The 57,671-nt window shown below is 40.4% G+C and carries 58 protein-coding genes and 1 riboswitch (2 of these 59 cut by a window edge); of the genes, 21 read left to right on the forward strand and 37 right to left on the reverse strand.

Annotation, left to right across the window (positions count from 1 at the left end; translation table 11 throughout):
* From JNO66_RS18010 to JNO66_RS18020, 3 genes are all read right to left on the reverse strand, one after another.
* On the reverse strand, nucleotides 1-858 hold the 5' portion of the coding sequence (locus JNO66_RS18010) for a DUF58 domain-containing protein (protein WP_203090582.1). It extends 300 nt beyond the left edge of the window; the window shows 858 of its 1,158 coding nt (coding positions 1-858); it begins with the start codon at nucleotides 856-858; its stop codon lies off the left edge, out of view.
* Nucleotides 855-1,811, reverse strand: a complete 957-nt coding sequence (locus JNO66_RS18015) for an AAA family ATPase (protein ID WP_203090583.1) — start codon at nucleotides 1,809-1,811, stop codon at nucleotides 855-857. The genes JNO66_RS18010 and JNO66_RS18015 overlap by 4 nt, the downstream gene beginning before the upstream one ends.
* Nucleotides 1,812-1,966: 155 nt before the next feature.
* Entirely contained in the window at nucleotides 1,967-2,530 is a 564-nt protein-coding gene (locus JNO66_RS18020; RefSeq protein WP_203090584.1) for a thioredoxin family protein, read from the reverse strand.
* A 218-nt stretch (nucleotides 2,531-2,748) separates the two neighbouring features.
* On the opposite strand from JNO66_RS18020, the gene JNO66_RS18025 reads away from it, so the two are divergent.
* Both JNO66_RS18025 and JNO66_RS18030 read left to right on the forward strand, forming a co-directional pair.
* Entirely contained in the window at nucleotides 2,749-3,300 is a 552-nt protein-coding gene (locus JNO66_RS18025; RefSeq protein ID WP_203090585.1) for a GbsR/MarR family transcriptional regulator, read from the forward strand.
* Nucleotides 3,301-3,392: 92 nt separating this feature from the next.
* Nucleotides 3,393-4,343: a metallophosphoesterase gene (locus JNO66_RS18030; RefSeq protein WP_246483354.1), complete on the forward strand. Its 951-nt coding sequence runs from the start codon at nucleotides 3,393-3,395 to the stop codon at nucleotides 4,341-4,343.
* 65 nt (nucleotides 4,344-4,408) lie between these two features.
* On the opposite strand, the gene JNO66_RS18035 is transcribed toward JNO66_RS18030, so the two are convergent.
* A complete protein-coding gene (locus JNO66_RS18035) occupies nucleotides 4,409-4,981 on the reverse strand; it encodes a YdcF family protein (RefSeq protein WP_203090587.1) in 573 nt (190 codons plus the stop codon).
* A gap of 344 nt (nucleotides 4,982-5,325) precedes the next feature.
* Between JNO66_RS18035 and JNO66_RS18040 the strand changes: the two genes are divergently transcribed.
* Both JNO66_RS18040 and JNO66_RS18045 read left to right on the forward strand, forming a co-directional pair.
* Nucleotides 5,326-6,165: an N-acetylmuramoyl-L-alanine amidase gene (locus JNO66_RS18040; RefSeq protein WP_203090588.1), complete on the forward strand. Its 840-nt coding sequence runs from the start codon at nucleotides 5,326-5,328 to the stop codon at nucleotides 6,163-6,165.
* A gap of 88 nt (nucleotides 6,166-6,253) precedes the next feature.
* Complete coding sequence (locus JNO66_RS18045; protein WP_203090589.1) at nucleotides 6,254-6,439, forward strand: sporulation protein YjcZ; 186 nt, start codon at nucleotides 6,254-6,256, stop codon at nucleotides 6,437-6,439.
* A gap of 35 nt (nucleotides 6,440-6,474) precedes the next feature.
* Here the strand turns inward: JNO66_RS18045 and JNO66_RS18050 are convergent, their stop codons facing one another.
* From JNO66_RS18050 to JNO66_RS18060, 3 genes are all read right to left on the reverse strand, one after another.
* Complete coding sequence (locus JNO66_RS18050) at nucleotides 6,475-6,708, reverse strand: hypothetical protein (RefSeq protein WP_203090590.1); 234 nt, start codon at nucleotides 6,706-6,708, stop codon at nucleotides 6,475-6,477.
* A gap of 65 nt (nucleotides 6,709-6,773) precedes the next feature.
* Nucleotides 6,774-8,804 (reverse strand): penicillin-binding transpeptidase domain-containing protein, encoded by a 2,031-nt coding sequence (locus JNO66_RS18055; protein WP_203090591.1) that lies wholly within the window; start codon nucleotides 8,802-8,804, stop codon nucleotides 6,774-6,776.
* Nucleotides 8,805-9,134: 330 nt separating this feature from the next.
* Nucleotides 9,135-9,695 (reverse strand): nitroreductase family protein, encoded by a 561-nt coding sequence (locus JNO66_RS18060; RefSeq protein WP_203090592.1) that lies wholly within the window; start codon nucleotides 9,693-9,695, stop codon nucleotides 9,135-9,137.
* 389 nt (nucleotides 9,696-10,084) lie between these two features.
* Between JNO66_RS18060 and JNO66_RS18065 the strand changes: the two genes are divergently transcribed.
* From JNO66_RS18065 to JNO66_RS18075, 3 genes are read left to right on the forward strand one after another with little or no spacing between them, the layout of a single operon-like run.
* The gene (locus JNO66_RS18065) at nucleotides 10,085-11,830 is read left to right on the forward strand and encodes an ABC transporter ATP-binding protein (protein WP_203090593.1); all 1,746 of its coding nucleotides are present in this window, start codon (nucleotides 10,085-10,087) and stop codon (nucleotides 11,828-11,830) included.
* 2 nt (nucleotides 11,831-11,832) lie between these two features.
* The gene (locus JNO66_RS18070; protein WP_203090594.1) at nucleotides 11,833-13,842 is read left to right on the forward strand and encodes an ABC transporter ATP-binding protein; all 2,010 of its coding nucleotides are present in this window, start codon (nucleotides 11,833-11,835) and stop codon (nucleotides 13,840-13,842) included.
* A gap of 16 nt (nucleotides 13,843-13,858) precedes the next feature.
* A complete protein-coding gene (locus JNO66_RS18075; RefSeq protein ID WP_246483345.1) occupies nucleotides 13,859-14,287 on the forward strand; it encodes a GNAT family N-acetyltransferase in 429 nt (142 codons plus the stop codon).
* 106 nt (nucleotides 14,288-14,393) lie between these two features.
* Here JNO66_RS18075 and JNO66_RS18080 read toward each other — a convergent pair whose 3' ends face one another.
* Nucleotides 14,394-15,389 carry a dienelactone hydrolase family protein gene (locus JNO66_RS18080; protein ID WP_203090595.1) on the reverse strand — a complete coding sequence of 332 codons (996 nt, stop codon included), beginning with the start codon at nucleotides 15,387-15,389 and terminating at the stop codon, nucleotides 14,394-14,396.
* A gap of 30 nt (nucleotides 15,390-15,419) precedes the next feature.
* Entirely contained in the window at nucleotides 15,420-16,466 is a 1,047-nt protein-coding gene (locus JNO66_RS18085) for an endo-1,4-beta-xylanase (RefSeq protein WP_203090596.1), read from the reverse strand.
* A 194-nt stretch (nucleotides 16,467-16,660) separates the two neighbouring features.
* Between JNO66_RS18085 and JNO66_RS18090 the strand changes: the two genes are divergently transcribed.
* From JNO66_RS18090 to JNO66_RS18115, 6 genes are all read left to right on the forward strand, one after another.
* Entirely contained in the window at nucleotides 16,661-17,617 is a 957-nt protein-coding gene (locus JNO66_RS18090) for a glycosyltransferase family 2 protein (protein ID WP_203090597.1), read from the forward strand.
* Nucleotides 17,601-17,996: a GtrA family protein gene (locus JNO66_RS18095; RefSeq protein ID WP_203090598.1), complete on the forward strand. Its 396-nt coding sequence runs from the start codon at nucleotides 17,601-17,603 to the stop codon at nucleotides 17,994-17,996. The genes JNO66_RS18090 and JNO66_RS18095 overlap by 17 nt, the downstream gene beginning before the upstream one ends.
* Nucleotides 17,986-20,592 (forward strand): YfhO family protein, encoded by a 2,607-nt coding sequence (locus JNO66_RS18100; RefSeq protein ID WP_203090599.1) that lies wholly within the window; start codon nucleotides 17,986-17,988, stop codon nucleotides 20,590-20,592. Before JNO66_RS18095 ends, JNO66_RS18100 begins: the two co-directional genes overlap by 11 nt.
* 332 nt (nucleotides 20,593-20,924) lie before the next feature.
* Entirely contained in the window at nucleotides 20,925-21,455 is a 531-nt protein-coding gene (locus tag JNO66_RS18105; RefSeq protein WP_203090600.1) for a hypothetical protein, read from the forward strand.
* Nucleotides 21,456-21,472: 17 nt separating this feature from the next.
* Nucleotides 21,473-21,661, forward strand: coding sequence for a hypothetical protein (locus JNO66_RS18110; protein WP_203090601.1), 189 nt, complete (start codon nucleotides 21,473-21,475; stop codon nucleotides 21,659-21,661).
* A gap of 212 nt (nucleotides 21,662-21,873) precedes the next feature.
* Complete coding sequence (locus tag JNO66_RS18115) at nucleotides 21,874-22,452, forward strand: biotin transporter BioY (RefSeq protein WP_203090602.1); 579 nt, start codon at nucleotides 21,874-21,876, stop codon at nucleotides 22,450-22,452.
* Between the two features lie 47 nt (nucleotides 22,453-22,499).
* Here JNO66_RS18115 and JNO66_RS18120 read toward each other — a convergent pair whose 3' ends face one another.
* From JNO66_RS18120 to surE, 6 genes are all read right to left on the reverse strand, one after another.
* The gene (locus tag JNO66_RS18120; RefSeq protein WP_203090603.1) at nucleotides 22,500-23,345 is read right to left on the reverse strand and encodes a GNAT family N-acetyltransferase; all 846 of its coding nucleotides are present in this window, start codon (nucleotides 23,343-23,345) and stop codon (nucleotides 22,500-22,502) included.
* Nucleotides 23,346-23,356: 11 nt separating this feature from the next.
* The gene (locus tag JNO66_RS18125; protein ID WP_203090604.1) at nucleotides 23,357-24,232 is read right to left on the reverse strand and encodes a metal-dependent hydrolase; all 876 of its coding nucleotides are present in this window, start codon (nucleotides 24,230-24,232) and stop codon (nucleotides 23,357-23,359) included.
* 1 nt (nucleotide 24,233) lies between these two features.
* On the reverse strand, nucleotides 24,234-25,499 hold the full coding sequence (locus JNO66_RS18130) for a M20/M25/M40 family metallo-hydrolase (protein ID WP_273753608.1): 1,266 nt from the start codon (nucleotides 25,497-25,499) through the stop codon (nucleotides 24,234-24,236).
* A gap of 150 nt (nucleotides 25,500-25,649) precedes the next feature.
* Nucleotides 25,650-26,450: a carbonic anhydrase gene (locus JNO66_RS18135; protein ID WP_210340935.1), complete on the reverse strand. Its 801-nt coding sequence runs from the start codon at nucleotides 26,448-26,450 to the stop codon at nucleotides 25,650-25,652.
* Between the two features lie 289 nt (nucleotides 26,451-26,739).
* Nucleotides 26,740-28,752: a methyl-accepting chemotaxis protein gene (locus tag JNO66_RS18140; protein WP_203090607.1), complete on the reverse strand. Its 2,013-nt coding sequence runs from the start codon at nucleotides 28,750-28,752 to the stop codon at nucleotides 26,740-26,742.
* 369 nt (nucleotides 28,753-29,121) lie between these two features.
* Nucleotides 29,122-29,919 (reverse strand): 5'/3'-nucleotidase SurE, encoded by a 798-nt coding sequence (gene surE, locus JNO66_RS18145; RefSeq protein ID WP_203090608.1) that lies wholly within the window; start codon nucleotides 29,917-29,919, stop codon nucleotides 29,122-29,124.
* Between the two features lie 482 nt (nucleotides 29,920-30,401).
* Between surE and JNO66_RS18150 the strand changes: the two genes are divergently transcribed.
* Nucleotides 30,402-30,833, forward strand: a complete 432-nt coding sequence (locus JNO66_RS18150; protein WP_203090609.1) for a VOC family protein — start codon at nucleotides 30,402-30,404, stop codon at nucleotides 30,831-30,833.
* Between the two features lie 45 nt (nucleotides 30,834-30,878).
* Here JNO66_RS18150 and JNO66_RS18155 read toward each other — a convergent pair whose 3' ends face one another.
* From JNO66_RS18155 to JNO66_RS18210, 12 genes are all read right to left on the reverse strand, one after another.
* Nucleotides 30,879-31,526 carry an SDR family oxidoreductase gene (locus tag JNO66_RS18155; RefSeq protein ID WP_203090610.1) on the reverse strand — a complete coding sequence of 216 codons (648 nt, stop codon included), beginning with the start codon at nucleotides 31,524-31,526 and terminating at the stop codon, nucleotides 30,879-30,881.
* Nucleotides 31,527-31,604: 78 nt separating this feature from the next.
* Nucleotides 31,605-32,855 carry a Glu/Leu/Phe/Val family dehydrogenase gene (locus JNO66_RS18160; RefSeq protein ID WP_203090611.1) on the reverse strand — a complete coding sequence of 417 codons (1,251 nt, stop codon included), beginning with the start codon at nucleotides 32,853-32,855 and terminating at the stop codon, nucleotides 31,605-31,607.
* Nucleotides 32,856-33,162: 307 nt separating this feature from the next.
* Nucleotides 33,163-33,546, reverse strand: a complete 384-nt coding sequence (locus tag JNO66_RS18165) for a VOC family protein (protein ID WP_203090612.1) — start codon at nucleotides 33,544-33,546, stop codon at nucleotides 33,163-33,165.
* Between the two features lie 2 nt (nucleotides 33,547-33,548).
* Nucleotides 33,549-33,752: a hypothetical protein gene (locus tag JNO66_RS18170; protein ID WP_203090613.1), complete on the reverse strand. Its 204-nt coding sequence runs from the start codon at nucleotides 33,750-33,752 to the stop codon at nucleotides 33,549-33,551.
* 120 nt (nucleotides 33,753-33,872) lie between these two features.
* Nucleotides 33,873-34,682: a sugar-phosphatase gene (gene yidA, locus JNO66_RS18175; protein ID WP_203090614.1), complete on the reverse strand. Its 810-nt coding sequence runs from the start codon at nucleotides 34,680-34,682 to the stop codon at nucleotides 33,873-33,875.
* An 81-nt stretch (nucleotides 34,683-34,763) separates the two neighbouring features.
* Entirely contained in the window at nucleotides 34,764-35,390 is a 627-nt protein-coding gene (locus JNO66_RS18180; RefSeq protein WP_203090615.1) for an SIMPL domain-containing protein, read from the reverse strand.
* Between the two features lie 149 nt (nucleotides 35,391-35,539).
* Entirely contained in the window at nucleotides 35,540-36,964 is a 1,425-nt protein-coding gene (locus tag JNO66_RS18185) for a 4-hydroxyphenylacetate 3-hydroxylase family protein (RefSeq protein WP_203090616.1), read from the reverse strand.
* A gap of 120 nt (nucleotides 36,965-37,084) precedes the next feature.
* The gene (locus tag JNO66_RS18190) at nucleotides 37,085-37,528 is read right to left on the reverse strand and encodes a hypothetical protein (RefSeq protein ID WP_203090617.1); all 444 of its coding nucleotides are present in this window, start codon (nucleotides 37,526-37,528) and stop codon (nucleotides 37,085-37,087) included.
* Between the two features lie 77 nt (nucleotides 37,529-37,605).
* A complete protein-coding gene (locus JNO66_RS18195) occupies nucleotides 37,606-38,352 on the reverse strand; it encodes a polysaccharide deacetylase family protein (RefSeq protein WP_203090618.1) in 747 nt (248 codons plus the stop codon).
* A gap of 88 nt (nucleotides 38,353-38,440) precedes the next feature.
* Entirely contained in the window at nucleotides 38,441-39,205 is a 765-nt protein-coding gene (locus tag JNO66_RS18200; RefSeq protein ID WP_203090619.1) for a MurR/RpiR family transcriptional regulator, read from the reverse strand.
* A 317-nt stretch (nucleotides 39,206-39,522) separates the two neighbouring features.
* Entirely contained in the window at nucleotides 39,523-40,692 is a 1,170-nt protein-coding gene (locus JNO66_RS18205; protein WP_203090620.1) for an MFS transporter, read from the reverse strand.
* Nucleotides 40,693-40,747: 55 nt separating this feature from the next.
* Nucleotides 40,748-40,847: riboswitch (purine riboswitch) on the reverse strand.
* 157 nt (nucleotides 40,848-41,004) lie between these two features.
* Nucleotides 41,005-41,523: a stress protein gene (locus JNO66_RS18210; RefSeq protein ID WP_203090621.1), complete on the reverse strand. Its 519-nt coding sequence runs from the start codon at nucleotides 41,521-41,523 to the stop codon at nucleotides 41,005-41,007.
* 348 nt (nucleotides 41,524-41,871) lie between these two features.
* Here JNO66_RS18210 and JNO66_RS18215 point away from each other — a divergent pair, with 348 nt between their 5' ends.
* The 4 genes from JNO66_RS18215 (at nucleotide 41,872) to JNO66_RS18230 (ending at nucleotide 45,893) form a co-directional block, all read left to right on the forward strand.
* Nucleotides 41,872-42,252, forward strand: a complete 381-nt coding sequence (locus JNO66_RS18215; RefSeq protein ID WP_203090622.1) for a GntR family transcriptional regulator — start codon at nucleotides 41,872-41,874, stop codon at nucleotides 42,250-42,252.
* On the forward strand, nucleotides 42,245-43,129 hold the full coding sequence (locus tag JNO66_RS18220; protein WP_203090623.1) for an ATP-binding cassette domain-containing protein: 885 nt from the start codon (nucleotides 42,245-42,247) through the stop codon (nucleotides 43,127-43,129). The genes JNO66_RS18215 and JNO66_RS18220 overlap by 8 nt, the downstream gene beginning before the upstream one ends.
* Nucleotides 43,126-43,800 carry a hypothetical protein gene (locus JNO66_RS18225; RefSeq protein ID WP_203090624.1) on the forward strand — a complete coding sequence of 225 codons (675 nt, stop codon included), beginning with the start codon at nucleotides 43,126-43,128 and terminating at the stop codon, nucleotides 43,798-43,800. The genes JNO66_RS18220 and JNO66_RS18225 overlap by 4 nt, the downstream gene beginning before the upstream one ends.
* A gap of 113 nt (nucleotides 43,801-43,913) precedes the next feature.
* Entirely contained in the window at nucleotides 43,914-45,893 is a 1,980-nt protein-coding gene (locus JNO66_RS18230) for a YjhG/YagF family D-xylonate dehydratase (RefSeq protein WP_210340937.1), read from the forward strand.
* A gap of 137 nt (nucleotides 45,894-46,030) precedes the next feature.
* Here JNO66_RS18230 and JNO66_RS18235 read toward each other — a convergent pair whose 3' ends face one another.
* The 3 genes from JNO66_RS18235 to groES form a co-directional block, all read right to left on the reverse strand.
* On the reverse strand, nucleotides 46,031-46,921 hold the full coding sequence (locus JNO66_RS18235; RefSeq protein WP_203090625.1) for a fumarylacetoacetate hydrolase family protein: 891 nt from the start codon (nucleotides 46,919-46,921) through the stop codon (nucleotides 46,031-46,033).
* A gap of 168 nt (nucleotides 46,922-47,089) precedes the next feature.
* Nucleotides 47,090-48,730, reverse strand: coding sequence for a chaperonin GroEL (gene groL, locus JNO66_RS18240; RefSeq protein ID WP_203090626.1), 1,641 nt, complete (start codon nucleotides 48,728-48,730; stop codon nucleotides 47,090-47,092).
* Between the two features lie 43 nt (nucleotides 48,731-48,773).
* Nucleotides 48,774-49,058: a co-chaperone GroES gene (groES, locus tag JNO66_RS18245; protein ID WP_203090627.1), complete on the reverse strand. Its 285-nt coding sequence runs from the start codon at nucleotides 49,056-49,058 to the stop codon at nucleotides 48,774-48,776.
* 275 nt (nucleotides 49,059-49,333) lie between these two features.
* Here groES and JNO66_RS18250 point away from each other — a divergent pair, with 275 nt between their 5' ends.
* Together JNO66_RS18250 and JNO66_RS18255 are read left to right on the forward strand one after the other, a co-directional pair.
* On the forward strand, nucleotides 49,334-50,068 hold the full coding sequence (locus JNO66_RS18250) for a CPBP family intramembrane glutamic endopeptidase (RefSeq protein WP_203090628.1): 735 nt from the start codon (nucleotides 49,334-49,336) through the stop codon (nucleotides 50,066-50,068).
* 1 nt (nucleotide 50,069) lies between these two features.
* A complete protein-coding gene (locus JNO66_RS18255; RefSeq protein WP_203090629.1) occupies nucleotides 50,070-50,276 on the forward strand; it encodes a YdiK family protein in 207 nt (68 codons plus the stop codon).
* 50 nt (nucleotides 50,277-50,326) lie between these two features.
* Here the strand turns inward: JNO66_RS18255 and JNO66_RS18260 are convergent, their stop codons facing one another.
* From JNO66_RS18260 to JNO66_RS18285, 6 genes are all read right to left on the reverse strand, one after another.
* Nucleotides 50,327-50,644, reverse strand: coding sequence for a hypothetical protein (locus tag JNO66_RS18260; protein ID WP_203090630.1), 318 nt, complete (start codon nucleotides 50,642-50,644; stop codon nucleotides 50,327-50,329).
* A gap of 116 nt (nucleotides 50,645-50,760) precedes the next feature.
* Complete coding sequence (locus JNO66_RS18265; protein ID WP_203090631.1) at nucleotides 50,761-51,291, reverse strand: DoxX family protein; 531 nt, start codon at nucleotides 51,289-51,291, stop codon at nucleotides 50,761-50,763.
* 225 nt (nucleotides 51,292-51,516) lie between these two features.
* A complete protein-coding gene (locus tag JNO66_RS18270) occupies nucleotides 51,517-52,350 on the reverse strand; it encodes an STAS domain-containing protein (protein WP_203090632.1) in 834 nt (277 codons plus the stop codon).
* A gap of 31 nt (nucleotides 52,351-52,381) precedes the next feature.
* Nucleotides 52,382-53,134 (reverse strand): twin-arginine translocase subunit TatC, encoded by a 753-nt coding sequence (gene tatC, locus JNO66_RS18275; RefSeq protein ID WP_203090633.1) that lies wholly within the window; start codon nucleotides 53,132-53,134, stop codon nucleotides 52,382-52,384.
* Between the two features lie 18 nt (nucleotides 53,135-53,152).
* Entirely contained in the window at nucleotides 53,153-53,335 is a 183-nt protein-coding gene (locus JNO66_RS18280; RefSeq protein ID WP_203090634.1) for a twin-arginine translocase TatA/TatE family subunit, read from the reverse strand.
* A gap of 16 nt (nucleotides 53,336-53,351) precedes the next feature.
* Complete coding sequence (locus JNO66_RS18285; protein WP_203090635.1) at nucleotides 53,352-53,999, reverse strand: redox-sensing transcriptional repressor Rex; 648 nt, start codon at nucleotides 53,997-53,999, stop codon at nucleotides 53,352-53,354.
* A 167-nt stretch (nucleotides 54,000-54,166) separates the two neighbouring features.
* Here JNO66_RS18285 and JNO66_RS18290 point away from each other — a divergent pair, with 167 nt between their 5' ends.
* On the forward strand, nucleotides 54,167-56,098 hold the full coding sequence (locus JNO66_RS18290; RefSeq protein ID WP_203090636.1) for an ABC transporter ATP-binding protein: 1,932 nt from the start codon (nucleotides 54,167-54,169) through the stop codon (nucleotides 56,096-56,098).
* A gap of 39 nt (nucleotides 56,099-56,137) precedes the next feature.
* Here JNO66_RS18290 and JNO66_RS18295 read toward each other — a convergent pair whose 3' ends face one another.
* On the reverse strand, nucleotides 56,138-57,671 hold the 3' portion of the coding sequence (locus JNO66_RS18295; RefSeq protein ID WP_210340938.1) for a hypothetical protein. 578 nt of this gene lie beyond the right edge of the window; 1,534 of the gene's 2,112 nt are visible here — the last part of the coding sequence; its start codon lies beyond the right edge, outside the window; the stop codon is at nucleotides 56,138-56,140.

Genomic DNA, 57,671 nt, shown 5'->3' on the forward strand with positions numbered 1-57,671 from the left:
TTGATTCTTATGAAAGGCAGCTAATTGACTTTCAACGTTCGCTTGAATAAATGTCGACGCAATGGATGCAACCTGTTCTACGACATCTTCAAATTGTTCTGGTTTGACTGTTGATCGATACGGATCAAACGCAATAATTGTTCGCTTGCCTTCGTAGGTTTCAAACTCTTTCGTCATAAGTTCCTTTCTTCTAGCCGATTGCTTCCAATTAATACTTGTTAACCGGTCTCCTGGAACGTAACTCCTTACGCCTGCAAGGGATCTCTCTTCGTCTTTAAATGAAGATGTTGCAGACACTCCATTTGAATGATTCGGTGTTTGAAAGGCTTGAACATCTCCAAGCTGATAGTATCTCGGATAGACAACAAACTCTGTTTCCACCCTGATCTTCTGCTTTCGTTCGAACCATCCAAAAAAATCACTAGATGTCAGATGAATATCATGAAAGACATAAGAACCCCTTTTTAAACTTGATAAACGATACGTAAAGGTTAAGGTTCTAGCAGCTGTGAAGAAGAACATAGCTCGCGTGTCAGTTGCCTGTCCAAGATGAGAAGGAACAACATCCTCTACAGTTAAATACATAAAAGGTTGAAACCTATGCTTCTTAACTGTAATGGTCACCTCAACCGCTTCACCCGAATAACACGTCGATCTACCTAATGTGCGGCTTGGTGTAAAGGTAGCAGGAATGAGAATGGAGATGGTCATAACAAGTCCTACAATCATCACACTATAGAACAAAAACCAACTCACAAATCCCCCTTGAAACATCGCGTAGGCGAAGCTTCCTCCTACTACTAGTACTCCTGCTAGTCCTTTTAAAAACGTTTGAATGAAAAGTCTCCTCTTCCTCACGAAGAAGTAAGCCTCCTTTTTGGAACAGGAACCCGTATTCGATTAATCAATTTTTCAATCACTTCGTGTGCTGACACACCACTCATTCGCGCCTGCGTGGAAAGCGTTAAACGGTGAGATAATACAGGAATAGCCAAATACTTAATATCGTCAGGTAGCACATAGTCTCTTCCATTAACGAGTGCAAGTGCTTTAGCTGCCTTTAATAGAGCAATTGAGCCACGAGGACTAACTCCAAGACTAATTAATTCATCATTTCTCGTTTCTTGCACAATTTGAACGAGGTAAGACTTCATGGCTTCATCAATATAAACCGATCCCACCTGTGCTCGGAGTTCTAGTAAATCGGCTGTATCCAGTACTGGTGTAATCTGATCCAAAGGGTGATGGTTCTCTAAGCGATTTAATATGTCTAATTCTTCATCTGGATTTGGATACCCAAGCTTAATTTTTAGTAGGAATCGGTCTAACTGTGCTTCAGGTAGAGGAAAGGTCCCTGCATATTCAATTGGATTTTGTGTAGCCATAACAAAGAATGGTTGTTCAATCGCATGTGTGTCTCCATCGATTGTGACGTGCCCTTCCTCTAGCGCTTCAAGTAAAGAAGATTGTGTTTTCGGAGATGTACGATTAATTTCATCGGCGAGAACAATGTTTGCCATAATCGGTCCTCTTCTAAATTCAAACTCTTGCGACTTTTGATTATAGATCGATACACCTGTAACATCAGAAGGCAGAAGGTCTGGAGTAAATTGAATTCGTTTAAAATGTGCTCCAAATGATTTGGCAATGGCTTTCACCATCACTGTTTTACCCACTCCAGGAACATCCTCTAGAAGGACATGCCCCCCTGCTAGTATCGCAACTAAGCTCAGGCTAATTTCTTGTCGTTTTCCCACAACCACACGCTCGATATTCTCAATAATCGTTTCTATTTGTTTTGCTGCATGCATAAGCTGCCTCCTCTCATATCTAACAAGATCAAGATTTTAGGTACACGACGAGTTGACGTATATGTAAGCGGGTACGTTTCACTCTATGCAAACAACGAACGGTCCCTCTTTGGGATCGTTCGTCTCATTAGCTTGTCCAAGGCTATTCGTCCTGCTTAAACCGTTTTTTGAAGAGCCTTTAAAAGATCATTTTTTATCCAGTCCCAGCTAGTGTGGTCCTCTGTATAGGTGTTTGTCATATCTTTCACAAACTGTTTAAATGCAGCTTCATAACCCTCAGTTTCCTTCTCAGGCAACTGAGCTTTTTTCTTTGAAACAAACTCTTCAAGCTCCGGCGCTCTTGGACCCCATCTCATGACTTCTTTACCATCCTGATCAATAAGTACTATGATTGGAATAGACCTTGCCGTCCCGTTCGTTAAGTACTGGTCCATTAATTCAAGATGATCATCACGAATAAAATAACGTGTCTCAATGAGAGCTTCGTCTGCAATTCTCATGAAGATAGGAAGATTAACCATGGCATCGCCACACCAATCAGCAGTGATAATAAGTGCTCTGTATTTCTTAGGTTGAAGTAATTGTAAGGATTCCTTTTCAAATGGATCTAAATGAAAAGAGTTATATATTTTTAATAGATTCTCTTGATTCACTTGCATTGAATGGATATATGCGTAGCGACTTAATCCTTTTTCGAACCATTGATTTAATTCTTCCATAGTCTTGCCTCCTATCTAATTCTAAGGTCTATCGTACCATGACCCCCACTATCAGGCAAAAGAAAGAGACAACCTTAATGAAAATGAAATATACAATTGAATATCCTGTATGATGGAATTTAATCCATATATTGATTTTCGAATTAGCTAGTGTCTATACTTATGGCTACTAAACGATGAAAGTTATTCATCTTTTTCATAAATATGAGGTGATTTTATTGAACGCTGATAACTTAAGTAATGAAATGACTGCCACTCACCAGATGATTAAAAAAAGCTTGGCACAAACAGTTGAATTGTATGGGGGCAATCGTTCCCTAGGACAGATCTATTCTACTTTATACATTCACGGTGGACCGATGACTCTAGACGATTTAAAAAATCAAACAGGTATGAGTAAAGGAAGTATGAGTCTTGGAGTACGCAGACTATTAGATGACAAGCTAATCGAGCGTGTCTATAGACGAGAAGAGCGCAAGGATCTTTATCAGACGAGAGGAGACTTCTTTCAAGTCTTTTCTGCTTTTTTTACAAAGCTATGGGGTACTGACGTTGCTATAAATGTAGAAACCAACCAAAAAGCTCAGGTACAGTATGAAGCCGTACTGAGTGCACCTAAGTCAAAAGCGGATTATGAGGAGGCTTTACGCATGCTCAAAAAAACAAAAGAGGCGCTAACATATTACACGTTTTTACATGCATTAGTTGAAGACTTTCATTCAGGGGAATTCATTCAGTATTTAACAGAGAAATACAACTTAGATCAATAACGTTACTTTGCGTAACAACCAAACGATTATACATAACCAGTCCTCGTCCTGTTCATCCTAAGAATATGAATGGAGGTGCAGGGTTGAAAAAAATGACGCTTATGGGAACTCGCATCTGCTTAATCTTCTTTATTATAAGCATGATTACGGTTTGCCAATCATCAGTGGATCACGCAGAAGCAAGCTCAACATCCGACACCATTGTCTGGATGACGGATACACAATATTACGCAAAAGAATATCCAGAGATCTTTTTTAAAATGACCGATTGGATAAAGGAAAATCAAGTCCCTCATCAAATCAAGTATGCCGTTCACACAGGTGATATTATTGATCAGTATCAAGAAAAGGATCAATGGAAAACAGCACATAAAGCCTTAAAGAAGCTTGATCATTCACCAATTCCTTATGGTGTGCTTGCCGGCAATCATGATGTCGGTCATTCCAGAGTTGATTATGAAAAATATAGCCACTATTTTGGGGATAAACGATTTAAGCATCAAAAGGAATTCGCAGGATCGGATCAAAATAACCGAAATCATTTTGATCTTGTCACAGTCGGAGACCGGGACTTACTCATGCTTTATTTAGGATGGGGAATGACGGATAAGGATCTTGAGTGGGCTCATTCAGTGCTTAACAATTATCCGGACCGGATCGTATTTTTAAATGTTCATGAATACTTAAAAGCAGATGGAACCCGTTCTGAACAAGGCGAGCTTCTTTTTAAAGAGCTTGTAGCAAAGCACGCTTCTATTCACGTTGTGTTATGTGGGCACTATCACGGTGCGAATAAAAAAGTGGACCGCTTTGACGATGACGGGGATGGCAAGCCTGACCGTACGGTATACCAGTTACTTGCCGATTACCAAAGTGGCCCCATGGGTGGTCAAGGGTATTTACGCCTTTTGTCCATTCCATCAAACAGCACAGAGGTAACCGTAAAAACCTATTCTCCTTTTCTTGATCAGTACAATTTTTATAAGGATACTGAATTAGAGAAAGACCAATTTACGATCCATCTTCCTTTGTCTGTGAAATGAAACGTATGGTTTATAGAAAAGCATGAAGGCAAATGATTCCATCTAAGAATCATTTGCCTTCTTTATTATTTCAATAATAGATCAAGATATAGTTTTGTTAAGGCTGCATATTCTCGGACATGCATTTGAACAACTGAGATTTTTGGAGTTTTGCCAGGAAGTCCAGTTACATTCATACCTTGTTCTTCAGCCATAAGGACAGCTCGATATAGATGAAAGCTGTTGCTTACCACGATGCCTTTTGAATTTGAATCATCGATGAATTCCTTTGAATACTGGAGATTTTCATATGTAGATGTTGAACGATCCTCTAAATAAATCCGTTCCTCCTCAACACCAAGTAGTACAAGTCCACGTTGTATCGCCAATGCCTCAGATATTCCTTCATCAGGTCCTTGACCACCGGAAGCTATGGCAATGGTTTGCTCATTCTTTAATAGATACTCAGCTGCAGCATCAATTCGATATTGTAGACTTAACGATGGCTTCTCCCCTTTGACTCTTGCTCCAAGAATAATCAAGTAATCTGCTTGATCAGGTTGCTCCTGGTGACTATGTTGATAAATTTTGAATTGTAAAAAAAGAACATATAAAACAGCTAATCCAATTAATAGGTAAAGAGTAAACTTAACATACATCTCCACACATCCTTCTTTGTTCAAAAACGACGCTTTTTTGCAAATTTTTTAAAACCGTTCTTTTGTATATTCTATTATCCAATTATTGTTTATTACTAGTTCTTGAAGCAGGAGGGTCACTCCTTTATATTTTTCCCAATATTCAATCGTTTCCTTCTAAGTCGTCTCCTCCTTCAAAATCCTTACCTGTTACACGCTTTTAACTTGACATGAAAAGCATATCTATGCGGGACTTTCGACTCTTTCTTCGATTTTACTACGTTTCTCGCATTCTTTGAAACCATCACATGGTTCTGTATAATGAACCCACATTCTCGTATTAAAGTGAAAAAGGAGTTGAATCTGTGAAACAATTAAGCCGTCTAGTCGGTCTACTATTTTTAGTATTCATGATCGGATCCGTTGTAGCACCTGCCTTAGCACACGCTTCACAAACCGGGGTAGTTGATGTAGGAGGTACATTAAACGTTCGTGCCGAACCTTCTACATCCAGTAAGATTATAGGATCATTATCAAGAGGAGAAGAAGTTACATATGTTGATGTCGCAAGTGGTTGGGCATCGATTGATTATAATGGACAAACGGGTTACATAGCAACTGAATACCTTTCATCTGGTTCCTCAAATGGAGGAAGTTCAGCCTCCGTATCTGGACAAACCATTGTTATTGATCCAGGTCACGGCGGAAATGATCCAGGAGCCGTTGCTAACGGCCTTCAAGAAAAAGATGTTGTTCTGGATGTTGGACAACGAGCAGCGGACAAGCTTCGAGCGTCTGGAGCCAACGTCATCATGACACGGTCATCTGATCAGTTTATCGCCCTTGAAGAACGAGCCGCCATTGCAAACCGAGCAAATGCAGACATCTTTGTCAGTATTCATGCAAATGCAGCCGCAGCGACCAGCGCCACAGGAACTGAATCATATCATTTTCCAACAAGTACAAACGGCCGACGTCTTGCTGCGAATATCCAGAACGAGCTCGTGAGTCACCTAGGCACTCGCGATCGTGGGGTCAAGGATGCCAACTTTAGTGTCTTACGTAATACGGCGATGCCTGCAACCTTACTCGAGCTAGGTTTCATAACAAATGCTAGTGAAGCAGAACGAATGAAAGCAGCTAGTTTCAGAGAAAATGCGGCTAATGCCATTCATGATGGCATCCAAGTTTACTTTCGAAACTAGTTTACAGCTCGCCTAATTCTTTATTTAAGGCACACCAAACATAGGACCATTCCATATGTTGTACTAAAAGGAAAGGTGGTACATTCATATGGGTTACTATGGTGGAGGATACGCTCAGCCATTCTATGGTCAACCATATTACGGCTACGGAGCTCCTTGTCAGCCTTGTGGCTATCCAGGCTACAAAAAAGGCGGAGGTACAGGATTTTTCTTCGCACTAATCGTCCTTCTCTTCATCCTATTCGTCATTATTGGAGGAGTCGGTTATTACTAAAGAAAAAGGCTGTCAGTGTTCTGACAGCCTTTTTGTTATGACCGGTAGTATGGATAAGGGTACGGAGAGTAAGGCGGATAGGGATATGGATAAGGAGGATAATAATAACCGTATGGTTGAGGCTGGAAAAGTGTACTTCCAGCAAATCCTCCTAAGAAACCACCTAATAATCCACCGCCAAATCCACCACCGAACCCTCCAAAACCTCCAAATGGAGGACGACCATACCCAGGACGTCTGAATTGTCTTGAATGATTCATTGGATACATGTTCTTCCCTCCCTGTTAGGGCAATCCATGTATGCTATGCCATTTGCCTAAGGAAGGTGACTGGCTTAACGAAGATTTGATTCTAGGATGGAAGCGACTTTATCGACCACATACCCGCTTCCTCCCTTATCACTCACATCATCAATCATCATCACAACAAGTAGCTCTGGATCGTCGTTTGCTTCAAGAGCTACAAACCAACCATGCTCCTGTCCTGGCTTATCTTTTGTCGCCTTCAGTTCAGCTGTTCCCGTTTTACCAGCAATTCGAACACCCTCAACTGCTGCAGCTTTTGCTGTTCCCTTTGAATCTTCAAGGACATCAACCAGATCCTGTTGAAGTAGCTCCGCGTGTTCTGGTGTCATGAGTCCCTCTTTCCACATTCCTGATTTCTCATCAAGCTCAAGAACTGGTTTAATCATGTTTCCTTCATTCACTAATGTTGTAAATGTTAATCCAAGATGAAGAGGATTCATCTGAATTTGACCCTGTCCATATCCACTGTCCGCCAGTTGAATATCATTTGTCATACTGCCTTCAGCCGTTAATGAAGATGTATGGAACAGCGGGATGGGAAGATCTTCACCAAAGCCAAATTCATTGGCCCGATTTGTAAATTCCTCTTCCCCTAAATTTAAGGCCTGTTGTGCAAAGTAGATATTATCTGAATACACTAGTGCCTTACGAAGATCAATTGGCTCACCGTAATCATTAACACGAGTGACCTCATAGCCACCCCAATCAGATCCTTCTGGCTGCCAGCTTTTCCCGTCTACATCCATCGTTTCATTTGGATCAAGCGTCCCTGCTTCAAGACCCATAGCAGCGGTTAATAGCTTAAATGTTGATCCTGGTGAATACGTTTGTGCAAAACGATTTAACTGAGGCTCATCCTCAGTATTTATATCTTCACGCTGCCTTTGTGTTAAACCAACAGCAGATAAATTAGGATCAATTGAAGGCTTACTAACGAGTGCCAGCACCTGTCCATTTGTCGGATGGATCGCTGTCGCCGTACCTGAATCATCTCCAATTTCATCAGAGATTTCCTGTTGTAAATCCATATCGATAGTCAGCGTAATGTCTTCTCCATCCTCCGCTTCCGTCTCCAAAATAGCCTCTTCTCTCTCTTCACCATTGGTCGTATAGAGAACGCCACCGCTTTTGCCACGAAGTCGTTCTTCATATGCCCGCTCGAGTCCCGTTTGGCCTAGCTTATCGTTTGGTCCGTAGCCCTTATCTTTAAATTCCTCAAGCTGCTCCGCAGTAATGTCACGGATATACCCTGTTAGATGAGCCGCGCTCTCTCCGTAAGGGTATTCGCGTCCGTCAATCTCACTGTAACTTGCTCCAGGAATACCTTCTCTTAATTCTTTTTCAGCCCAGTCAATCTGGGAAGCCGGTGCAAAATGGATAGGCACAAACGCTTCATCCGTGACCCATGATTGATCAAGCCTAGACTCGATTGTTTCACGAGATACGCCCGTTACCTCTGAAAACTCGTTGACAAAGTCTTCTCGATTCTCCATTCTTTCAATCACGCCACCAATTTGTAAAACCTTCCCGTTAACTGCAAGTCCGTTCCCATTTCGATCATAGATCTCCCCTCGAGTTGGCTGAATGGAAGCAAGCTCAAATCCACCTCCTTCAGACAAAGTAGGATAGACGAGTGTATCCTGCCAATTAACCACCCATTGATCCCCTTCTTCTTGCTCTTCAAGGGTTAAGGAAATGTCTTCTTCAAATGCCAGCTCACCAATTGGCGTGGAAACCTCAACATTTAAAGGAACCGTATAAACGCCATCCTCTGGAGCGTCCTCTTCCGCATCTTCTGGGTAAACCGCTTCCAGTTGAAGTGAATTTGCTTGCATCTGCTCATACAGTGTAGTCATTCGTTCTATATATTCATCCTGCGTTACATCCTGTTTTGTTGCTTCATCAAGCTTTGCATACATTTCTTCATATTGTTCAGCTGACCAATTCTCTAAAAATGCATTCAACGTTTCCTTTGGATCAGGTTCGTCTCCAAAACAACCTGTTAATAGGAGGCTTGTTGCGAGACCTGTCACTATTAATCCGTTTCTAGTATGACGCACGTCTATCTCACCTTTCGATGCCTAAAATAATCAATCTATGTATCTGAAAACAGTTTATCACATTCTTATAGACTTATTGGCGTTTTTTGTCAAAGAAATTCTTGTAGGTGTTTACCAAGAACATTTACGCAAATACATCGGAAAAAGGAGAGATTACATCCAGATACTGAGCATATACATCGAGAAATGTGGCAATACATCCGATCGCGTGCTAAATACATCACAAACATTCACAAATACATCAGGATCTCACATTCATACATCCACATTCACTCCATACAAAAAAACCGATTGATTCTCACTCAGAATCAATCGGTCACAACCATCTCTCTAGTGATGTTGATCAATAATCGTTAGTTTCTCACGAATATCTGTCCGTTTCTTCGCTTTTGGTACATCTTTAATGTATCCAAGCATAAGTGTTGCAACGATCTTCTCTCCAGGTTTTACACCAATCTTTTCTCTGAAAGCTGGATTGTAGATCCAATCGTTAGAGCGCCAGATCATACCAATATCCCGTGCCCAGGCTGCTAGTTGGAAGTTTTGAATGAGTGCACTTACAGCTGCATGATCTTCATCCCATGTTTTTTGGCGTGGATCTTCTGGCATAACCACCACGAGATGGGCTGGAATCGATCGAAAATGATCTGCTTTTCGTTTCACACCTTCTGATACTTCCCCATTTGGAGCGGGCTGTGCATCAATAAATGCTTGAACAAACGTTTCCGTCCCTTCTCCATTATATAAAAGAAAGCGCCATGGCTCAGTCATCTTGTGATTTGGTGCCCATTTTGCCACTTCAAGTAAATCAATGATTTCCTCTGTTGATACCGGATCTGGTTTAAAGCTTGTAATGGAACGTCTATTACGGATAATTTCATCAATCTTCATCTATGTTCCTCCTAGTTAAAGCTCACTAATAATCATTCTCAATTAAACCTTAACTCACTCTGTCGATGTTTGCAAGAAAATTTTTGCATTGATTATTGTAAAAAACTGTTGCTATCTGGAAAGAGTCTCGTTAGAATGAAGAAGATTAAAAACATTCAAGATATTAAAAGGAAGGAGCGAAGAGTCATGGAAAACGTACATCAGCATCATACATTAATTTCATACTCGCATAGCTCCGCCATACTACGATTCTATTCTTAAACCATTAAGGATGTAGGTGAGCTGTGTTTTAACAGCTTACAATGAACTCATTTATTCAGGGGTACCGTGTATAGCGGTGCCCCTTTTTGTTTTGTCTTTTTACTTTATTTGCAGGGGATGTGTTGCATGTGTTGCGTGTGTTTAGTCAATTATCATGGTTTTTTAAAGAGCAGTGGAGGCGGTATACCGTTGCCATTATTCTACTCGTCATTGTCAGTTTTATCGATTTAATGCCAGCACGATTACTTGGCCTCATTGTTGATGACTTTCAAGGTGGTGCTCTTTCGGTAGACAAAGGGTTAATGTACATTGGTGTGTTTCTGGTTATCGCATTTTCCAGCTACGGCCTGACGTATACTTGGATGTCTAAGCTTTTTGGAGGAGCCCTACTTGTTGAACGGAAATTACGATCCCGTTTTATGAATCATTTATTACGTATGGACATTCCATTTTATGAAAAACGAAAAACAGGAGACTTAATGGCTCAGGGAACGAATGATTTAAAAGCGGTGAGTATGACTGCTGGGTTTGGAATCTTAACGTTAGTTGATTCAGTTGTATTTATGCTCATTATATTAGGTGCCATGATGATCCTTGTGGATTGGAAGCTAACCTTAGCGGCGGTCCTTCCTCTTCCTCTGATTGGAATCATGATCTCCATCCTTGGCATAAAGATTCACGCCCGCTTCACAAAGGCGCAAGAAGCATTTGGATCTCTTAATGGCCGCGTATTGGAATCCGTTGCTGGAATGCGAGTCATTCGAGCATTTAGACGGGAACGACATGACGAAAACAAATTCTTAACTATGAGTGAAGATGTTTATAAACGTAATCTAGAGGTTGCAAAAATTGAATCGTTTTTTGAGCCTGTTGTTAACATTGTTGTTGCACTTAGCTATGTCATTGGTCTTGGTTATGGTTCTTATCTTGTATTTGCGCAAACCATTACTTTAGGTCAGCTCATTACCTTTAACGTGTACCTCGGGATGATGATTTGGCCGATGTTTGCGATTGGAGAGTTAATAAACATTATGCAACGAGGCGCGGCTTCCTTGCAGCGAGTGGATCAAACCTTGGCGGTCGAGCAAGCTGTACCTGATCCGAGTCATTCAGCTCAATCAGACCCACTGGCAAATGTAGCATTTCATCATGTGACATTCGGCTATCCTTCATCTAGTCAGAAACAACTGAAGGATCTCTCCATTATGATTCAATCAGGAGAAACGATTGGCGTTGTGGGAAAAACAGGCAGCGGTAAATCGACATTTATCAAGCAATTGTTAAAATACTATCCAGCAGGAACTGGAGACGTTCATGTTGGAAAACAACCGATTACTAATCAAAGCAAGCTTCAGGTCCGCTCTAAGATTGGCTACGTCCCTCAGGACCATATCTTATTTTCGAAAACGGTTCGAGAAAACATTTTATTTGGAAAACCAGATGCGACAGACCATGAACTTGATGAAGCCATTCGGGTCTCTGCTTTTGACCAGGATCTAGCCTTCCTGCCGGATGGTCTTGATACTCTCGTTGGTGAGAATGGGGTCTCGTTGTCGGGGGGACAAAAGCAACGGATCTCAATTGCACGTGCACTCATTGCGGCACCACCTATCTTAATCCTTGATGACTCGTTATCAGCGGTAGATGCTAAAACGGAAGCTAAAATCGTCTCGAACCTACGCGCGGTACGTCAAGGTTTAACAACAATTATCACAGCTCATCGAATGTCCGCGGTGGAACAAGCTGATCAAATCCTTGTTCTTGAAGATGGAGAAAAAGCTGAGCTTGGTACTCATAGCGAATTAATGAACGAACGTGGATGGTATTTCGAACAAGTTCGTGAACAAACAAGAGGAATGGAACAGGGGGTGTAATCATGAGTACAGAAAAACGTTTATATCAATACGCACTCACAAGTAAGAACACGATCATCATTGCTCTACTCCTACTTAGTGTATCAGTAGCCGCATCGTTAACGGGTCCATTCATCGCTAAGACCATTATTGATAATCACATCTCTAGTATTGATGAGGCATGGTATGTGACAGATAGCGGAGGTCAATCTGTTGAATACGCGGGAACGACTTACACGCGCAGTGGCAATCTATCTGCTGCAGAACAAACGGGAGAAGCCATCTATATTCATCAAGACGGCTTGGACTTTTATGTCACGTCCACTCCATTACCAGACGGTGAAATAGTGTATCAGGATGACGTGCTTCAAGTCACAAATCCAGACGGTACATTTGAAGCAGCAGCCCAAACGCTCTCAACCGATCAAGTCATGGCCTTTTACCAGCCTGAGATTCAACCGATCATCATGCTTCTTGGGCTGTATCTCGCTCTAATCGTTGGCTCTTCTTTCTTCCAATACGGCCAAAGATACTTGCTGCAAAAATCAGCAAATCGCATCATTCAGCGAATCCGAACAGATGCATTTAATCATTTGTCTCGCTTACCGGTTCGATTCTTTGATCATCTTCCAGCGGGTAAAATCGTTTCTCGTGTGACAAATGATACGGAAGCCATTCGTGAATTATATATGACCGTTTTGGCTAACTTTTTCTCAAGTGCCATTTCAATTATTGGTGTGTATATTGCATTATTTTTATTAGATGTCAGACTTGGTCTAATTACACTCGTTCTGCTTCCCATCTTATATCTTTGGATGAAGCTTTACCGGAAGTACTCTGTTGACTACAATCGAAACATTCGATCGAAGATTAGTGAGATTAACGCTGCCATGAACGAAAACATTCAAGGCATGCCAATCATCCAAGCCTTTAATCGAGAGAAACAGCAGGCCACAGAATTTGAGCGTTTGAATAAGGAGCATTATGGATTCCAGACAAACATGCTTCGCTTAAATTCTTTAACATCTCACAACTTAACAGGTGTGCTAAGAAACCTCGTTTTTGTCGCTTTAATTGTTGTGATAATGGGTGGGGCTGGAGGCGGCGGTTGGTCTAGCTTCTTAACACTAGGAGTAATCTATGCGTTTGTTGATTATGTCAACCGATTGTTTGAGCCAGTCAGCCAAATTGTGAATCAGCTAGCTAATCTAGAACAAGCACGTGTATCTGGTGACCGTGTGTTTGAGCTAATGGATAAAGATGGCACTGATGTTGATGATTCAGCGATCGAACGCCCTCGTGGAGAAGTAGCCTTTAATCATGTATCATTTGCGTACAAGGACGAGGAATACGTATTAAAAGATCTAACATTTCAAGCTGATCCTGGGGAAACGATTGCCCTTGTTGGACATACGGGCTCAGGTAAAAGCTCGATTATGAATCTACTCTTTCGTTTCTATGATTGTCAAAAAGGTGAGATTCTGATTGATGGCAAAAGTACAAAAGACATCTCTCCACAAGGCTTACGTGAGCATATGGGAATCGTGTTACAGGAGCCCTATCTTTTTACCGGCACGATTGCTTCAAATGTAGCAATGGAAAACCCTGATATTACAAGAGAGCAAATTGAACGTGCCATTGATTTAGTTGGTGGTACTGAGCTGTTTAAAAGCTTACCTAACGGACTTGATGAAGTGGTACAGGAGAAAGGAAATACACTTTCTAGCGGTCAGAGACAATTGATAAGCTTTGCACGGGCTCTCGTTGCCGATCCTGCTATCCTTGTTTTAGATGAAGCGACATCCAGTATTGATACGGAAACGGAAGGACTTATCCAAAAGGGTATGGAATCCTTAAAGACGGGGCGCACCACATTTATCATCGCTCACCGCCTGTCTACGATCCAGGACGCTGATCAGATCTTAGTCTTAAACCGTGGAGAGATTATTGAACAAGGAAATCACGAAGAACTAATGAAGCTAGACGGTTCCTATGCCCAAATGTATCGTCTCCAAAAAAATGAAGCGAGTTAATGAGAGGAGTTCCGTTTTGAATATTAGACCAATAGACAAAAATGATCCCCATAAGCTAGTTCATTTAATGGAACAGCTTGGTTACCCAACAACAAAGGAAGATTTAATTCAGCGATTTAATACCCTATCAAAAAACGCGGATTATCATACATTGGTTGTTGAATCAAACAATCAATGTATCGGCTTTGCCGGTTTACACCGTGGTCTCTTTTATGAGGCGACCGGTCAATACGTCCGAATTGTTGCCTTTGTGGTTGACGAAGATCAGCGAAGAAATGGTGTTGGAAAAGCGTTAATTATGGCTATCGAAGACTGGGCTCGGGGGCAAGGTATTGACACACTCGTGTTAAACAGCGGAAACCGCGAGGAACGAGCAGCAGCACATGCCTTTTATGAGAAAATGGGCTTTCAGGCTAAAAGCACGGGGTTTAGTAAGAAGATTTAAGGAAATGAGCAAATACTTTATCTAAAAAGACTGATGACTAGGTGGTGTCATCAGTCTTTTATGTTTCGTCTACAGCAGTTGAATTTTTTTCATTGCCTCGATTTAACTATTCTCTAGTCAACACACGCTCAAACCAATCGATAAATTTGCGACCGTTAATAATGTGACCACCTGAGAAAATATCGCTATCGAATTGGTCCTGCATATTGTTTTCCTTATATACGTTTTTCACTTGCTCAATAGCCACTTCTACTCCACGAAGCGGGAATACCTTATCTTCGTCTCCTGCTTCTAAAAATAAGGCTCTTGGGGCGATGAGGCGAAGCAGATCCGGTTGCTCTCCAATGGAGAGGATGCCTGGTATGTAGTTGTCTAGGCAATGATTCCGATCAAGTATGCTGTCCTTAAATGTATTTGCGAAACCTGTTAATACTGTTGCTTTTACCCTGGTATCAAGAGCAGAAACCAAGGCAGAGACAAGTCCTCCACCTGAAAATCCTTCAAGTCCAATTTGTTCTTCAGATACATCCGGAAATGTAGCCATCACATCTATCATTCGTCTTGCTTCAAATACTCTCATGCCTGCTAGGGTTGAACCTGACATCATCAATGCAGCCGCGAGTGTAAAGCACGAGTTTTTGTTATCCTCTTCCTTGTCTTTCGTAAGTCTGCGATCCCCAAACCCTAGAATTTCAGGGACAAATACTTTAAAACCTTTTTTGACAAGTTGAACAGCTAACTGCCGATGAATGCCAGGTTCCCCTTCTTCTTCTGTATCATCTTCGTTTAACCCAACTAACTCTCTACTTCCATACCCATGTCCATGTAGAGCTAAAATACTCGCAAACTGTGTATGACTTGTTGTATGAGGAGTTAACACATAAAAAGGGATAAACAGATCATCACTTGCTTTAAACCGAAAGCGCTCTCTTGTGTATCCGATACATTCTACCGTTTCCAGCTTTGTTAAATCGACATCTAAACTTGGTTCAGGGACATCTCCTAGACGTTTTTCTAACTCCATTCTAGCTAAAGAAGGCTCTAGTACAGTTTGATTTCTCTGTTTGTAAAGGTTTTCAAGAAATTGATCAGGTTCTATCATTGGTATCCGACTCCTTTTAAACTACTATTCTTATTTCATAACCTCTTTTATCATGTGATATGCTGGTTTTCGCTTCAATTCGTGATCAAAAAGCAAAGGGTCTGCCTGATCAGCTGATGCTTCATCAGTAAATCTGATCCAACTATAAGGGTCTGCCGCACCCCAAACCGTATACGTATCGCACCTAACATTTCCCAGACAGACGCCCATGATATCTGCATAACGGTCAGCTTGCTTTTTCCTTTTTGTTTCGATATCTTCACCGCTGTGTTGAAGCTTAATGTCTAATTCTGTAATGTGCACAAGAAATCCTGCCTGCCCTATCATATTCATCACGTCTTGCAGCTCTTCTGGGTCAAAATCATTCGCTAGGTCCAAATGCATTTGTAGTCCAATTCCATCGATTGGCACGCCACTATCTCGAAGTGAAGTGAGATATGAAAGGGTTACGTCCGTTTTAGGAGACCATACGTCATTTTCATAATCATTATAAAAAAGTAATACATCAGGATCTGCCTCTCTAGCCCATTGAAAGGCAAGCGCAATGTAGTCAGGTCCAATGTGGCGTAACCAAAAGTTATCTTTTAAGTTGCCATCCGCATCAAACGCCTCGTTCACCACATCCCACGCATACAGTTTTCCTTTGTATCGCTCTACTGTCGTTTGGACATACTGTTTTAATAAGCTGGTGATTTCTTCATTCGAATAGTTACCATTCTCAAGCCACCAAGGAACTCGTTCCCAAACAAGGGTGTGTCCTCGAATACTCAGTTCGTTCTCTGTCGCAAATTGAATCATTTCATCTGCCTGTTTAAAATCATAAACACCTTCTTCAGGCATCATGATTTCCATTTTTAATTCATTCTCAATTGTTACAGCATTGTATTCATTTTTGATTAGGCTGAGATATTCCGGATCTTCAGAGAAGGGCTGATACCGTATGGCCGTTCCAAATAAAAGTGAATGGTCCTCGGCTAAAGAACGAATCGTCTCATTTTCTTGTTGAAACATCCACCACACTCCTCCTGCGACAAGCAATCCAAGAATGACACTTATTAATAGACGGTTTTGCTTCATACAGTAAGAGCCTCCCTTGGGCTTTCTTGAAACATTCTCCATATTCTCTCTTGTTTCAACCATAATTTTAGTTTTTTTAACAAGGGGCAATGTAGGTTTCTTTTTGTGAAAAAGGGTATTATGTTATTGCTTACCACTACTTTTTTACGGCCACAAATTTGAACTAAACATAACATGTAGGAGGCCTTTATATTATGGATAAACCATTATTATCAGTCATTGTTCCCTCATATAACGAAGAAGAAAACGTCGATGCATTTTACCGGGCAATGAGAGATGAAGTGGCATCTACACACTATCGCCTAGAAGTAATCTTTGTTGATGACGGAAGCTCTGACCGAACACTTACAGAACTTCAACGTCTTTCTAAGTGGCATTCAAATGTTAAATATGTATCGTTTACGCGAAATTTCGGTAAGGAGTCAGCCATTTTAGCTGGTTTTCAACATGCAAAAGGCGACTGCTTGATTGTAATCGATGCTGACCTTCAACACCCTGTTGAACTCGTACATGAGCTCCTGCTTGGTTTTGAAGAGGGATACGACCAAGTCATTGCCCAGCGAGATCGTAAGGGTGAAAGCTTTGTTCGTAGTACCTTGTCTACATTGTACTATAAATTAATGAATAAAGTGGTTGATGTAAAACTTGAAAACGGAGTGGGAGACTTCCGTCTATTAAGCCGTCGTGCTGTTGATGCCTTGCTTGTACTAAGTGAAGGCAACCGCTTTTCTAAAGGTTTGTTCTCATGGATTGGTTTTGATCAGAAAGTGGTTCATTACGAAAATGTTGTTCGGAAGAATGGTCAATCAAAATGGTCGATGCAAAAGCTCATTAACTACGGGATTGATGGGATTGTATCTTTTAATATGAAGCCGTTGCGTTTGTGCTTATACGCAGGCTCAGGGATCCTTCTTTTCTCACTTGCTTATATTGTTTTTACCTTTTTCCAAATCATGCGAACAGGCGTTGAGGTTCCGGGCTATTTCACGTTGATTTCAGCTATACTTGCCTTAGGTGGCATTCAGCTTGTAAGTTTAGGGATCATCGGAGAATATATCGGGCGGATCTATAATGAAACGAAAAGACGTCCACACTATTTAGTCAAAGAAACAAATCTGGATCGAGGCATCAGGTATGAAAAAGCTAAATAACGAATTTTTCCGATTTGTCATTGTTGGAGGGATTAATACTTTAAATTACTATCTTATCTTCCTTCTTTTTAACAATGTGTTTAATGTTTATTATATGGTTGCGCACATCACTGGTATATTAATCAGCATGATTATTTCTTATTTTCTTAACTGTTATTTTACCTACGGGGTTAAACCAACCTGGCGCAAATTCTTTCAGTTTCCTTTGACACAGCTTGTGAATATAACCGTTTCATCCAGTTTAGTATTTGTCTTTGTTGAGCTTTTCTCGCTCTCTAGTAATATTGCTCCCATTGCTGCGATGTTTATAACGGTCCCTGTCACGTTTCTCGTCACCGGAAAAATCTTAAAACAAAATGGAGCTCAACATGAAACGTAAAAGTACAGTTTGGTTACTGATCTTTGGAAGTCTTGCTTTTGCTATTCTTGCACATTTTTTCTTCTTAAAAGAGCTTTCAAATGGGCGGTTTATGGTAGGGCCCAATGATGGGCTCTCACAAATGGTTCCGTTTAAGCATTTTCTATACCAAAACTACACAAGTGGAGAGTGGTTCTACTCCCATGACTTTGGACTTGGTAGTGGCACTTTCGGTCAGCTAGCTTATTACTTTTCCACAAACATGGTGTTTCTCGCAACCGTGTTTTTTGTTTGGTTGATGGAAACACTCTCCTTCATAAGTAGTCCTGACCTTCTATTCTGGGCGCAATCAAGCGTCATCGTTAGTGTGTTTAGAATGACGATCATCATTCTCTTATCAACAGCTGCATTCCGAACGTTTAAGCTTGGATATCTGCCTGCTTTTGCAGGGGCATTGCTTTATGCTAGTAGCGTTATGTATTATCGTCATGCTGCTTTTTGGGAATTTTTTGCTGATGCCTATCTTTGGATTCCCTTACTTGTGATAGGAATTGAGAAAATTATTCGAGAAAAACAACCATTTTGGTTTATTCTCGGGTTAAGCCTTGCGTTATTTAACAACTTCTACTTTGCTTATATGAGCTGTCTGTTTGTGGCAATCTATGTTTTGTTGCGTTGGTTCATTCGCTCTTCTGATGACCTTGCAACGATACGTGAACAAGTGAAATACTACATACCTTCTATTCTAATAAGCTTTGCCATTGGAGCGATCTCATTTGTTCCAGCTGTCTATGGGTTCTTAAACAATTATCGCCCTCCCTTTGAAGACCCGATTGATTGGTTTTCATTACATGACAATATCTTTTATACAAGTCGGACTTTGATCTTACCTGCACTCTTCCTTTTATTCGTGTTTATAAAATCACTGTACAAAGATAAGATGTTTCGGTTCTTTGCTATTCTATCTTTGCTCTATATCATCATGCATTATATTCCGATTATAGCGAGTATCTTTAATGGCTTCTCTGCTCCTCAGAATCGGTTTGAATATATGGGATCTTTCGCCATTGGTGGTGCGGTGGCTGTTGCTTTATCAAAAGTTTCTCAATTGCCGCGAAAACAAATGATCGCCTCCGCCATTGGTACGCTCTTGTTGTTTATCATTGTGTATTTTACAGATCGATCATTGGAGTTAAGTCGAGTGGGAATGGAAGAATTCTTCATTCTTGTTCCTATTATGCTTCTGGCTTTTATATGGGTTATTTGGAAGCGACCGAGGTATGCCATTGGATTCCTTACGACCTCGGTCATTGTCACTCAGCTTCTTCTTGCGTATCACTACCAAGATAAGCAGCTGTCACAGGCCGGGAACTTAACTAACTCCAATGAATCGTATATTACAGAAAAATATCAACCGGATGAGCAGGTTGAACTGATTCATTCTGTATTGGATCAAGACGACGATCCTCTGGCCCGACTTGAGTGGGTGATTGGTGGTCGAAGTGGCCGGAATAACACTGGAATGGTACAAGGTTTTCCTAGCGTTAGTAGCTATTCAAGTGTATTAAATCAACACATGCTCTTTTTCTACTACAATGACCTTCAAATTGATATGAAACGAGAAAGCGTCAGCCGTTACTCTGGCTTTGGCGATCGAGCGAACTTGTACAGCCTACTTGGTGGCAAATACATTCTTTTCCCTAAGAATCAAGAGATTCATGCACCTTATGGATTTGAGCCATTTGAAGAAAATGAATCGTATGTTGTTTATCAAAATCAGAATATGCTTCCATTTGCTCGTGTCACATCAACGGTTTTCAGTGAAGAGCAGATGCAGGATCAACCGATGTTAACGAGAGAACATGCGATGCTGGATGGTGTTATTTTAGAGAAGACGCTTGAGGATGTAGCTAGTCCAAGCGATAGTGAAAACTTTATTCAAGACGTTGAGTTTGAAGCGGTTGGAGGATCATACGAGGATGGAATCCTCACGATCACAGATGATCGCGGCGGTCTTGATTTACAGATTCCCACGTCCATTTCAGATAATGAGCAAAGTGACCTATACGTATCCTTCCATCTCTTAAATCAATCAGAGACAGCCAAGCTGTTTAAGCTTGAGGTAAATGACTACGTAACCGATCGAAAATCACGAGAGTCTATTTACAAAACAGGCGTAAACGATTTAACGATACGTGTACCAATGGATGAAACGATCTCGATCCGGATGCGTAAAGGAAGCTATCAGCTCGATCAGTTCTCGATCTATCAAGAAAACTATGAGAAGTTAGATGAAGCGGTTGAACGTGCAGCTGAATCTGATGCCACTGTTTCTATTGACGGACGCAAGATGTCATTTACGGTTGAGAATGCAAACGCAAACGAGTACCTCACGATTCCAGTTCCTTTTGAAAAAGGTTGGACAGCAAACGTAAACGGTGAGAAAGTACCTGTCGAGAAGGCCAACTTCGCCTTTATGGCGGTTGCACTTCAAGATGGAGAAAACGAAATAACCTTTTTGTATTACCCACCCTATTTTATCGAGTCAAGTGCAGTTACTATAGCTGGCTTATTGCTAACTGGTGGCTGGTATGTGTACCGAAGACGTAAACGTTGATATACATTTAAAACAGTCTGTTGCATGTGCGCAGGCTGTTTGTTAATTTTAATGACCAAATAGATTGTAAAATAAATAACCCTCTTAAAAGCTTCTACAATGATTAATCAATTCTACATGTCTGATTTGTTAATTACTATGTATAATGAATAACAACTATTTCATTCTTGTTACAATGGCATTAACTATCGTTGAACTATATATTTAAAAATTGGATAAATCTATGAATTATAAAATAAGCTATGAATCAATGAAAGTACCTTTTTGTTCCTTTTTTAAGATGTTAGTCTGTTATAAGAAACATCATTACACACAAAAGAAGGTAGAAATTCATGATGGAACTTTACGTAAAAGGGAAAACTAAGAAATGGGTTATGTCAGTTATCGCTGTCGTATTATCGTTAGCGGTGATTCCATCAGGCTCTTTTGCCCAATCTGTGGAAGATGATATCAGTAGCGATGAATTGTATTTTGAGTACACAACTGAAAGTACGATGGAAGTTTATTATGGTGATGATATTGAGGCTAGAACAGATGCAAATGGTGATGTATATTTGCATAATACTCAATCTAATGAAGAAGAAGTTCTACCTGCAACAACAACTGATCAGGATGGAAACGAAGTTAACTTAAACTATGTTATTAAAGATGAATCTGTTGAGGTAGAAGTCATCAATCCGGATGCTATTGAGTCAATGAGTGCATGGAAATGTGTTCTGGGTACAGCAGGTGGAACAGGCACTGGCGGTCTTGCTGGAGCAGGAGTGGGTAGTGCAGTACCCGTTATTGGAACAGGTGCTGGTGCAATTGTTGGTGGCGTATCTGGTGGCCTAACAGGAGCTGCTGCAAGCTGTTTTGATTAACGAGGGAGGTGGCTTTAATGGCTAATCCATTTCAATTCTCAAAAAGAATTGGTTTTTCGTATATTGCCGTTGCCATTGCAGCGTTTCTCTTTTTCCATTTTTTTATTGAAGCCAACATTTTGTTAACATTGCTTCTAACTGTTCCGTGCGGTTTAATTGGTATCCTAACGCTAGCTAACCACACTAATCATCGCGAATCATCGTAAGTCAAGAGATAGAGGGTAAGATCATCGCTGGTTGATCTTACCCTCTTTTTGCCTCTAGGAGCAACATGAGAATACAGTACATCCGCTTTTTATATTCACAAGCACTATAAAAACATACTGAAACGTGTAAAAAAAGCTAACACCTCTCTGTGCTTTTATGTTAACCTTCAATAAAATAAGGTTAACAATAAAGAGAAGTGGAGTGACTAGACGTGAATGAACAATCAAACAAGCTAAGAGATTTGATCCATTGCGGAATTTTCGCAGCCATTACAGCCGTACTTGCACAACTCGAAATCCCTCTTCCACTTGTGCCTATTAGTGGACAAACCCTTGCTGTGGGACTCGCAGCAACGATCCTCGGCAGCCGCAAAGGCGCATTAGCGATGCTCTGCTATGTCTTACTTGGTACAGTTGGATTACCGGTTTTTGCTGGAGCTAGTGGTGGCGTACATATTTTATTTGGGCCAACTGGTGGATATATTTTTGCTTTTATCTTTACTGCATTTCTTACAGGCTATTATTTAGAAAAAACGTCCTTCACTCTCGTTCACGCCATGATTGCCAACACCTTAGCAGCCACACTTGCATTAACTCTCGGTACGATCTGGTTAAAATATGCAGCCTCCCTCCCATGGGCTGGAGCGATCGCAGCAGGTGTGACTCCATTCATCATCCCTGGGATAATCAAAGCATCTCTAGCTAGTTGGATCGGTATTACCGTTCGCAAGCGACTTATTTCAGCGAATATCATGCATGATCATGTGGCAAAAGAGAAGATTCCAGCCTAACAAAAAAGAGTCATTCGTCTGCTATCACCGAATGACTCTTTTTTCCATTATGATTGAAAATAATACAGCTTTGAATTTACGACCATTTCATACCCAATCTCTTGATAAATATGATTGGACGTCGGATTAGCTAGATCTGTATAAAGTGAAACGGTCTTATACCCGGCTTCTAGCATTTTTTCACTAAGTGAAGCTACACATGCTGAAGCGTATCCCTTCTTCCGTTCACTTGCCGGTGTAAATACCAAGGAAATATTAATATTTGTTTGAGTTGGTCTAGAAGACGCAGCCATTGATACTGGCTTTCCTTCATTCTCCCAAATGTACATCGATTGCTGACTGAAAAATCGTTCCACGCGCTCCCGTGCTTCATCCTCCGTTAGCGGAACATTTGCATCCTCACCGAATTGTATTGCCCACTTTATTAAGAATTCGGTATCTTCCTCTGTACTAAGCCTTAATTGGCCAGTCATATCTTTTGGACGCCTTACATTTCGCAACTGATAAATACGTTGAGCTGTATGAAGGGTTCGTTTTGTTTTAGTTAACTCACTATAATGAAGAGAGAATGCATCAGCATAAGGGCTTTCCCCCATAATCCCGGGGAGAGTAATCTTCTGCTCGGCTAAGATTCCCGCACTTTCTTTTAGTTCGACTTCAGCTACTTTACTCAAAACTGCGAGAATTGCCTGTTCTTTAATGCTTTGTAACACAAGTAGAACTGGCTCATCTCTTTCGTAAAAAACGGCAGAAAAAAGGAGTGGATCCTGCTCATTGCTTTCTTGATTTCGCTTAATTAAGCCGATTGCTAAGTTATGAGCGACCTCTTTTGTTTGCAACATTTCAATATAGGGTTCTAGCTCGTTCCATTGGTTTAAGATCTTTATCCTCATTGAACTGCCTCCTAATTTGTCAGATCAATTGATTCAAAGAGCATCGGGCCACCCCCACGGTTAAAACGCGGATCGTACACCCCTAGCTTTCCATCGTCTGTTGTGACAACAACAAAAGGGGACCACGTCATTAATACTTCAGCTCGAGGATTCTCTTCAAACAAAGGTGTTAAGTCTTCCTCTTCATTTGATTCAATGACAACAGGCTCTTCCTGCTTTGACCACAAGGTTTGATCATAGATAAGGATGCGATTGTCTTCCTTGGCAAGTACTGTGAAGTGTGCAGGTAAAAAGCTTGCCGTTAACGTCGTTTGTTCATATGTAGTACGAGCTTCCTGGTGAATCCATAATCCTTGTGCAGCTTGGATGCTAATATGAGCAAGAACAATCATCCATGCTACACGCCAAATCTTATACGTTGATTGGTTCCTTTTCACTTTCTTATATATGTATGCACCAAGAAAAATACCCCATATAACAAAATCGAGTATGGGTAATACCCCTATGCTTATTCTTATACTTGAGAAAGGTTCAAAAAACCCCGTCCCCCATGCATTAAGAGAGTCGGTACCGATGTGAATGATGACATTTACCAATGCTAAGTAAAAAATTATTTTATCTTTCTTTCGCCAAATGACCCACATCAGTGCATAGATTAGAAGAGCCCAGATTGGGGCAACGAAAACAGAGTGAGTCAGTCCTCGATGCCACATCTGGTCCATAATTCGACCGGTTTCAGTTACTCTGGCAACGACATCTAGATCTGGAGCCTGACTTGATAATAAAGCAGTAAAAAGCAATGCGCGTTTAGTCTGCTTATCCTTTCTAGATTTATCTAATGCTCCGTAAGTGGTCAAACCAAAAAGAGTATGGGTAACGGTATCCATCTTATTTCTCCGGTAATAATGGTAAAGTCATTTTAGAGATGCCACTTAACCCAAGAATCGTCAGAAACACTCTTTGTGGTCCTAAATGAGCATTGGTCGGGTCAAACCATTCATCTAATGAATGATATCCTCCGCCATCACCACCTGCACCAAGTGTTAATGCAGGAACGCCGATGCTAATTGGAAGGTTGGCATCTGTACTTAGTGCATCCTCTAATGTTGGAACAAGACCTAACTGCTCTGTTGCCGCCCACGCAGTTTGGACAACTCGTGCTTGATCATCTTGCACACCCACTGGACGATCGCCTAATTTGTTTATGTCCACGCGAATACCAGCGTCTCCATAATGCCCCGTTTTACGGTTTTCCATTTCGGCCGCTTCTTGAAGTATGACTTGAATACGACTATCCAATTGATCCAATTCTTTTTTTCCATTAGAACGGATGTCTATAAATAGTTTCGCTTCCTCTGCAATGGCAGTTGGAATTGTCCCTCCCTGTACGACCCCTACATTAAATGTCGTTTTAGGGTCCACTGCAGGTGTTAAATCTGAAATCGCTGAAATCGCTCTTCCTGCTGCGTGAACAGCGCTTGGTGTCCCAAACGCGCCAAAGCTATGTCCGCCTGGACCGGTGTATGTAATTTCATAACGATAACTTCCCGTCCCTTTATAAACGATCGCAGTTGGTGACACTGCATCAATTGAAATAAAGCCTTCAACTTCTGGATGATCATTAAAAAATGCCTTTACGCCACGTAAGTCTCCTGGTCCTTCTTCTCCTACTGTTCCACCAAAGATAATATCCGCTTCCGGTTTTATACCAGAGTGATTAAAAGCACGGACGATGGATAACAAGGCAGCTAGCCCTCTCGCATCATCAGTAATTCCGGGTCCATAGTAGATGCCATCCTTTTCTGTAACAGTGACGTCTGTTTCCATCGAAAACACACTATCAATATGCGCACTGACAAACAAAGTTGGTCCTTTGCGCTCCCCTCTTAGCCGTCCGAACACATTTCCTTCCGAGTCCTGTTGAACTTCCTCAAGCCCTAGCTCTTCTAACTTATTCATAAGCGCACGTGCTCGGGTTTCCTCTTGGAAAGGAGGAGCACTGATCTGAGCTAATTCAATTTGTTCATGTAATGTGTTTGTTTGATCCGCTTCTAAGAAAGCTAGACTCTTCTTTACATTAGGATGAGATGACAAATGAGAATACACTGTTTCAATTTCTTTATCAATCTGATATGCATTTTTTGCTTTTGACACACTTAACGCCTCCCTGCATTGTAAAAACATTCTGATCTTTTCTATTAAAGTATAGCGTACTACCACTCTACGAGACAAAGGATGTCTATTACGAGATTCATAAGAACAAAAAAAGCCCCAAAGAAAAACATTCCTTGGTGGCTCCTATTGTTACGGCTGTACTTTTAAAATATCACGCTTGTTTAGATCCTGAATTGGACGGTTGTTTTCAGATGAAACCTTTTGTACGGCCTCAATCTGCTCATCTGATAAGCTAATTGGCTCATCTGATACAAACCACGTCACGTTCTCTGTACATGGTGGTGTTGTTATAGATCCCTCATACGTGTAAAGGCTATCTAGTTCCGGAATAAGCTCAGATGCATCAAAGTCAACAGCTCGGTTTGCAATCCCATCTGCTTCCGGTAACGCCATCCAAACCTTTTTAAGCACCTTATCTTCTTTTCCTTCTTCAGCCATCACACTAATAACTAATTGCTCTTCATCCTCATTTTCATGAACCAACTGAATTTCAAGTGGGTATTCTTCTCCATCAATGGTGTGCTCACTTGGAGTATGTAGGGCAATTTGTTTTAATCTATAGTCTTCATCATCAAGAGTAAGTGTATTATTATCTAAATCAAATGAATTAGCCTGGAAGATCTCATCATGATCTTCAACAGAGTAGATCGTTTCATTATAATCAAATGCCAGATCAAGATCTGCTCCATCTAGTTTAGAGGCCGGTTCTGTCTCAATATCAATTGGAGACTGAGTTTCCCCTTTTCCACAAGCTTCGTATTCATTACTTAACGTTTCCCAATAATCAGGACCATTCTTTCCCTCATAAGACCATTCTGCTTCGATCGGCGTAAGTAATGTTTGTTCCTTATAGAAAAAAGTCTGCCCTTCTGATCCTTCAGCAAGAACGGATTGACTAAATCCAAGACTTGCAATCAGAAACGTTGCCATTGCTAAAAGACACGCTCGCTTTATCTCTTTCAAATCATTCATCCTTTCTCTTTTGCAGAAAGTACCTATTTGTTCTTTTGCCATCATACATGAAATCACATAGAATGAAAAGGCACATGGAACATTCGTAATAAAACTGCAAAGATTGAGGCCATTTATTTTTTTTAACGTGCGAATCTTCTTTTCAAAAAACGCAAAAATAGATTCGTAGATACAGAATGAATCTTATGATGTAATACGAACGGTAATCTTTAAAGCTAGACTTATGCATTCTTTTAAGTTATTTATGTTATTCACTTTCTTTTACTTCAAATTGCTGAACCAATTCTTGAAGTTCTCCAGCAAGACCCGTTAACGTATCAACTGATGCAGAGATTTCTTCCATGGAAGCAAGCTGCTCTTGCGTGGAAGCAGAAACTGTTTCGGTGCTAGCTGCTGTATTTTCAGATATGATAGAAATGTCATTAAAGGTTCTTACAAACTGATCAGTTCCTGAAGCCATTTGCTTTGTCTGTTCTGAAACCTCCGCTATCTCTGTAGCTACCTCGTCTACAAATCGCTTCATTTCTGTAAACGCTTTACCTGCAATGTGAACTACTTCGATTCCCTTTTCAACTTGATTCGTACTCTCACTCATTTTTTTCACCGTGTGCGTTGTTTCTTTTTGAATGGATTGTATAATTCCACCAATGACTTGTGTTGATTCTGCTGACTGTTCAGCGAGCTTCCTTACTTGTTCAGCCACGACGGCAAACCCTTTTCCTTGTTCACCTGCACGAGCCGCTTCAATCGCTGCATTTAAAGCTAACAGATTTGTTTGTTCGGCAATACTTTTAATCACATCAACAACCTTACTAATTTCATCCGAGCTTTTACCTAGCCCCTGAACACTTGCGGATAATTCTTGGACGGTATCTTTAATTTGAGTCATTTGTTCTACGCTTGTTTGAATCGCTTTGTTCCCGTCCTGAACTAAATGTGCTGCATTAGATGCTGTGTTTTGAACTTGTTCTGTTCGCTGTGAGACGGTTTGAACAGACTGTGTCATTTGAGTGGAAATGGTACTTCCCTGTTTAACCTTTTCACTTTGTGTTTCCACACCAGCTGCCATTTCTTGCATTTCATTCGATATTTGTTCGGTAGCACGTGTATTCTCTTCTGTACTTGCAGAAAGCTCTTCGGATGAAGCTGCAAGATGCTGTGCTTTATCTTGAACACTCGTTAACATGGTTGATAATGCGAACCTCATATGCTCAAATGCTTTACCCAAACGTCCAATCTCATCGTTACGATTAGGATGAACTTCATATTTCGAACTCAAATCCCCTTGACTCATTCGCTCCGCTACTTTTGTTAAGAGTGTAATTGGTCCAACAATTGAACGCAGCAAAAAGAAAATAACAATGAGACCGACGATTAATGATGAGACCATTACGATTAATGTGGTGTTCAGGATAGGGGTTGAGGCTTGTTGAATCTCAGCCTGATCCATGACCGCAACGATCTTCCATCCTGTTTCTTCATTTGTTAAGTAGTTTAATGTTTGTTCCGTTCCGTTGTATACAAAATTTGTTTCTCCGCTTACTGAATCTTGAAATGCTAGAAAGTCATTATCTGCAGGCTCTCCAAGCTCTTCCGTTGGGTGTGATACATACATATTATTCTGATCTAAAAGAAAGACGTAGCCTTTCTCACCGATCGTAATATCATTTAACATATCTGTAATAACACTAAGTTTTAAATTAAGAGCAGCTACTCCTTGCCCATCCGCGGTCGTTCTTGCAACCGTTGTCACTGGCTCGCCTGATGAGGCAGAGATATATGGAGCAGTAATGATAATTTCTTGTCCTGCATCCATAGCTGTTTGATACCAAGGTCTTTCGCGCGGATCATAATCAGGTGGATTTTGAAATGATGTAGGCGAATTCATAAAATTCCCCTCTTCAGTACCAACAAAGGTCTGTTCTACATCTGCTTTAGTTTGTTGAAATGTATCGAGCAACACTCTCTGCTCTTCTGTCTCTTCTTCAAGAAATCCATTTGCTACATCACTAGCATCTGCAATGTAGGCAATATTTTCTTTTTGCGACTGAATAAAATTACTAATTGTGTTATCAATAATCGATAAACTTTCTGTTGTTGAATTTTGTAGCTTTGCTTCAATATTCGAGCTTGCACTTTGATAGGAACTGAAGCCAATGATAAGACTAGGTAAAAGCAATACGATGGAAAAGGCAATAATTAATTTTGAGCGCATCGACATCGTCTTGCCAGATGATTGTTTCGTTCTGTTGCTCTTCATTTTGTTTAAAACCTACCCTATATGTTTGATTTTGCATCATACATATCTACTCATTTCCCCCGGGTAAAATGATATGTATATTGCAACATCTTTTTTATCGACTGAGAAGACAAAACATTTAACTAAGGTTTCAAGGAAAAACATTTCCAGACTTTTTTAAAATGTTGATTGGAGAAGAAAATAAAGGTCTATTCAGATGAGAAAAAGCCCACCGTTCTCCACGGCAGGCTTCGTATACATCTTACGTCACATTCACTTTCCTTCTACGTTGTGTGAAATAAAATCTTATTCTACTATCCAATAGAGTTAGCCCAGATGCCAGGTACAAAATCATTTCTGTAGCCGTTTTTGCGAATGTCCTTAAAAGGATCATTCGCTCGCTTTTTTGTGTGTTTCATTCATACGCGGAAACCATTTTTCCAATCGTTTTAATTGCTTTCGCTGTGTGACCATACTTTCAATTGGACAAATGGTGATGTAGCCTTCTTTTAATTTAGAAAAGTCCAATCCATCCTGATACATGACTGGTTGATTTAATCGATCCTTTACCCAATAATAAACAAATCCGTCTGGATCGTTTAACTCAACATAATTATAACGACTTACACTGCTATCTGCTGCGACGGGATAAACTCCCTTGCAATCCTTCTTTTCTAAATAGGGAACATTGATATTATAAAAGACATTCCGTGGAAGTCTCTCTGCAAGCATCGTTTCAAGTAACCCATATAGCAAGATCTTCGGTTTGTGAAACTTAATTTCTGAGTCATTTAAATGATCGATCGAAATCGCCATGCCAGGGATTTGGTAAAGAGATGCCTCTGATGCAGCTGCCATTGTACCGGAATAATAGATGTCTCGTCCGATTGTTGCTCCTATATTCATTCCTGAGATGACGATCTCAGGTTTTTCATCCATAAGCACATCCAGTGCAAGTCTAATACAATCTGCCGGCGTTCCTTTCACCGCCCAAGAATTCACACTGTCTCCAAACGCCTTCACTGCAGTTGCTTTAAGAGGTTGTCGTAATGTAACAGAGTGACTAATGCCACTACGCTTTTGATCAGGACACACGACAAAGATCTCTCCAAAATGCTGCAGTACTTCCACTAAGGCTGCTACTCCTGGACTGAAGATCCCATCATCATTCGTCACCAGAATCTTCACAGTCAGTCACCTCCGAATAGCCTCAAAATATTCAGCTTTTATATACATGCTACCTTGTTATGTTTGATGAAATGTGAATCTTAGATCTTATTATTATTAATTCTTTGTAAACGCACACAAAACAAAAACGGCCCTCATAATAGAAGCCGTGTCCGTTGGTCTAAACCTTAGTTCATTCATTTGTTCGTTTGGAGGACTGTATACAGTAACTCAATCTCATCTTTCGTTAAACGCCTGTCAAGCTTCTCTTCGAAATCTCGAATGATCTGAAGAAATAACTCTTGATCAATGAGCACCAAACATCTCTCCTCTGCTACGATCATTTTTATTCTACTTAATACCACAATTCTCACAAAATTAATCTAAAATCCGTAATCTTTTATAAATATTTTATATTTTCACTCTTTTCCATATAAGGACAATGCTTCTTTCTATTTCCTTCTTAAATATTCTATGCTAGCCTACACTGAAGGAGTGATGTCATGATTCAAGGACTCGGCCATATTACTTTTTCTGTTTCAGACATGGAACGTTCTGTTACATTTTATTCAACTCTTTTAGGTGTTTCACCCATCGTGTTGGGAGAGAAGACAGCTTATTTTGAAGCTGGTGGCATTTGGATTGCACTAAATCTCCAAGCGGATATTAAGCGAGATGAAATTTACAACTCGTACTCTCATGTTGCTTTTTCTATCAAGACTGAGGACATAGTTCAGATGCATGATACACTTTCCTCACTTCAGGCAAATGTCATTTCAGGTAGAAGCCGTGATCCATCTAGTGAGGGTAAATCCATATACGTACGGGATCCGGATGGACATCTTATTGAATTTCATACAGGGACGCTTACGCAGAGATTGGAGCACTTAAAGAAAACCAATCCAACTCTACTTGTTAAAGAGTCGTCAAATTAAAAAACAGGTAAACAGCCCGAGCTGTTTACCTGTTTTATTTAAGACTTATGCTTCTTTTAATGCTTCCTCTACAGCAGATCGCTCACCTGAAACTAGGTCAAAGCCTTTATTAATAACTGACTCTTCATCAAGCGCTGCAACAAGTGTATTTGCTACATCCTCACGCGGAATATAACCACGATCTAGATCCTTCCCTGCAACAACCTTGCCTGTTCCTTCGTCATTAGTAAGGCCACCTGGACGCACGATCGTGTAGTCCAGACCACTGTTCTCTAGCCATACATCAGCATAGTGTTTCGCCGCGCTATAGTGCTGGATTTCACTACTCCAATTTTCACGTCTGTGAACACCAATCGCACTAACCATTAAGAAACGCTTCACACCTGCTTGTTTAGCCGCTTCCACTGTTTTTATTGCACCATCTAAGTCAATTAAAATAGTTTTGTCTGCACCCGTATGACCACCGGATCCGGCAGCAAAGATCACAGCATCTGTCCCTTTTGCTGCTTCTGCAATATCATCAATGCTACCTTCTAGGTCAACTAGAGCTGTTTCTGCACCTAGATCTTGAAATTGAGATAGTTGCTCCTCTTTACGAACGACCGCTTTGGCTGTGTGCTTGCCTTCCTTTTGAATCTTTTCTACTACTTGTTTCCCAATTTGTCCGTTTGCTCCTACTACTAATACTTTCATTTTTATTTAGTCATTCCTTTCATTTATAAAAAAGTGAGTACTCTTATCAAAATACCCCGTCTAATGTAAGAACAAACATTAAACCCAACCTCTTGCAACCATCCCCTCCTGTAAACGTTCGATTGCTAAAATCATGGCTGCTGTACGATAGCTTGTCTCATATGTCTCTACATGATGCACTACTTTTTCATAACTAGTTACGATTCGACCTTTTAATTGCTTAAGGATCTCTTCTTCTTCCCAGTAATAATTCATTTGATTTTGTACTGTCTCTAAATAAGAAACAATCACACCACCACTGTTTGCTAGAATATCTGGAATGACACGTATACCTTGTTCCACCAGCACTTTCTCCGCAGCAGGTGTCGTAGGACCATTTGCAAGTTCAACAATTAGTTGAGCGTTTATTTGCTTGACATTGTCTTCGTGGATCACTCCATCAAGTGCAGCTGGGATTAAAATATCTGTCTCCACGTACAGTAAGTCATCTGGTGAACTCATACAATCATCCTCACCATACGAAGCGAGATCCCCACCTTCCTTCGCTTCTTGTGCCTTTGGAATATCCAATCCGTTTTGATCATATAAGGCGGTTTTGGAATCACTGACCGCGACTACTTTAAATCCAAGGTCATACAAAAGCTTAGCTGCGATCTGGCCTCCGTTTCCAAATCCTTGAATGGCAATGGAAGTCGAGCTTGCCTCCATGTTCGAGTCTTGTAACATGCGTTCAATAAGATAAACAGCTCCTTGTGCAGTAGCTTGACTTCTACCTTCAGATCCACCGAGAATCAATGGTTTTCCTGTAATAATGCCAGGAATAAAACCCGACTGACGTTTTGAGTATGTATCCATCATGTAACCCATGATTGTTGGATTCGTATTGACGTCAGGAGCCATAATGTCCTGTGTTGGACCGACTACATCACCCATTGCTTCCATGAACGCTCGACTGACTCTACGCACTTCTCGTTCACTTAGTTCGTTTGGATCGCAAACTACACCTCCTTTTCCTCCTCCTTGGGGAATCTCTACTAATGCGCACTTAAAACTCATCCACATAGATAATGCTTTTGTTTCCTCAAGATCTACCTCTGGATGAAACCGCAATCCTCCTTTATACGGACCAAGTGCATCAGAATGTTGAGAACGGTAGGCTTGAAATAAAGTCGTTGAACCGTCGTCACGTTCCACCGGAAATGAAACGTGCACTACTCGTTTTGGGGTCTTGAGCAAGTCTTTAATAATAGGATCAATCTCTATCAACTTTGTTGCTTCCTCAATTTGCTCAATCACATGATCATACGCTGTTTCTTCCGTCTGACTCACTCGATTCGCCCCCTTTGTTGTTACAAGATCTTTTCCCGAAACTATTTTTTGCAAACAAAAAACCTTAGCTTTTCTCAGCCAAGGTCATCATGTAAAATCATTTCATGTTGCTCAATCTCTTTTTCGAATAGCTTCACAAACAGAGGGTGAAAGACATGCACAAATAATGATCTCACATTAATCACTCCTTTTATTCTTCAACACTATAGTTTATGCAGTGTTTTACTAGATTATGTCTAGTAATTTCCGGGACACGTTAAATTAATAGATAAAAAATGAGTACCCGCTTAGAAGAAATTAAAACCTGTCAAGGAGCGACAACTTCAACCTTTATTCGATCTGGATCTTCAAAATATACGGCGTAGTGCTTGTCTCCTCCAGCATAGGGGTGAGTATTTTGATATAGAAGGCGTGTGCCACGATCTTTCAACGTTGTGGTTAATTCATTAATATGTAGACGGGAACGACCAAAAAAAGCGAGATGGTTTAAACCAATTCGTTTACGATGGTACCCCTCTTCCAAAAAGCGTTGCTCTACTTGAACAAACACAACATAGCTGTGATCCTGTTTATAGCTAAAACCCTCGTCCCATTCCTGATATAACGCATAACCCAAATCTTCTAAAAGCCAACCCCAAAACGCTTTTGATTCACTTAAATTTGATACATACAGTTCAATGTGATGAATCATGGTTACCCTCTCCTACCTTGTTTTTGAGCTTTCTTGGTGATCTGTGATAAGAAATAAATGCTAAGACAGATCACAACAAGCAAAAACCACATCCCCGTTCCCCCGCGATCAGGATCATCTAATGAAAAGAGTAGATATCCCAACACAAAGATCGCTAAAAGGTTGAGTGTGGTTTGAATGGCCCGAATAACTTCTATCCCTTTCATAGGATTTCTCCTTTCAAAAAGGTTCTTTTATTTCAATGGAAGGTGATATAACAAAAGACTAATAACTCTTGCCTTACTTAGAATTATTAGCCTTTACGTTTTCTATTTATCATTTATGGCTTACTGAAGCACAAATTCATTAATTGCCTTTGCTACGCCATTTTCGTTGTTTGTGGCTGTGATATGATTAGCTACTTCTTTTAATTCTGGAATGGCATTCCCCATGGCTACTCCACATCCAGCGAATTGTACCATCGTTACATCGTTTCCATTGTCGCCAATAGCCATAACTTCTTCCTGCTTGATTCCTAATGTTTCAGCAAGTAGCTTAACTGCATTACCTTTACTTACGTTTGGATTTAAAATTTCTAAGAAAAACGGTGAGCTTTTTACAAGCATATAGTTATCTTTCATCTCTGCCGGGATATTGGCAATCGTTTGATCTAATGTTTCAGGCTTATCAATGAACATCATTTTAGGAATAATGATATCTTCTGGTGCCTCGTCCACAGGCATATAGCTTAACGGAACGGTAGTCAGGTAAGACTCTAACACAGTGTATTCACTAATTTGGCGATTCGGTGAATACAGATTGGCTGAATCAAAATAATGCATCGGTGAGTTTAGCTCTTTACTTATATTGTAAATCGTTTGTAAGTCTTTATATTCAAGCGTAAGCTCAGACACAACTTCATTTGTATATGCATTTTGAACCAACGCCCCGTTATAAGCAATGACAAAGTCTCCGTCTTCCGTTAAATTAAGCGCATCAAGATACTGCTTCACCCCGCCAATTGGTCTACCGGTACATAATACGACCTTAACTCCTTTTTGTTTTGCAGAGTGCAAAGCCTGTTGCACTTCGTCTGTTACCTCGTGCTTATCGTTAAGTAGCGTACCATCAATATCAATGGCAATTAATTTAATCATGTCATTTCTCCACCCTATCTGTCTATAATCACTCCTTTGTTAGTATAGCACGCCTGCTCTTTTTATTCGTACCAGATCTACTTAACCATATTTAAACAGTACTTCCACTACAGCTTTAATATCAATTAAACCTGGTTGAATGGAGGTTTGCTGCGTGGCATCAAATAACGCAAGCGGACGAACGACACCTGCCTCATTAACCGGGACCTCTCGCACCCAGACTGGCAAGGGATTAAGTGATACAGAAAGGGTACGGCTGATGGCTTGTGCCTTTTGATAGGCATCATTCATGGCCTGATCCAATGCTTGAAGCGTTGCCCCGGAGGTGTTTGCAAGAGTAAATTGAGTGCCAGATATACTGTTTGCTCCATTCGCTACCGCCTGATCAATGATCGTGCCTGCTAAGGTAAGATCGTTAACCGTAATCTCAAGTAAATGCGTTACAAGATGGGCTCGAAACACTTGTGTCCCATCAACATAGTCATATTGTGGGTCTATCTGATAGACCACTGTTTGGATCTGATCTCCTGGTATGCCCAATGACATGAGGGAATGAATAATGGCTTGAATCGCATCGGCATTTTCTGTTTGAGCTTGTTGAACGGTTTGGTTCTCCGTCTTCACTCCGAGTGTGATAGAAAGCTGATCTGGCCGAACGGAAAGAATAGCCTCCCCCTGAACTTTAATGGTCTGCTCTGCCTGACTCATCTCATCCTCCTTAGGTTTGAAATACTTTATATGTATGATAAATTGTTTGAAAGGTACATACGGAACGAACGTTTACAATATCCAGAACAATCACATTCATGATAACAAACAAAATGAAACGCCCCAAAAAGATTGAGGCGTTTGTTTTGTTATTCTTCTTCAATTTGAATGTTTAAGAATGATGAAATCTTTTCTTTTGCTACATCTTTGTCGTACGAGCCATATAAAGAAACAGGAGTACGGACTGGATCGCCAAAAAACATTTGCTCATATAACGTCTGTCTGGAGCCAAATGCACTCATGGTTAGATCCCATGCCAATCTAAAAAGCTTCACCTTATTCTCAGCTGTAATCTTTTCCCCTCGTAATGTTAAAGAAAGGGCAGGTTCGATAGCAGATTGAAAATCCTTTTCTGAAGGAATTGCAATCAAGCCACTAGCGCCGATAAGCGTAAGAATATCCGTGAGTCTTGGATACGCTTTTTGAAAGTAATGAAAAGCCATCTTAAGCTTTAATCCGTTGGGCACAAATAAGCCTCTGGCGTTTACTTCACCTTCCTCCTCGGCAGCGAGTACAAAGCCCTTCATGATCTCATGAGCCATTGCTATTTCGCTAATTTTCTCTTGAATATGCTGATATTCTGTGACAACAAGGCTCTCAGCCATCAGTTGAGCAATTCCAAGCATCCACTCTGTTTTAGCAATTTGTCTGTTCGCCGATTGATATAATAAGAAAGCTTCCATACCCGTTTCTGTTTTGATTACAGCTGCCGCATCTGAATCACCATACAGAAAGACTCGATCCCATGGCACTAATACATGGTCAAACATCACCATAGCGTCTCCCTCATCAAACCGTGAGGCAAGTGGGTCGTTAAAACTCGTTGTGCCCTCTGCATAGGAAGGTCTACACACAAAAGAAAGACCAGGAGTATTCGACGCAATACAAAATCCAAACAAATACGAAGGATCGGTAAAACTCCCTGCCGGTAGCACAAGTAGCTGATCGGTTAACCCACCTTGAGTAGCTAACATTCTGGCTCCTTGAATGACAATGCCCTCTTCTGTTTCGTCTATCACTTTTGCTGCAATTACGGTTTCGTCATCTCCATCTGGCCAGTAGAATTTTCGACTGACCTGCGGATTGATAAATGTGTGCGTAAATGTGTAGTCCTTCTCCCGTGCTTCAGCAAAAATACGGTCCATATTTTGTTGATACGTTCCAAAAAAAGTAGAAGATGCTGCCATCGCCATAATGGCAGAACTAACATAATCAGGCGATCTTCCAAGCATTCCTGCTGTTTTTGTAGCCCAGTGACGAATCGCTTTTCCACGTTTCTTTAATTCATCTTTCGTCCTAGGGATTTCATAAGCAAAATTAAATTGTTTTGTATGATCCATTAATAAATCGGGCTGCTGCTGTACCTCATCATATAAAGCGGCTTTGCTTTGAACAATCCCATTAAATGCAGGATGTTCTGAAACATTCCCTTTTATTTTCTCTCCATTTAGCCAAATCACATTCTGAAGAGCATCGATCCGATTTATATAGTCTTTTCCCGAAGATGTTCCCATCATCACCCATCCTATTCACTCAAAATGTATCTTCATAAATATGCGAATGGGGCGTGTCTTGTTCAAACGGTCTCGTCTCTAAAAAAAGCAGCCTGAACACTAGGTTCGGCTGCAAGTGCATTATCGAATAAATAGTAAAAGTAGATCCAAGAAAGTTTCTTCGTTTAGTTCAGCCTTTTGCACTCCACCAAATTCGTGACGTGTTGATTTCCATTTCCCTTCATCGTGGAAGAAGTAGGTGCTTTGCAAAACAGAGGCTCCATTCTGAATGGAGATCTTATACTCACCACGTTGACTTCCTGTTACATCCGGCAGAAGAATAACGGGCTTTTTACCGTATACTTTAATCTGTTTTCCAATCACATTAAACCGATTCGGACCAACAGACACGTCACTTACCTCAAGCTGATTTTTTTCAATAGCCGGCTTTAAAGCGTTATCAATTTGCTTGAAAAGCTCGGTTACCACTTGTAAAAATTGATATTCTCTTTCTTCAACAGGTGACTTTTTAGTCTTAAGTCGATCCTGCTCTTTATCTAAATAGTCGAATAACTGGTGTGCCATAGGTCTATTCCCCTCCAATTTCTCTATGAGTGCATTCGACTTAATCTTATAAAATCCTGCACTAAACCACAATACTTTTATAAGTGTTCAAACAATGTCCAATGATTTGTCAGCTTAATTAAGTCAGTAACCGTCACAAGTTCGTACCCATCTTCAATCAGAGCAGGAATAATGACTTCAAGCGCTTGAACAGTTTGAACCCGCTTCCCACCGGCATCATGAAACAAAATAATATCTCCTGGGTGAACATTGGGCAGGACATTTCGAATAATTTTCCCTACACCTGGATTCGCCCAATCTCTAGAATCCTGATGCCATGACCACATAATGACCTGGTATTGCTCCTCTGCAGCCGTTTCGATAATCACATCGTCGTAATAGCCTGCAACCGGGCGAAATAAACGAGGATGAACTCCCGTCGTCTCAACAATTAATTTCTCTGTTTGTTTAATTTCAGAACGTAATTCCGATTTTGAAATCCCCAATAGTGGAACATGATGGTACGTATGATTTCCAATTTCATGTCCGTGTTCAGCTGCTTTTTTTACGACATCTGGTAGCTTTTCTACTTGCTCTCCAGTCACAAAGAAGGTTGCTTTGGCATCATATCGGTCAAGAATCTCCATAATCTTCTCTGTATATACCGGATGAGGACCATCATCAAAGGTCAAAGCAATCAACGGTTTCTTGGTAGGAATATCCCAAATGGCTTTTCCCGTCTGTTCATAATCATACCGATCCTTCGTTTCGGCTTTAGACACTACAGAAGGATACAGCAACACCAACATATTTATAACAAGCACTACCCTTAACAGCTTTCTCATACCAACCCTCCTAGCTCTTCCGAGGAGTCTATTCATTAGGTTAGGTTATGGAAAGCTGCGTGAGCCTATACTTATAATTTGTGCTTGTTTATTCCAAATGCGCTCGCTCTACCATCCATTGCTCAAGTACATCAAACAATCGAAGTAACGTATGGCTGCTAACCGCATGGTTTTCTGAGAACCCACATCGAATGACATCATCGAATTCAGCCTGATCCGCCAATTGATCTGAAAAGGTGATTAACCATTTATGCCCACCAGATGTTCGAAGCTTTTTAATCAGTGGTAACTCCTCGTTTAAGAGATGGCCTTGAATGGAGATCATAATAATCAGATCATCTTCAGTTAGGTCATCTAACGTTTTCATTTGTTTAAATAAATTTGTTGAACACTCACAAAACTTTCCAAGTAGGAGTAGCTTTTTTTGTAATTCAACGGTTTGAATCTGATATCTTTCAAAGCTTAAAATGACAATCTTATTTGATTTCTTTAAACGCTTAACCAATCGATTGATATGTTCTACTGGTATTTGATTAATTAAATCAATATTTTCTTGGAATTGTTTTTTAAACGTAGAGGCGTCTAACACCTGTTGAGGATTTCCTACTGTTGGATCAGTCTTTTTTGATAAGGTGACACTTTTTCGTAGGCTAGAAAAATTACGAAAACCAATTCGTTTACAGAAGCGATTAATGGTTGAAGGGGCGACATTACACATCTCCGCAACGGAATCTAAAGAGAATGTCTCAATGTTGTGGATATGCTTAAGAAAGCTTCTTGCGATTGAATCATTTATATCTTTCTCTAATGAATTATTTATGTAAGCTAAAAGGGTATACGTTAATTGTTCCACATTTTCCACCTCACTTAAATCTTATCACATCGCTTGGTAAAGGGTAAAAGTAAAGAGAGCGGGACATAACATTAATGTAGATTGCAAAACACGAACGTGCATGATATCCGCTGCAGGAGAATCCCTCCCACCCGCGTGGTACGGCCTCAGCCCCTTCCGCGGAAAAACCACCGCTACAGTGTCTTCACCTCCTACTTTCCCACAGGAGTGTCGGGTTCACACCCGCTCGTTTGATTAAAAACACAAATGGCGAATGATTTTATTGTTGAATCATTCGCCATTTGTTAATTGATCTTTAGTTTTGTCTCAGCCTCTTCTTAGGCAGCTATTGATTCTTTCTCTGCTGTAGTGGATCTTGAGAAAGAGTAGATCGCACAAAGGAAAGCTAGAATGACTAAACCTCCCCCAAACCATGCATTGGAACTAACCGATCCTGTTTGAGTCAAGGCAAACCCACCGATGGCAGAACCGATAGAGATTCCAATTTGAAGTGCCGAATTATTAAAGCTTTGTTGGATATCTGATGTAACTGGATCACTTTCAATGAGATAGCTCTGTTGCGCAGGAGCTAAACTCCAGCTCAATGCTCCCCAAATAATCATCACTGGAATAAAGAACAACATAGATGAAGCAGCAAAAGGAAGGAGGAACAAGGATACTGCAAAAGCTCCAATGACAATTAAAATACTTGGCTTGGATCCAATACGGTCAGAAAGCATTCCTCCAAACGCACCCCCACTAATTGCTGCCATTCCAAAGATAAAATAAAATACGCTAATCCATGTAGAATCGAGCTGCATATTCGTCTCTAGAAATGGAGTGAAGTATGCATAAATGGTATAATGCCCGGCCAACATAAACATCGTAGCAAGATGGGCACCAATCATTTTAGATTGGCCCAAGGCTTTTAGTTGTTTAGACAATGGGATTTGGGTCTCTCCTTCTAACTTGTCCATGAAGAAGTAAATAAGGGTCATAGAACCTAGAGATAATAAAGCTATTCCCAGAAAGATGACTCTCCACCCCCATAAGTCAGATACTAAAATTCCGATCGGAACTCCCAAAACCAAGGAAGAGCTGATTCCCATGTATATGAGTCCCAGTGCCTTTGCTTTATCCTTTGGATCCACGACTTTCACAGCCATCGTTAAGGATAAAACAACAATTAGAGCTGTACTTGCTGCCGTTAACACTCTGGCAACCATCATAAACGAAAACGAAGTACTGAAATACGTTAAGATGTTTCCAAGAAAGAAAACAAGAAGTGTTGTAAGATAGAGTGACTTTCTCTCAATCTTGCTTGTTGTCACTAATAAAATCGGACCCGTTATCGCAAAAACAAGAGCAAATACAGTAATAAGTTGACCTGCAGCACTTAACGAAACATTCATATCGTCTGCAATCACTGGTAAGATTCCCCCTACAATCAGCTCAACCAACCCAACCGCTATAACCGATAAGGCTAATATATAAACCTTTGCGTTCATTCTTATAATCATTCCTTTCTATTTCAAACAACATAAAAAAATCCTGATTACAAAAATGGGGAAAGACCATTTCTGTAATCAGGATTTTAAGGTTCCTGGTAGAGACCCTCCAGCCGTATTCTAGAGGTTATACAGGTTGTTATGCGTTTGTTTTATTTGCTTACGTGAGTTTACTATGGTTTGTGGTTTCTTTCAAGTGTTTTGATTTCCTACAATTCTTTTTATCCAGAAGAAAGCAGGCTCTTCGACTTGGAAGAGCCTGCTTTCTTGTCAATAAAACATTTCAATTTTGCCTCATTGCTCTATTACTACTTAAGGCATTCTAAACTCAACTTCTCCACCATCCCGGTCAAACCAACCAGAAAATGCCCAGTTGATATAACCGCCATCGCCTTTGTTATGAAAGGTTCCTTCTTCAAAGGCCCAAATTCCATATATGACACCATCATAGGTGAAGGTATCAAAGTAATGTACCCCACTCAAACTAGATTCATAATCAAGACTCATATTCAGAACCATCACATTTAATTGATAATCTGATTGGAATAACATTGTTTCTCTCGCCGCTTTCACAAAGCCTTCACGATTATTTGATGATACGATTGCGTCTCTGATACTATTCCCTATTTCAACAGGGTCAATCGAGACATCAATATTCGTGGCTTGTGTTCCAACTTCCTGACTTAATGCTTGTCCTTTTGCTTCTTCTGATATCTCTGATACATCCTGACTTGCATGAGCAGTGCCACCATAGTTAGGGATCGCAAATGTAATCCCTAGAATCGCTGCTCCCGCTACACTGCTTAAAGCTAATGATCTGGTCTTTTTCATTTTAATCTCCTCCTAATTATGATTTTGATGTTTCGAGGATAATGTACCCGTGATAAAACAACTAAAACTTGGGAAAAAATCAATTCTACTGGCTGTTTGATGATTTTTATTAAAAGCAAAAATGATTGATAAATATTCATAAGACCTTATTAAGACTACCTTTTAAACAGTTGGGAAATGCAACTTAATTAGAAGTTTAATCGGTACTTTTTTATGAAAAAAATCATCTTAATGCATCTTTTTGAACTCCTCCCTTCCAAACCCTTATTGACACATACTTATTCTCGTTATATGGTTATACACATAACCAACTAACCATAATAGTATATAACAGGAGGTGCTTACATTGTGCGTTCGAAATTAGATGAGAATCGACCGATCTTTCAGCAGATAAAGGAAATGATTGAAGAAGATATTGTTGAGGGCATTCTTCCTGAGGGAGAGAAAGCACCTTCCACGAACCAACTTGTGGCGTATTACAAAATTAATCCTCAAACCGTACTTAAAGGCGTAAATGAGTTAGTGGACAACGGGATTCTATTTAAGAAAAGAGGGGTCGGAATGTTTGTTGCAGAAGGGGCACGTGAGAAGTTGCGAAGCATGAGAAAGCGTACGTTCCAAGAAGAATATGTGTGGAGCATGCTACAGGAAGCGAACCGACTTGGCATCTCTGAGCAGGAAATCAGATTAATGATGGATGACTTAAAAGGGAGGAACGATCATGACTGAACCATATATAAAAGCAAATCAGCTGTCTCTTACCATAGGATCAAAGCCTATACTCAAGGAACTATCGTTTGAACTGAGTGGCAATAAAATCATTGGCTTGCTTGGACGCAACTCTGCAGGCAAAACCTCCTTACTTTCATTACTTGCTTCATATCGCCAATCATCAACAGGAACGCTTGAGTTAGACAACAAGGACATTTTTGATAATGCTACCGCAATGGAACAAATTTCGTTTATTAAGGAGGAATCCTTTGAGTACGAATATGACAAAGCAGAGAAATGGCTTAATAATCGCATAGACTTTCGACCCCACTTTGATGATGACTATGCGAATCACTTAATTAAACGATTTAAGATTCCGATGAATCAAAAGGTGTATAACCTGTCTCGTGGTATGAAATCAGCCCTAACTGTCACACTAGGTCTTGCCAGTCGTTGCCCAATTACTATTTTTGATGAGGCATATCTCGGAATGGATGCCCCAGCTAGGGAGATCTTTTATGAAGAAGTCTTAAAGGACTATATGGAGCATCCACGTATGATTATCCTATCAACACACTTAATCTCTGAGATGGACGCGTTGTTTGAGGAGGTTTTAATCATCAAAGAAGGAGCTTTACTTCTGCACAAAAATACAGAAGAACTCTTAACAGAAGGTCTTTCTATAACTGGTCCATCAGAGCAAGTTGACGCTTGGACAAATGGTCAAATGATTTTAAAGGAACAATCCCTTGGCCATACAAAATCAACGATGGTCTATGGACCAATTACAGCAGAAAAACGAAAAGCAGCTTCTGAAGCTGGTCTAGAGCTTGGTCCTGTCTCATTACAAGATCTATTTATTCATCTAACAGAAGAAGGAGCTGATTCAAAATGACCGCGAAGGCAAAGCTTATCTGCAGGAAATTTAACTCATTTTATACTCAGTGGACGATTGGTTTCTTTGTTACCTTACTCGTTGTTCATTTTCTTGCTATTATTTTTGCAGCTACAACAATCTGGTCATTCTATGATACAAGCAGCCAAGCCACACAGTTTTATATGCTAATCCTTGGTATTATGAATATGGGCCTGCTCTCTTATGGTGTATCTAATGGAATTACTAGAAAGGATTATTTTGTTGGAGTTGCTGCTTCTGCTGTTCTTTACAGCTTCCTGTTATCAGCTGTGACCTTAATTACAACGTTTCTATTTGAGAATCTGTTGTTTCCACAGCTTGGACTAGAGACAGGTGGAACAATTGCTATTACGTTCACTTTATTTATCTCTTTATTTTTACGCTTTTTGTTATACTATTTTATTGGCTGGTTGATCATGGCGGCATTCCATAGATATCATTGGTTAATAGGCGTTCTATTTATAGGAATCGCAATCATTGTTGTTGCATTTCATGATTATCTTATTGGTGAAAATGAATCAACGGTCTTGAATTTCTTACCTGTAGTAGAGCTCTCCCCATTAATCTATGCGCCTGCAATCCTCATTATAGTTATCGTAACGATGATTTTAGTACGCGTAATGACAAAAAATGCTCACGTAAAAATATAACGTACTCCAACAGCCACAAGATATTAATTGTGGCTGTTTTGCTATCTCTTGTTATCCTAATTATTTCTCTATATACTTATGTAAGCGCTTTAATAATTAGGGAGGGCATTTACTTGAGTATCTCACTTGATGACTTATTGCATACGAGTAATGATTTATATCAGATTCAAACCTCTGCATCCGGTCCAGAAGGAAGTCTTCCACTAACAGATCAAATGCTACGTACCTCTCCGAGTGGAGATTTATTTGGATTATCTCAAAACGTGGGAATGGGGTGGAAGGCTGATAAGCTATTAAGGAAAGAAGTTCTACTGCTCAGCACTCAGGGAGGAATGAAAGACTCTAACGGAGAACCTGTCGCCCTGGGCTATCATACAGGTCATTGGGAGGTAGATCTCCTGATGAAAGAAGCCGCTCTGCAATTGCGTAAGGAAGATGCAATACCCTTTGCAGCGTTTGTCAGTGATCCTTGTGATGGACGCACACAAGGAACAGTAGGAATGTATGATTCCTTGCCGTATAGAAATGATGCAGCCACAGTCTACCGCCGATTAATTCGATCATTACCCACTAGAAGTGCAGTTCTTGGAATTGCGACGTGTGATAAAGGGTTACCTGCTATGTTAATTGCTCTTTCTTCAATGCACGAACTCCCAACCATCATCGTTCCTGGAGGTGTAACACTCCCCCCTGCTCATGGTGAAGACGCCGGAAAAATACAAACAATTGGTGCTAGATATTCAAATAATGAATTAACCCTTAAAGAAGCCTCCGAACTCGGGTGTCGAGCATGCGCAACATCAGGTGGCGGCTGCCAGTTTCTTGGAACTGCTGCTACGGCTCAGGTGATTAGTGAAGCACTCGGCTTATCGCTACCTCACTCTGCCCTAGCTCCCTCCGGTCAAGACATTTGGAAAGAAGTCGCTCGACAGTCAGCAAGAGCTATCCTTTCACTCGAAGAAAAAGGTCTAAAAACAAAAGACATTGTCACAGATTCATCTATTAGGAATGCCATGGTTGTTCATGCTGCATTTGGTGGTTCAACCAACCTCCTTTTGCATATTCCTGCGATCGCACATGCTGCTAAATGTAGAATTCCGACTGTAAATGATTGGAGTGACGTTAACAAAACAACACCTCGTCTAGTTAGCGTACTACCAAATGGTCCTGACTATCATCCAACCATCCGTGCATTCTTAGCCGGTGGAGTCCCAGAGGTCATGCTCCACTTACGAGACCTTAATCTTCTTGATTTAAATGTATTAACGGTCACAGGAAAAACGCTTGGAGAGAATTTAACGTGGTGGGAACATTCCGATCGCAGAAGAGAAATGAAGCATCGCCTTTTTCAAGCCGATGGTATTGCTGCTGAAAACGTCATTATGTCAGCTGATCAAGCGAAGGAACGTGGCATGAGTTCTACCATCACTTTTCCTGTAGGTAATATTGCACCAGAAGGGTCGGTTATTAAATCGACATCTATAGACCCTGATGTTGTTGACGAAAATGGTGTCTACTACCATAAGTCTGAAGCTAAGGTTTTCTTCAGTGAACGCGCTGCGATCGACGCTATTAAGATGGGCAGTATAAAAAAAGGCGACATCATGGTCGTCTCAGGATGCGGTCCACTAGGCACTGGAATGGAGGAAACCTATCAACTAACCTCAGCGTTAAAACATCTGCCTTTTGGAAAGTATGTCACTCTCATCACTGACGCTAGATTCTCTGGTGTATCCACTGGAGCATGTATCGGTCATGTCGGACCAGAAGCATTAGCAGGTGGACCCATCGGCCGTATTCGCGACGGCGATCTCATTGAAGTCCGAATTGACACACGCAAACTAACTGGCCACCTTCATTTTCTAGGGAGCTTTGAGGACGAACAATCTCCTGAGCAAGGAGCTGCTCTCTTAAAAAGAAGAGAACAAAACCCAGCCATCCACCCAGCAACTGATTTACCTGATGATACTCGACTTTGGGCTGCACTACAAAACGTGAGCGGTGGTACCTGGAAAGGCGCCACCTATGATGTGGATCGAATCATTCAAGTCCTAAACGCAGGGGAAGAAGCCTTAAACAAACAAGATAAGTAATACGCCATCAACCCCTTGACTAATTAATCAAGGGGTTGATTCCTCATTTATTTAACTGAGTTCTCAATGTAATGAGTGAAGCACCATTCTCCAGATTAAAGAAAGTAGCGAAAAATGAAACCCAGCATCTTTGCTTTTTACTGTTCTACTTTTACGTGCTCATTTTCTAATACCGTGTTTGCTAGAACGCCTATACCTGGGATTTCTATTTCAATTCTGTCATGCTTATGAAGTGTAAACTCGTTTGGAGGGACTACACACGTGCCAGTTAAAAGAATCGTTCCATCAAAGATGACATTATCGAGTTTCAAGTAATGGACAAGCTCTTCCAATTTTCGTTTTAGCTGGTTGACGTAGGCACTTCCTTCAAATGCCAACTCTTCATCTCGATAGATCCGACAGATAATCTCTAGTTCGTAAGGATCTTTAACTGCTTCTTTTAAAAGGATTGAGGGTCCAATTGAACACGAGTGTTTCCACATCTTTGCCTGTGGTAAGTATAATGGATTTTCACCTTCGATATCACGACAGCTCATATCGTTCCCAGCCGTATAGCCTAAGATGGCCCCATGCCGATCAAGAACTAATCCTAGTTCTGGTTCAGGAATCTGCCAATTAGAATCTGTTCGTAAATAAACTGGATCATTAGGTCCTACCGTTCGTGCAGCAGTAGATTTAAAGAAAATTTCTGGGCGCGCTGCATCATACACTTTGTCATAAAAGGTTTCCGCATCAAGCCTACCTTGGGTCGCTTCGTAGTTACGGGCTTCTTTACTTTTTTTATAGGTGACGCCTGCCGCCCATACCTCTGGAGCATCTATTGGTGTGAGTAGTGCCAGCTTCTCAATCGATTCTACATGGTCACTCGGTGGAAATTGATTAATCAATTCAACAACTGTTTTTGATTGAGCCTTAGCCTCATTAATCAAAGCAATAAAATCAGTACATGGAAGATCAATGACCAAATGTTCGGGTGTCACAGCGGCTAATTGTTTATCGGCACTCTTTTGATAACGAATAATTCTCATCGATTCAATCCTTTCGATTTTAACTTGTATGCGCTTACATTATAGTTTCAACCTTTTGAATTGTCAAACAACATTGTAGCTTTGAGGAAGATACAAAGAAAAAGATGCGTCAGCAAGGATATCCTTGACTGACGCATCTTCTTCATTTATCTTCAGGCTCTTGAATGATTACATCATTCCAGGCATTCCGCCCATTCCACCCATACCGCCCATATCAGGCATTCCGCCGCCAGCATTTTCTTCTGGCTTATCAGCGATTACAGCTTCTGTTGTAAGAAGCATTGCAGATACGCTTGATGCGTTTTGAAGTGCAGAACGAGTTACTTTAACTGGATCAAGGATACCAGAGTCAACCATGTTCACATATTCGCCAGTTGCTGCGTTAAATCCAACGCCAACTTCTTCGCCTTTAAGGCGCTCAACGATAACAGATCCCTCAAGACCAGCATTGTGAGCGATTTGACGAACTGGCTCTTCTAGCGCACGGATGACAATGTTCACACCCGTTGCTTCGTCTCCTTCTGCATCTACAGCTTTAACAGCTTTCAGTACGTTTACAAGTGCTGTACCACCACCTGCTACGATTCCTTCTTCAACTGCTGCACGTGTAGAGTTTAGAGCATCTTCAATACGAAGTTTACGCTCTTTCATTTCTGTTTCAGTCGCAGCACCAACTTTAAGAACCGCTACTCCGCCTGCAAGCTTAGCAAGACGCTCTTGAAGCTTTTCTTTATCAAAGTCAGATGTTGTTTCTTCAAGCTGAGCTTTGATTTGGTTTACGCGACCAGCGATTTGGTCTGCTTGACCAGCACCTTCAACGATTGTTGTGTTTTCTTTTGTTACAACAACCTTGCTTGCGCGACCAAGTTGAGAAATGTTTGCTGATTTCAGGTCAAGACCTAGATCTTCAGTGATCACTTCTCCACCAGTTAAAATTGAGATATCTTCAAGCATTGCTTTACGACGATCTCCGAATCCTGGTGCTTTAACAGCTACTGCATTAAATGTTCCACGAAGCTTGTTCACAACTAGAGTTGCAAGTGCTTCACCTTCAACATCTTCTGCAATGATTAGGATTGGACGGCTTTGTTGCACTACTTGCTCAAGAACAGGTAGTACTTCTTGAATATTACCGATTTTCTTATCAGTGATAAGGATGTACGGATTTTCAAGAACAGCTTCCATTTTATCAGAGTCAGTTACCATGTAAGGTGAAGAGTAGCCGCGGTCAAATTGCATACCTTCTACAACTTCAAGCTCTGTAGAGAACCCTTTTGATTCTTCAATTGTAATAACACCATCGTTACCAACACGCTCCATTGCTTCTGCAATGATTTGGCCTACTTCGTTATCACCAGAAGAGATCGCTGCAACCTGTGCAATGGATTCTTTTCCTTCGATTGGTTTAGCAATATTCTGAAGCTCTTGAACAGCTGCAGCCGTCGCTTTTTCAATCCCTTTACGGATTACCATTGGGTTTGCACCAGATGTTACGTTCTTAAGTCCTTCACGGATCATCGCTTGAGCAAGAACCGTTGCAGTTGTTGTACCATCACCAGCGATATCGTTGGTTTTGCTTGCAACTTCAGCAACAAGCTTCGCACCCATGTTTTCGAATGCATCTTCAAGCTCAATTTCTTTAGCAATGGTTACACCATCATTTGTGATAAGTGGAGAACCGAATTTCTTCTCAAGAACCACGTTACGTCCTTTTGGTCCAAGCGTTACTTTAACAGCGTTTGCAAGTGCGTCTACTCCGCGAAGCATGGAACGACGAGCATCTTCACTAAACTTGATATCTTTAGCCATTTTGTCAGCCTCCTAAATTAAAATCGTAAAAATGTGCTCTTTATTAGCCAATTACAGCAAGAATGTCGCTCTCGCGTAAAATTAAATAGTCTTTTCCTTCGTATTTCACTTCTGTACCTGCATATTTTGAGAAGATTACAGAATCGCCTTCTTTAAGCTCAAGCGCTACACGCTCGCCATTATCTGTTACACGACCTGCACCTACAGCAACAATCTTACCTTCTTGTGGTTTTTCTTTTGCTGAATCTGGTAATACGATTCCGCTTGCTGTTGTTTCCTCTGTTTCGATTTGCTCTAAAACAATACGATCACCTAATGGTTTTAACAAGGAAAACACCCTCCCTTTACGTACTATGTAGTAGTCTTTTATTAGCACTCGATTGGTTTGAGTGCTAACACATTTATTATGATAATCATTCCAGCAATCTTTTGCAAGTCATTTACTCGTTTTTTTTTGTCGAAATCCTTCTATCTTTGACCCAATTCTTATACCCTGTACTTCTTTACTCTATTCTGCATATTCATAAGGCATCCCTTCTGATTTTCTGCACAGACTATGATAAAATGAACAAATGATTAAACCACAAAAAAGGAGCAATTGTTTTGAACATTAGGTATTGGTTTATTCTTGTAACCTTTATAGCCATGCTCTTTGGCGCTGTTCCTTTTGTGTTTGTCTTTCAAGCACTTGGGATTTCAGAAGCTAATATGTTAATTGGATATTCAACCGTTGCAAGCTACGTTATAGGTACGTTAATTATTTTCTTGTTGCTCTTGCCTGATATGCGTCAAGGAAGTCTTGACCGGGATCGCTCAGGTGTTGGGATGACCATTGTGTGGTCTATCACAGGTATCTTTCTTGTTTTTATCGCCCAGTATGCAGCCGCTTTAATTGAGATCTTTGTATTTGGCGTCGAAGCAGGATCAGATAATACCGAATCACTTGTTCAACTAAGCAGAGCTGTACCTCTTATGGTGATTGTCATTGCGATTCTAGGTCCAATTATCGAAGAGATTGTTTTCCGTAAAGTTCTTTTCGGATCGTTACATAAGAAAATGAATTTTTTCTTTGCAAGTACGATCAGCTCATTGATCTTCGCAGCGGCGCACTGGGATTTTGAGCACTTACTCGTTTACCTTGCTATGGGTTATGCCTTTGCTTTCTTGTATGTCATCAGTAAACGAATCATCGTGCCAATCATTGCGCATATATCATTAAATTCATTTGTTGTCCTTGTTCAAGTCGTATTCTATGATGAAATTCAACGAATATTAGAGCGTGCTGAGCAAGCGACTAATCTTGACGCATCCATCATTTTGCGTTTGATTGGAGGATAACATGAGAGGTCGTTCTCCAATCTTTATTGCAACCTTTTACATTATACTCGGACTGTTTATAACCTATCTCGCCTCCAATAGCGTTGGTCGAAATGGTTGGAACTTTTTCAGTGTATTGTTAGTTGCTTTAGCCGCCTATGATTTCTTTATGGCTATTCGTTTCCTAATGCTTCGAAAAACCATCAAAAACATGCAAAAGAAAGACTAATTCGCTTCATACATAAAAGCCCTTTTCCAAAATGGAGATGGGCTTTTTTGTTATAGTTCATCGTATGCAATTTTTGTTTTCTTTTTTGACAATTCATTTATAACAATAGACCAATTATTTATTAGATGTTCTCTATGAGTAAATTCTCTTTCACTTGTTGATTTCTCAGTTACTTCATCTTTAAAAACGAGTGTTTGTGTATTCATTACCTCAGTAGAAACCGCTCTTTGTTGTTGTGAAGGTTCATTTATTTGAAATGAAGACGTATACTCATCAGAATGCACACTGGTGGTTACAGGCTCACTACTAATTGATCCAATCAAACAGACCATAAAAAAAAGCGGAATCCAAACGTGAAGTTTATTCATCGCTCATTCCTCCAAATTTATTATCATGTTTTTATATACCCTCCCACATTTTTTCAAAACATTTTTTATTGTTCCATATAAAAAAAGCCACCTGAATGAATCAGGTAGCTTTCTTGTTAAGCTGGATGCCCAGTTGGTCTATTGTCTAAACGATCCATATACTTATCGTTTTTGTTTATTTTACGTTTAATGATCGGTTGGATAAAACGATCTAATCCGAACCTACCTGCATTCATTCCCGCTACTAAAATTATGAATCCAAGTACAATCATGATTGGGTTAACAGAAACAGTTCCAGCTAGTAAAAATGATAGGTTCATTAAGATACCGAAGAATGCAGCGGCAGTGGTTAAGAACCCTAAAATCAACCCAAGACCTACTAGAATTTCACCCCAGGCAACTACGGTGCTAAAGAGTCCTTCATATGGTAATGCGACATTCTCAAGAAAGCTCACGTAAAATGGATAAACGACTTCTTCACCTTTTACTACAGGATTGGCTACAGCTGCTTGCAAAAATCCTCCTGCAGAGAATTCACCAGTTACTTTTCCTAAACCTGAAGTTAACCAGGTCCACCCTAGATATAAACGTAAGAATACCAGTACTCCTGAAGCCCATTTACTTTCTCTTAAAAATCGATTAATCATATGAATTCCTCCTTGTTTTTTATTATGTGAAATGTTTCACATTATCTTTCTACTCATAGTATAAGCGATTTCATTCTGTTTGTGTGGGTCTTAAGAAGAATGACAAACTTTGTTCATAATTTCACAAACTCTTTTAAGGTAAGTGGCTACGCTACTAAAAAAAGAAAGACTGATGCTCCTTATCACAGGATGATCAGTCTTTCTTTCGTGTCAGTCACTTACTAATTAATTCTCAGCCAACGCTTGAGCCAACGTTGATTTAATTCGGATTTGATCAAATGAAAGTCCCAATTGAACGGCTGTTTGTGCAATTTCCGGGCGAATACCAGACAATGTCGTTCTCACACCAATAATAGACAAGGCAGAGATTAATTGAAAGATTTCATTTGCAACCATTGTATCGATGATGACAACTCCAGATAAGTCTAGATACAGGTGGTCTACACCCTTCTCAGCACATTGTGCCAACGTATTTTCTAGAATCGATTTTGCACGGGCCGTATCAATATCTCCTACAAGTGGCAGGAGTGCACTGCTATTTTGTAGAAGAATAACAGGTGAACTTAATTCATTGATCATTTCCTTCTGCGCTTCTAATTGAACAGTTGTATTTGTATCAATTTTCTTGATAAAGTGTTGAATCGTAAAATCTAATGTTTTAACGACTTGATAGTTCCATTCTTCATGCTGTTCTTTAGTTACTTCAACAGAGCTCTCTTTAACAAACTTTTCAATATAAGAAAGATAAATGTCCCTTGTTCGAACAAACTCACGAAACATTTGATTCAAAGGAGTTTGAAGATGCGCACGATCGCTACCGATTTCCCCAATCCAACTTAGAATGTGTTGACGAACTTCAGAAGCTGGGGCAATGAAAAGACGGCTGAGATTCTTTATGTAGTCTGAATTCTGTTGCATAAGTTTATAGATGGAATCAGCATCTTTTACTGAATAGACAGAATCAACATCGTCTTCTTCTAGCGTTTTAAACCATGTCTCAGTCACTTCTTTTGTATGATTTTGTAAATATTCGTATAACGATTGATTGACTGTACTCATGGCTAATCACATCTCCATATCGTTTCAATTTTTAATCTGATTGCTTCTTATCGGCTACGTCTTCAGTTAATTTGTACTTACGATAGGTCAGCTTAGAAAGCCAAATACTAAATTCATAGAGTAACAATAACGGAACTGTTACCATCAAATGTGAGAATAAATCTGGTGGTGTTATAAATCCAGCAATGACTAATAAGACAAAGTAAGCATATTTGCGAATTGTACGTAAAAAATCCGGTGTCAGTAATCCAATTCTCGTTAGAAACATGACAACGACAGGTAATTGGAATAACGCACCAAATGGTAAGATTAATTGAAATAAGAAATCAAAGTATTCATTAATTCCGTATTGCTCTGTAATATTTAATCGTTCTGCCATGGTGGACATAAACGAAAGAATAAATGGAAACAAAACAAAATAAGCAAAGGCAACGCCAACTAAAAATAATACAAATGCAATTGGAATATAAGCAAGTGTAGCCTTTTGTTCCTTTTCATGCAAGCCTGGCTTCACAAAAGCCCAAAGCTGATAGAGAACCACTGGAAAGATTAGGACCAAGCCAATCGCAAACGTGAATGTCATAAAAATTCGAAGCGGATCTGTCATTTTAAAGGCGTTCATTGGCAAATCTTTTGCCTCAGGTGTTTGCTGAAGTAACGTGATAAGAGGTGATGAAATAAAAAATCCAATAATTAGCGCCACTATAAAAAAGGCGAGGACGACAAAAAGTCTTCGCCTTAATTCCTCAAGGTGGCCCCATATGGACATGTCCTGTTGTTTCATATGAGATCCATCCTTATATTAAGCTTGGTCTTTCTCGCGTTTCTTTTCTTCCTCGTCATCTGCAAGCCCTTTGGTTGCATTCTTAAACTCACGTAAGCTTGATCCAAATGCCTTGCCCAGTTCCGGAAGCTTCTTAGGTCCAAAAATTAATAAAGCAACAACGGCAATTAAAATTAAACTCCATGGTCCCATTTGTGGCATAACGATTTCATCCTCCTTATTGTGGTGAATCTAATGGATAGTGCTTTAGGAAATAAACAAGTGATTGTAATTCAACTGCTAGATCAATATGATGAACGCGCACAGAGTCTGGCACCGTTAACCTAGCAGGTGTGAAGTTCAAAATTCCTTTCACTCCGGCAGCAACAAGCCTGTCCGCAATCTTTTGAGCGACTGTTGCTGGTACCGTTAAAATCGCTACTGTAATTTCTTTCGTATGTTTTTCCTCAAAGTCATCAAGGTCGTAGATTTCCACTCCTCCAACATCTGCTCCTATCTTATCCGGGTCGACATCAAAGGCCATTTCAATCTGCGTATTATTATTTTTGAAAAAATTATAGTGTAGGAATGCAGTGCCTAAATTTCCGACTCCAACCAGCATTACCTTCGTTAAATCATCTTGGTCTAATGTTTCGCGAAAGAATGATAATAAATAATTTACATTATAACCATATCCCTTCTTTCCTAATGCGCCAAAATATGAAAAATCTCGTCTAATTGTTGCCGAATCCACTTTAACCGCTTCGCTCAGCTCAGTCGATGACACTCGCTGTTTACCTGAAGCATGTAGGTTCTCTAAAAACCGATAATAAAGCGGAAGCCTTTTTGCCGTTGCTTGTGGTATCTTCATTTGTTCTGACTTCATTACTTTCCTCCCGAGACGGTTCATCTCTTTTAGAAGAGAGAACTACATCCATTGTACACTATTTTTCATGGAATGTAAGGGTTCGCAAATAAGTATTCATAAGTTGTTAGGATGTTTAGTTATACGTTACACTAGAGGAAAAGAACTGTACGCGGGAAGGACTTATTATGATTGTTTTACAATGTATAAATGTATCAAAGGCCTTTGTGGCTGACCCTGTTTTAGAGAATGTGAAACTCGAGGTTCAAACAGGTGACAGACTAGCTCTAGTTGGACGTAATGGAGCTGGTAAATCCACGCTCCTTAAGATCATTGCCGGAGAATATCAGCCAGATTCAGGACAGATTATGATTCCAAAGGATGTACGGGTTGGTTATCTTGAACAGCACAGTGGGCTTGCATCTGAACGGTCTATTTGGGATGAGATGCTTACCGTTTTTGAGCCTCTCCGAAACATGGAGAAGCGATTAAGAGAGCTAGAGTCCCTTATGTCAGATCAATCAGTCTTATCGGATGAGACAAGTTATAACAAATTGATTAAGGAATACGATGAACTACAATTAACATTTAAAGACCTGGGCGGATACCAATACGAAGCAGACATTCGAAGTATTTTATCAGGGCTTCATTTTTCTAGCTTTGATTACACAACAAGTATCGCTGCGCTTAGTGGCGGCCAGCGGACAAGACTTGCACTGGCGAAGCTTCTTCTACAAAAACCAGATCTGTTAATACTAGATGAGCCAACCAACCACTTAGATATTGACACCTTGTCTTGGCTCGAGCAGTTTTTAACGGGATACAAAGGTGCTATTTTGCTTGTTTCCCACGACAGATACTTTCTAGATCAAATTGTTACAGGTGTGGTGGAGCTTTCAAGACAAAAGTCGATCCGCTATCCTGGAAATTATAGCTTTTATTTAGATGAGAAAGCGGCACGATACGAGCAAGAATTAAAGCAATTTGAGAAACAGCAAACGGAAGTAGCTAAGCTCGAGGACTTTATCGCACGTAACCTAGTTCGAGCTTCAACAACCAAACGTGCCCAAAGTCGTCGTAAGCAGCTAGAGAGAATGGACAAGCTTGATCGTCCAGCTGGCTCTGAGAAATCTGCCTCATTCTCATTTGATATTGAGCGCCAAAGCGGAAACGAAGTCCTTCGTGTAAACAATTTGAGCTTATCCTTTTCCGGACAGACCATACTAGATCACCTGCAGCTTGAGCTAAACCGCGGTGAAAGTGTTGCCTTAATCGGTCCAAATGGTGCCGGTAAGTCCACCCTATTAAAAGCGATTATGAACAAGCTTGAGCCAGACTCCGGCACGGTTCGCTTTGGCTCTCACGTGACAATCGGTTACTATGATCAGGTTCAAGCCGAGCTTCATTCGAATAAAACGGTTTTACATGAGTTGTGGGATGAGCACAGGCTGACCCCGGAAAAAGAGATACGCACGGTTTTAGGTAATTTTCTCTTTAGTGGAGATGATGTATTAAAACCTGTCACAGCTCTAAGTGGTGGTGAAAAGGCCCGACTTGCGCTTGCAAAGCTAATGATGCAAAAAGCAAATGTGCTTTTACTCGATGAGCCGACGAACCATCTTGACCTGGATTCAAAGGAAATACTTGAAGCAGCACTCATCGACTATCCAGGCACACTCTTATTCGTTTCACACGACCGCTACTTTTTAAATCGGTTAACCACTCGAACGGTTGAGTTAGCAGATGGGAAAACAACTTCCTATCTAGGTGACTATGACTATTACCTAGAGAAAAAAGAAGAGCAGCGTCAATTTGAACAGCTTAAAGAACAAAACAACGAAACACAGGTATCTGAAGAAATACCTGTTTCGAAACAAAGCTACTCTCAGGATAAAGAAGCGAAGAAGCAGGAACGACAACGTGTTCGCCGTATTGAAGCCATTGAAGTTGAAATGGCTGAACTTGAAGAAGCCATTCAGCAATACGAAACGGACTTATGTGATCCGGACGTGTACGCAGATCATGTTCGCGCAGCTGAGCTCCAGACATCCATTAATAGTGCAAATGAAACACTTGAGACTTTAATGGAAGAGTGGGAAGCCCTTCAAATAGAAGAATAATCTGATATGAACCAAAAACAGACGAGTGATTCCAACGAATCATTCGTCTGTTTTTTCTATCAGCCTCCAATAAAAATAAATCGACACTACACAAAACATTGAGGTTGCTGCTGCAACGACACCAGAATCATTAATTAACAAAAGTATGACGGACCCCATTACTCCTGTTTTAATAAATACCTGCTTATTCACATCACTCCATCGATCCAGCCTTCTCCAGAGGATAAGACCAGCTAATAGGTAACTAATGACAAGTAATTGTGTCCAGTTTGAATGCTTAAAGAGCTTAACGTTCATTTCTACTTTTCTGGCGATGGTGTCAATGATATACGAATAGTCACCTGCAAGTAATCGCTCGTAAGCCACTCCGATATGCGAGGACTGGCTAACACTCTGCAGAAAATAGAGAAAAATTAAGGCACCCACGCCACTTAGGATAAATGAGAGGATCATTCTCTTTTTACTAACTTTAATGCTTGTAGCCCACATAATCCAGAAGATGCTAGCTAGGCAGGCAGAAAGGAAGCCACCTGCATTTGCACCTAGCTGTGAGTGCCCTAAAATAAATAAATGTCCTGCTATTAACAAAATAGACGCTGTCCATCTTAGCCAGGTTATACGGACTTTAGCCAGATAGGCTGTGATTACAAACACAAACACAATATAAATCCCTACGTATTCATTGCCTATCCCGTAATACCTCGCTCCGATCAATGGATCATATCCTAAGTAAGAATGAGATAAAAGAGTTGAGCCAGTTAGAAGATCCACGCTTAAAGCAATGACCGTACATGAAGCCGTAAGCAATAACGCAAAGCTTTGCAGCAACCTAACAATCCCTCCCCATAACAGGGAACAACAAAGTAATAGAACAAAAAATAGCCCTGCAGATGAGGTTGATTCAAGTTTAGCTAATACTAAAAACCACAGAGGAGAGCTTAACGCAGATAAAAGAAGAATGTGAAGAAACGTTTTTTGCGTGTCTTTTTTCTTATCTAGCCATGTCCACCCACTTACTGCAAGCAGCAAAACAGCTAAGCTTGTTACATAAATGGATAAAACCCAAGCTCTCGTTTTGAAAATATGGACGGATTGGTCCACCCGCTGAAACAATTGTTGTGCATCATTTGTCTCTTTTGTGATTCTCTTTAACGGAAATCCTTGATCATCATCGGTAGATTCGAGCCCGAATCGTTGGATAAAGGTTGGTAGTAAATCAACATTACTTAAAACATCTGTCCGTCTTGTTGTATCAGAAAATAACACCCCTCCCTCTCCATTACTGGTCCATTCATAAACAGGAGCAATCTGTTTTTTGCTCAAATAAGCCTCTTTATGAACAAATGGAGAGATTAACCACATATCTGGATGTTCCTCACGAATGTTCTGTATAAAAGCCTCCAGCTCCTGTAGCGTTTGCTCTCGTTGCTTTTTAAATGCGACATCGGTCATTTGCTCTTTCAAGGCAGATAATCGATACAAGTCCCCCCATTCAATCACGATGAATGGGTACTCTTCCGATTTCTGATCTATTTCATTAAGCATCCAGCTTGAGTTCATTTTCTTTCCATAC

The organism is Alkalicoccobacillus gibsonii (assembly GCF_016798245.1).
Lineage (GTDB): Bacteria > Bacillota > Bacilli > Bacillales > Bacillaceae_D > Alkalicoccobacillus > Alkalicoccobacillus gibsonii.

Bases quoted from the DNA above. Each gene is read 5' to 3' on its own strand.
- JNO66_RS18085 (WP_203090596.1), bottom strand. From the start codon at position 16,466: ATGAAGCAAAACCGTCTATTAATAAGTGTCATTCTTGGATTGCTTGTC.
- JNO66_RS18210 (WP_203090621.1), bottom strand. From the start codon at position 41,523: ATGAAAAAGACCAGATCATTAGCTTTAAGCAGTGTAGCGGGAGCAGCG.
- JNO66_RS18285 (WP_203090635.1), bottom strand. From the start codon at position 53,999: ATGAAGTCAGAACAAATGAAGATACCACAAGCAACGGCAAAAAGGCTT.
- JNO66_RS18195 (WP_203090618.1), bottom strand. From the start codon at position 38,352: ATGAGAAAGCTGTTAAGGGTAGTGCTTGTTATAAATATGTTGGTGTTG.
- JNO66_RS18165 (WP_203090612.1), bottom strand. From the start codon at position 33,546: ATGATTCATCACATTGAACTGTATGTATCAAATTTAAGTGAATCAAAA.
- JNO66_RS18080 (WP_203090595.1), bottom strand. From the start codon at position 15,389: ATGATAGAACCTGATCAATTTCTTGAAAACCTTTACAAACAGAGAAAT.
- JNO66_RS18235 (WP_203090625.1), bottom strand. From the start codon at position 46,921: ATGAGAATTATTCGTTATCAAAAGAGTGCCGATAAACAATTAGCCGCT.
- JNO66_RS18090 (WP_203090597.1), top strand. From the start codon at position 16,661: ATGGATAAACCATTATTATCAGTCATTGTTCCCTCATATAACGAAGAA.
- JNO66_RS18180 (WP_203090615.1), bottom strand. From the start codon at position 35,390: ATGAGTCAGGCAGAGCAGACCATTAAAGTTCAGGGGGAGGCTATTCTT.
- groL (WP_203090626.1), bottom strand. From the start codon at position 48,730: ATGGCTAAAGATATCAAGTTTAGTGAAGATGCTCGTCGTTCCATGCTT.
- JNO66_RS18060 (WP_203090592.1), bottom strand. From the start codon at position 9,695: ATGAAGATTGATGAAATTATCCGTAATAGACGTTCCATTACAAGCTTT.
- JNO66_RS18135 (WP_210340935.1), bottom strand. From the start codon at position 26,450: ATGGCAACGTTTCTGATTGCAAGTCTTGGATTTAGTCAATCCGTTCTT.
- JNO66_RS18190 (WP_203090617.1), bottom strand. From the start codon at position 37,528: ATGGCACACCAGTTATTCGACTATTTAGATAAAGAGCAGGATCGACTT.
- JNO66_RS18205 (WP_203090620.1), bottom strand. From the start codon at position 40,692: ATGAACGCAAAGGTTTATATATTAGCCTTATCGGTTATAGCGGTTGGG.
- JNO66_RS18070 (WP_203090594.1), top strand. From the start codon at position 11,833: ATGAGTACAGAAAAACGTTTATATCAATACGCACTCACAAGTAAGAAC.
- JNO66_RS18185 (WP_203090616.1), bottom strand. From the start codon at position 36,964: ATGGGAACATCTTCGGGAAAAGACTATATAAATCGGATCGATGCTCTT.
- yidA (WP_203090614.1), bottom strand. From the start codon at position 34,682: ATGATTAAATTAATTGCCATTGATATTGATGGTACGCTACTTAACGAT.
- JNO66_RS18270 (WP_203090632.1), bottom strand. From the start codon at position 52,350: ATGAGTACAGTCAATCAATCGTTATACGAATATTTACAAAATCATACA.
- JNO66_RS18045 (WP_203090589.1), top strand. From the start codon at position 6,254: ATGGGTTACTATGGTGGAGGATACGCTCAGCCATTCTATGGTCAACCA.
- JNO66_RS18015 (WP_203090583.1), bottom strand. From the start codon at position 1,811: ATGCATGCAGCAAAACAAATAGAAACGATTATTGAGAATATCGAGCGT.
- tatC (WP_203090633.1), bottom strand. From the start codon at position 53,134: ATGAAACAACAGGACATGTCCATATGGGGCCACCTTGAGGAATTAAGG.
- JNO66_RS18020 (WP_203090584.1), bottom strand. From the start codon at position 2,530: ATGGAAGAATTAAATCAATGGTTCGAAAAAGGATTAAGTCGCTACGCA.
- JNO66_RS18155 (WP_203090610.1), bottom strand. From the start codon at position 31,526: ATGAAAGTATTAGTAGTAGGAGCAAACGGACAAATTGGGAAACAAGTA.
- JNO66_RS18125 (WP_203090604.1), bottom strand. From the start codon at position 24,232: ATGGATACCGTTACCCATACTCTTTTTGGTTTGACCACTTACGGAGCA.
- JNO66_RS18265 (WP_203090631.1), bottom strand. From the start codon at position 51,291: ATGATTAATCGATTTTTAAGAGAAAGTAAATGGGCTTCAGGAGTACTG.
- JNO66_RS18280 (WP_203090634.1), bottom strand. From the start codon at position 53,335: ATGCCACAAATGGGACCATGGAGTTTAATTTTAATTGCCGTTGTTGCT.
- JNO66_RS18110 (WP_203090601.1), top strand. From the start codon at position 21,473: ATGGCTAATCCATTTCAATTCTCAAAAAGAATTGGTTTTTCGTATATT.
- JNO66_RS18095 (WP_203090598.1), top strand. From the start codon at position 17,601: ATGAAAAAGCTAAATAACGAATTTTTCCGATTTGTCATTGTTGGAGGG.
- JNO66_RS18225 (WP_203090624.1), top strand. From the start codon at position 43,126: ATGACCGCGAAGGCAAAGCTTATCTGCAGGAAATTTAACTCATTTTAT.
- JNO66_RS18100 (WP_203090599.1), top strand. From the start codon at position 17,986: ATGAAACGTAAAAGTACAGTTTGGTTACTGATCTTTGGAAGTCTTGCT.
- JNO66_RS18260 (WP_203090630.1), bottom strand. From the start codon at position 50,644: ATGAATAAACTTCACGTTTGGATTCCGCTTTTTTTTATGGTCTGTTTG.
- JNO66_RS18105 (WP_203090600.1), top strand. From the start codon at position 20,925: ATGATGGAACTTTACGTAAAAGGGAAAACTAAGAAATGGGTTATGTCA.
- JNO66_RS18220 (WP_203090623.1), top strand. From the start codon at position 42,245: ATGACTGAACCATATATAAAAGCAAATCAGCTGTCTCTTACCATAGGA.
- JNO66_RS18050 (WP_203090590.1), bottom strand. From the start codon at position 6,708: ATGTATCCAATGAATCATTCAAGACAATTCAGACGTCCTGGGTATGGT.
- JNO66_RS18140 (WP_203090607.1), bottom strand. From the start codon at position 28,752: ATGAAGAGCAACAGAACGAAACAATCATCTGGCAAGACGATGTCGATG.
- JNO66_RS18170 (WP_203090613.1), bottom strand. From the start codon at position 33,752: ATGAAAGGGATAGAAGTTATTCGGGCCATTCAAACCACACTCAACCTT.
- JNO66_RS18255 (WP_203090629.1), top strand. From the start codon at position 50,070: ATGAGAGGTCGTTCTCCAATCTTTATTGCAACCTTTTACATTATACTC.
- JNO66_RS18120 (WP_203090603.1), bottom strand. From the start codon at position 23,345: ATGAGGATAAAGATCTTAAACCAATGGAACGAGCTAGAACCCTATATT.
- JNO66_RS18150 (WP_203090609.1), top strand. From the start codon at position 30,402: ATGATTCAAGGACTCGGCCATATTACTTTTTCTGTTTCAGACATGGAA.
- JNO66_RS18035 (WP_203090587.1), bottom strand. From the start codon at position 4,981: ATGTATGTTAAGTTTACTCTTTACCTATTAATTGGATTAGCTGTTTTA.
- JNO66_RS18030 (WP_246483354.1), top strand. From the start codon at position 3,393: ATGACGCTTATGGGAACTCGCATCTGCTTAATCTTCTTTATTATAAGC.
- JNO66_RS18290 (WP_203090636.1), top strand. From the start codon at position 54,167: ATGATTGTTTTACAATGTATAAATGTATCAAAGGCCTTTGTGGCTGAC.